At 72.8% G+C, this 55646-nt stretch carries 58 protein-coding genes (1 of these 58 running past the window's edge); 20 read left to right on the top strand and 38 right to left on the bottom strand.

The window, feature by feature from the left end; all coding sequences use genetic code 11:
* Positions 1-729, top strand: a 729-nt coding sequence (locus AB0O91_RS34250) for an amidohydrolase family protein (protein WP_363441622.1), incomplete at its 5' end; no start/stop codon positions are given.
* Between the two features lie 66 nt (positions 730-795).
* Here AB0O91_RS34250 and AB0O91_RS34255 read toward each other — a convergent pair.
* Positions 796-1794, bottom strand: coding sequence for a carbohydrate-binding protein (locus tag AB0O91_RS34255; protein ID WP_363441624.1), 999 nt, complete (start codon positions 1792-1794; stop codon positions 796-798).
* Positions 1795-1967: 173 nt separating this feature from the next.
* Positions 1968-3758 carry a diguanylate cyclase gene (locus AB0O91_RS34260; RefSeq protein ID WP_363441626.1) on the bottom strand — a complete coding sequence of 597 codons (1791 nt, stop codon included), beginning with the start codon at positions 3756-3758 and terminating at the stop codon, positions 1968-1970.
* Positions 3759-4125: 367 nt separating this feature from the next.
* Here AB0O91_RS34260 and AB0O91_RS34265 point away from each other — a divergent pair, with 367 nt between their 5' ends.
* On the top strand, positions 4126-4653 hold the full coding sequence (locus AB0O91_RS34265; protein WP_363441627.1) for a flavin reductase family protein: 528 nt from the start codon (positions 4126-4128) through the stop codon (positions 4651-4653).
* A gap of 45 nt (positions 4654-4698) precedes the next feature.
* Here the strand turns inward: AB0O91_RS34265 and arfB are convergent, their stop codons facing one another.
* Complete coding sequence (gene arfB / locus AB0O91_RS34270) at positions 4699-5130, bottom strand: alternative ribosome rescue aminoacyl-tRNA hydrolase ArfB (RefSeq protein WP_363441629.1); 432 nt, start codon at positions 5128-5130, stop codon at positions 4699-4701.
* 115 nt (positions 5131-5245) lie between these two features.
* Here arfB and AB0O91_RS34275 point away from each other — a divergent pair, with 115 nt between their 5' ends.
* Positions 5246-5734, top strand: coding sequence for a hypothetical protein (locus tag AB0O91_RS34275; RefSeq protein ID WP_363441631.1), 489 nt, complete (start codon positions 5246-5248; stop codon positions 5732-5734).
* A 144-nt stretch (positions 5735-5878) separates the two neighbouring features.
* Positions 5879-6454, top strand: coding sequence for a TerD family protein (locus tag AB0O91_RS34280; protein WP_363441633.1), 576 nt, complete (start codon positions 5879-5881; stop codon positions 6452-6454).
* An 82-nt stretch (positions 6455-6536) separates the two neighbouring features.
* Here AB0O91_RS34280 and AB0O91_RS34285 read toward each other — a convergent pair whose 3' ends face one another.
* The 7 genes from AB0O91_RS34285 to AB0O91_RS34315 form a co-directional block, all read right to left on the bottom strand.
* Positions 6537-7766 (bottom strand): hypothetical protein, encoded by a 1230-nt coding sequence (locus AB0O91_RS34285; RefSeq protein WP_363441635.1) that lies wholly within the window; start codon positions 7764-7766, stop codon positions 6537-6539.
* Positions 7767-7920: 154 nt separating this feature from the next.
* A complete protein-coding gene (locus tag AB0O91_RS34290; protein ID WP_363441637.1) occupies positions 7921-8409 on the bottom strand; it encodes a DUF3180 domain-containing protein in 489 nt (162 codons plus the stop codon).
* Between the two features lie 184 nt (positions 8410-8593).
* On the bottom strand, positions 8594-9193 hold the full coding sequence (gene folK / locus AB0O91_RS34295; protein ID WP_363441639.1) for a 2-amino-4-hydroxy-6-hydroxymethyldihydropteridine diphosphokinase: 600 nt from the start codon (positions 9191-9193) through the stop codon (positions 8594-8596).
* 43 nt (positions 9194-9236) lie between these two features.
* Complete coding sequence (gene folB / locus AB0O91_RS34300) at positions 9237-9596, bottom strand: dihydroneopterin aldolase (RefSeq protein ID WP_030288941.1); 360 nt, start codon at positions 9594-9596, stop codon at positions 9237-9239.
* Positions 9597-9843: 247 nt separating this feature from the next.
* Positions 9844-10323 (bottom strand): nuclear transport factor 2 family protein, encoded by a 480-nt coding sequence (locus AB0O91_RS34305; protein WP_188309659.1) that lies wholly within the window; start codon positions 10321-10323, stop codon positions 9844-9846.
* A 28-nt stretch (positions 10324-10351) separates the two neighbouring features.
* On the bottom strand, positions 10352-11224 hold the full coding sequence (gene folP, locus AB0O91_RS34310; RefSeq protein WP_363441641.1) for a dihydropteroate synthase: 873 nt from the start codon (positions 11222-11224) through the stop codon (positions 10352-10354).
* Between the two features lie 68 nt (positions 11225-11292).
* A complete protein-coding gene (locus AB0O91_RS34315; RefSeq protein WP_363441643.1) occupies positions 11293-13134 on the bottom strand; it encodes a phosphatidylglycerol lysyltransferase domain-containing protein in 1842 nt (613 codons plus the stop codon).
* Positions 13135-13512: 378 nt separating this feature from the next.
* On the opposite strand from AB0O91_RS34315, the gene AB0O91_RS34320 reads away from it, so the two are divergent.
* Both AB0O91_RS34320 and AB0O91_RS34325 read left to right on the top strand, forming a co-directional pair.
* Positions 13513-14667 (top strand): alpha/beta hydrolase-fold protein, encoded by a 1155-nt coding sequence (locus AB0O91_RS34320; RefSeq protein ID WP_363441645.1) that lies wholly within the window; start codon positions 13513-13515, stop codon positions 14665-14667.
* A 123-nt stretch (positions 14668-14790) separates the two neighbouring features.
* Positions 14791-15579: a ferritin-like domain-containing protein gene (locus AB0O91_RS34325; protein WP_363441647.1), complete on the top strand. Its 789-nt coding sequence runs from the start codon at positions 14791-14793 to the stop codon at positions 15577-15579.
* Between the two features lie 47 nt (positions 15580-15626).
* Here the strand turns inward: AB0O91_RS34325 and folE are convergent, their stop codons facing one another.
* The 6 genes from folE to dacB all read right to left on the bottom strand — a co-directional run bounded on the left by folE (position 15627) and on the right by dacB (position 23445).
* Complete coding sequence (gene folE, locus AB0O91_RS34330; protein ID WP_030309924.1) at positions 15627-16232, bottom strand: GTP cyclohydrolase I FolE; 606 nt, start codon at positions 16230-16232, stop codon at positions 15627-15629.
* A gap of 120 nt (positions 16233-16352) precedes the next feature.
* A complete protein-coding gene (gene ftsH / locus AB0O91_RS34335) occupies positions 16353-18404 on the bottom strand; it encodes an ATP-dependent zinc metalloprotease FtsH (protein WP_363441649.1) in 2052 nt (683 codons plus the stop codon).
* Between the two features lie 226 nt (positions 18405-18630).
* Complete coding sequence (gene hpt / locus AB0O91_RS34340; protein WP_363441651.1) at positions 18631-19185, bottom strand: hypoxanthine phosphoribosyltransferase; 555 nt, start codon at positions 19183-19185, stop codon at positions 18631-18633.
* Positions 19186-19255: 70 nt separating this feature from the next.
* Complete coding sequence (gene tilS, locus AB0O91_RS34345; protein WP_363441653.1) at positions 19256-20383, bottom strand: tRNA lysidine(34) synthetase TilS; 1128 nt, start codon at positions 20381-20383, stop codon at positions 19256-19258.
* 288 nt (positions 20384-20671) lie between these two features.
* Entirely contained in the window at positions 20672-21850 is a 1179-nt protein-coding gene (locus AB0O91_RS34350) for a zinc-dependent metalloprotease (protein ID WP_363441655.1), read from the bottom strand.
* A gap of 98 nt (positions 21851-21948) precedes the next feature.
* Complete coding sequence (gene dacB / locus AB0O91_RS34355; RefSeq protein WP_363441657.1) at positions 21949-23445, bottom strand: D-alanyl-D-alanine carboxypeptidase/D-alanyl-D-alanine-endopeptidase; 1497 nt, start codon at positions 23443-23445, stop codon at positions 21949-21951.
* A gap of 76 nt (positions 23446-23521) precedes the next feature.
* Here dacB and AB0O91_RS34360 point away from each other — a divergent pair, with 76 nt between their 5' ends.
* Complete coding sequence (locus AB0O91_RS34360; RefSeq protein ID WP_363441659.1) at positions 23522-24013, top strand: inorganic diphosphatase; 492 nt, start codon at positions 23522-23524, stop codon at positions 24011-24013.
* Between the two features lie 84 nt (positions 24014-24097).
* On the opposite strand, the gene AB0O91_RS34365 is transcribed toward AB0O91_RS34360, so the two are convergent.
* From AB0O91_RS34365 to AB0O91_RS34375, 3 genes are all read right to left on the bottom strand, one after another.
* Complete coding sequence (locus AB0O91_RS34365) at positions 24098-24307, bottom strand: dodecin (protein WP_363441661.1); 210 nt, start codon at positions 24305-24307, stop codon at positions 24098-24100.
* 76 nt (positions 24308-24383) lie between these two features.
* Positions 24384-25343 (bottom strand): asparaginase, encoded by a 960-nt coding sequence (locus tag AB0O91_RS34370; RefSeq protein WP_363441662.1) that lies wholly within the window; start codon positions 25341-25343, stop codon positions 24384-24386.
* A 72-nt stretch (positions 25344-25415) separates the two neighbouring features.
* Positions 25416-26024, bottom strand: coding sequence for an ABC transporter substrate-binding protein (locus AB0O91_RS34375; RefSeq protein WP_363441664.1), 609 nt, complete (start codon positions 26022-26024; stop codon positions 25416-25418).
* A gap of 520 nt (positions 26025-26544) precedes the next feature.
* Here AB0O91_RS34375 and dtd point away from each other — a divergent pair.
* Positions 26545-26985 (top strand): D-aminoacyl-tRNA deacylase, encoded by a 441-nt coding sequence (gene dtd, locus AB0O91_RS34380; protein WP_350509234.1) that lies wholly within the window; start codon positions 26545-26547, stop codon positions 26983-26985.
* 18 nt (positions 26986-27003) lie between these two features.
* Here dtd and AB0O91_RS34385 read toward each other — a convergent pair whose 3' ends face one another.
* The 3 genes from AB0O91_RS34385 to AB0O91_RS34395 all read right to left on the bottom strand — a co-directional run bounded on the left by AB0O91_RS34385 (position 27004) and on the right by AB0O91_RS34395 (position 29174).
* Entirely contained in the window at positions 27004-27975 is a 972-nt protein-coding gene (locus tag AB0O91_RS34385; RefSeq protein WP_363441666.1) for a folate-binding protein, read from the bottom strand.
* A 10-nt stretch (positions 27976-27985) separates the two neighbouring features.
* The gene (locus AB0O91_RS34390) at positions 27986-28450 is read right to left on the bottom strand and encodes a Fur family transcriptional regulator (RefSeq protein ID WP_363441668.1); all 465 of its coding nucleotides are present in this window, start codon (positions 28448-28450) and stop codon (positions 27986-27988) included.
* 139 nt (positions 28451-28589) lie between these two features.
* Complete coding sequence (locus tag AB0O91_RS34395; RefSeq protein ID WP_363441670.1) at positions 28590-29174, bottom strand: FABP family protein; 585 nt, start codon at positions 29172-29174, stop codon at positions 28590-28592.
* A 369-nt stretch (positions 29175-29543) separates the two neighbouring features.
* On the opposite strand from AB0O91_RS34395, the gene AB0O91_RS34400 reads away from it, so the two are divergent.
* A complete protein-coding gene (locus AB0O91_RS34400; RefSeq protein ID WP_363441672.1) occupies positions 29544-29906 on the top strand; it encodes a DsrE family protein in 363 nt (120 codons plus the stop codon).
* Here AB0O91_RS34400 and AB0O91_RS34405 read toward each other — a convergent pair.
* The 7 genes from AB0O91_RS34405 to AB0O91_RS34435 form a co-directional block, all read right to left on the bottom strand.
* A complete protein-coding gene (locus tag AB0O91_RS34405; RefSeq protein WP_363441673.1) occupies positions 29900-30211 on the bottom strand; it encodes a DUF3099 domain-containing protein in 312 nt (103 codons plus the stop codon). The genes AB0O91_RS34400 and AB0O91_RS34405 overlap by 7 nt on opposite strands.
* A gap of 64 nt (positions 30212-30275) precedes the next feature.
* On the bottom strand, positions 30276-30566 hold the full coding sequence (locus AB0O91_RS34410) for a DUF1416 domain-containing protein (RefSeq protein WP_030059605.1): 291 nt from the start codon (positions 30564-30566) through the stop codon (positions 30276-30278).
* Between the two features lie 36 nt (positions 30567-30602).
* Positions 30603-31439, bottom strand: coding sequence for a sulfurtransferase (locus AB0O91_RS34415; RefSeq protein WP_363441675.1), 837 nt, complete (start codon positions 31437-31439; stop codon positions 30603-30605).
* A 238-nt stretch (positions 31440-31677) separates the two neighbouring features.
* Positions 31678-31758 carry an Ms5788A family Cys-rich leader peptide gene (locus AB0O91_RS34420; RefSeq protein WP_353652343.1) on the bottom strand — a complete coding sequence of 27 codons (81 nt, stop codon included), beginning with the start codon at positions 31756-31758 and terminating at the stop codon, positions 31678-31680.
* A gap of 248 nt (positions 31759-32006) precedes the next feature.
* Entirely contained in the window at positions 32007-32729 is a 723-nt protein-coding gene (locus AB0O91_RS34425) for a DUF2993 domain-containing protein (RefSeq protein ID WP_363441677.1), read from the bottom strand.
* Positions 32730-32871: 142 nt separating this feature from the next.
* The gene (locus AB0O91_RS34430) at positions 32872-34281 is read right to left on the bottom strand and encodes a hypothetical protein (protein ID WP_363441679.1); all 1410 of its coding nucleotides are present in this window, start codon (positions 34279-34281) and stop codon (positions 32872-32874) included.
* 5 nt (positions 34282-34286) lie between these two features.
* Positions 34287-34580, bottom strand: coding sequence for a MoaD/ThiS family protein (locus AB0O91_RS34435; RefSeq protein ID WP_363441681.1), 294 nt, complete (start codon positions 34578-34580; stop codon positions 34287-34289).
* A gap of 644 nt (positions 34581-35224) precedes the next feature.
* Between AB0O91_RS34435 and AB0O91_RS34440 the strand changes: the two genes are divergently transcribed.
* From AB0O91_RS34440 to AB0O91_RS34460, 5 genes are all read left to right on the top strand, one after another.
* Positions 35225-35956, top strand: a complete 732-nt coding sequence (locus AB0O91_RS34440) for a response regulator transcription factor (protein ID WP_363441683.1) — start codon at positions 35225-35227, stop codon at positions 35954-35956.
* A gap of 137 nt (positions 35957-36093) precedes the next feature.
* Positions 36094-37152, top strand: a complete 1059-nt coding sequence (locus AB0O91_RS34445) for a LacI family DNA-binding transcriptional regulator (protein ID WP_363441685.1) — start codon at positions 36094-36096, stop codon at positions 37150-37152.
* A gap of 129 nt (positions 37153-37281) precedes the next feature.
* Entirely contained in the window at positions 37282-38475 is a 1194-nt protein-coding gene (locus tag AB0O91_RS34450) for a trypsin-like peptidase domain-containing protein (RefSeq protein WP_363441687.1), read from the top strand.
* A 107-nt stretch (positions 38476-38582) separates the two neighbouring features.
* Positions 38583-39353, top strand: a complete 771-nt coding sequence (locus tag AB0O91_RS34455; RefSeq protein ID WP_363441689.1) for a response regulator transcription factor — start codon at positions 38583-38585, stop codon at positions 39351-39353.
* Positions 39350-40834: a HAMP domain-containing sensor histidine kinase gene (locus AB0O91_RS34460; protein ID WP_363441691.1), complete on the top strand. Its 1485-nt coding sequence runs from the start codon at positions 39350-39352 to the stop codon at positions 40832-40834. Before AB0O91_RS34455 ends, AB0O91_RS34460 begins: the two co-directional genes overlap by 4 nt.
* A 69-nt stretch (positions 40835-40903) precedes the next feature.
* Here the strand turns inward: AB0O91_RS34460 and AB0O91_RS34465 are convergent, their stop codons facing one another.
* The 6 genes from AB0O91_RS34465 to AB0O91_RS34490 form a co-directional block, all read right to left on the bottom strand.
* On the bottom strand, positions 40904-42703 hold the full coding sequence (locus AB0O91_RS34465; RefSeq protein WP_363441693.1) for a bifunctional metallophosphatase/5'-nucleotidase: 1800 nt from the start codon (positions 42701-42703) through the stop codon (positions 40904-40906).
* 266 nt (positions 42704-42969) lie between these two features.
* Complete coding sequence (locus AB0O91_RS34470; protein WP_363441695.1) at positions 42970-44319, bottom strand: ATP-binding protein; 1350 nt, start codon at positions 44317-44319, stop codon at positions 42970-42972.
* A 63-nt stretch (positions 44320-44382) separates the two neighbouring features.
* Positions 44383-45957, bottom strand: a complete 1575-nt coding sequence (locus AB0O91_RS34475) for an SCO6880 family protein (RefSeq protein WP_363441697.1) — start codon at positions 45955-45957, stop codon at positions 44383-44385.
* A gap of 7 nt (positions 45958-45964) precedes the next feature.
* Positions 45965-47248: a hypothetical protein gene (locus tag AB0O91_RS34480; RefSeq protein ID WP_363441699.1), complete on the bottom strand. Its 1284-nt coding sequence runs from the start codon at positions 47246-47248 to the stop codon at positions 45965-45967.
* A complete protein-coding gene (locus tag AB0O91_RS34485) occupies positions 47238-48059 on the bottom strand; it encodes a hypothetical protein (protein ID WP_363441701.1) in 822 nt (273 codons plus the stop codon). The genes AB0O91_RS34480 and AB0O91_RS34485 overlap by 11 nt, the downstream gene beginning before the upstream one ends.
* Positions 48060-48228: 169 nt before the next feature.
* Positions 48229-48579 carry a hypothetical protein gene (locus tag AB0O91_RS34490; protein ID WP_363441703.1) on the bottom strand — a complete coding sequence of 117 codons (351 nt, stop codon included), beginning with the start codon at positions 48577-48579 and terminating at the stop codon, positions 48229-48231.
* A 248-nt stretch (positions 48580-48827) separates the two neighbouring features.
* On the opposite strand from AB0O91_RS34490, the gene AB0O91_RS34495 reads away from it, so the two are divergent.
* Both AB0O91_RS34495 and AB0O91_RS34500 read left to right on the top strand, forming a co-directional pair.
* Positions 48828-50039 (top strand): bifunctional lytic transglycosylase/C40 family peptidase, encoded by a 1212-nt coding sequence (locus AB0O91_RS34495; RefSeq protein WP_363441730.1) that lies wholly within the window; start codon positions 48828-48830, stop codon positions 50037-50039.
* 188 nt (positions 50040-50227) lie between these two features.
* A complete protein-coding gene (locus AB0O91_RS34500) occupies positions 50228-50947 on the top strand; it encodes a phosphatase PAP2 family protein (protein WP_363441705.1) in 720 nt (239 codons plus the stop codon).
* Positions 50948-50991: 44 nt separating this feature from the next.
* On the opposite strand, the gene AB0O91_RS34505 is transcribed toward AB0O91_RS34500, so the two are convergent.
* Positions 50992-51186, bottom strand: coding sequence for a hypothetical protein (locus AB0O91_RS34505; RefSeq protein ID WP_363441734.1), 195 nt, complete (start codon positions 51184-51186; stop codon positions 50992-50994).
* A 172-nt stretch (positions 51187-51358) separates the two neighbouring features.
* Between AB0O91_RS34505 and AB0O91_RS34510 the strand changes: the two genes are divergently transcribed.
* Together AB0O91_RS34510 and AB0O91_RS34515 are read left to right on the top strand one after the other, a co-directional pair.
* Positions 51359-52258, top strand: a complete 900-nt coding sequence (locus AB0O91_RS34510) for a hypothetical protein (protein ID WP_363441707.1) — start codon at positions 51359-51361, stop codon at positions 52256-52258.
* A 179-nt stretch (positions 52259-52437) separates the two neighbouring features.
* Entirely contained in the window at positions 52438-52626 is a 189-nt protein-coding gene (locus tag AB0O91_RS34515) for a hypothetical protein (RefSeq protein ID WP_363441709.1), read from the top strand.
* Between the two features lie 28 nt (positions 52627-52654).
* Here the strand turns inward: AB0O91_RS34515 and AB0O91_RS34520 are convergent, their stop codons facing one another.
* On the bottom strand, positions 52655-53035 hold the full coding sequence (locus tag AB0O91_RS34520; RefSeq protein WP_363441711.1) for a metal-sensitive transcriptional regulator: 381 nt from the start codon (positions 53033-53035) through the stop codon (positions 52655-52657).
* Between the two features lie 359 nt (positions 53036-53394).
* Here AB0O91_RS34520 and AB0O91_RS34525 point away from each other — a divergent pair, with 359 nt between their 5' ends.
* Both AB0O91_RS34525 and AB0O91_RS34530 read left to right on the top strand, forming a co-directional pair.
* Positions 53395-54015, top strand: coding sequence for a DUF47 family protein (locus AB0O91_RS34525; RefSeq protein ID WP_030059626.1), 621 nt, complete (start codon positions 53395-53397; stop codon positions 54013-54015).
* Positions 54016-54020: 5 nt separating this feature from the next.
* Entirely contained in the window at positions 54021-55016 is a 996-nt protein-coding gene (locus AB0O91_RS34530) for an inorganic phosphate transporter (protein ID WP_363441713.1), read from the top strand.
* Between the two features lie 367 nt (positions 55017-55383).
* Here the strand turns inward: AB0O91_RS34530 and pstB are convergent, their stop codons facing one another.
* Positions 55384-55646, bottom strand: the end of a protein-coding gene (gene pstB / locus AB0O91_RS34535) for a phosphate ABC transporter ATP-binding protein PstB (RefSeq protein WP_363441715.1). Its footprint extends 514 nt past the window's final position; only the last 263 of its 777 coding nucleotides appear in the window; its start codon lies off the right edge, out of view — the gene reads right to left on this strand; it ends in the stop codon at positions 55384-55386.

Genomic DNA, 55646 nt, shown 5'->3' on the forward strand with positions numbered 1-55646 from the left:
CTGGTGCGCAAGCTCGTCGACGCCGCCCGCGGCCACGCCAGGATGGTCACCCTCGCCCCCGAACTCCCCGGCGGCCTCGACTCGGTGCGCATGCTCGCCGACCTCGGCGTGATCGCCGCCGTCGGCCACACCGACTCCGACTACCCCACCACCCTCGAGGCCATCGAGGCCGGCGCCACCGTCGCCACCCACCTCTTCAACGCCATGCCCGGCATCGCCCACCGCGCCCCCGGCCCCATCGTGGCCCTGCTGGAGGACGAACGCGTCACCGTCGAGCTGATCAACGACGGCGTCCACCTCCACCCCTCCGTCCTCGACCTCGCCTACGGCACCGCCGGCGCGAACCGGGTCGCCCTGATCACCGACGCCATGGGCGCCGCCGGCATGGGCGACGGCCTCTACCCCCTCGGCCCCCTCCAGGTCCGGGTCGAGAACGGCGTCGCCCGACTGGTCGAGGGCGGCGCGATCGCCGGCTCCACCCTCACCCTGGACGTGGCCTTCAAGCGCTCGGTCACCGTCAACGGCCTGACCCTCGGCCAGACGGTCGAGTCGCTCTGCACCACCCCGGCGCGACTGCTCGGCCTCGCCGACTCGGTCGGCTCGCTGGAGACCGGCAAGCTCGCCGACCTCGTCGTGCTCGACTCCGCGGGCTACGACCTGGTCGCCGTGATGCGCCGCGGCCGCTGGGTGGTCGGCGGCGACCGGTTCCGCACCGTCAAGTCCGCCTGACCGAAAGCCGACGGCCGCCCCTCCCCCGGTGGGGACGGGCGGCCGCGGTGCGTCGGCGGGCCGGGCTCAGCTGCTCGGCTCGACGGTGATCTGGTCGATCAGGATCGGCCCGGAGGGCACGGTGAGGGTGACCGTGTTCGCCCCGGCCTGCAGCTGCGGGAGTATCCACGTGCTGTACCAGGACGAGGCCGGGTCCTTGCCGGGCATGTAGTTCTTGAAGGTCAGGCCGCTCGGCCAGTCCTTGCCGTTCACCGCCGCCGCGCCCTTCACATCGGCCCCGCCGTTGTTGTAGTGCACCGTCAGCTTGTACGTCCCGGCCGCCGCGACCTGGCCGTTCCAGGTCACCGAGCCGCCCTGCTGGAGCGTCAGGTAGCTGCCGTCGGCGGACTTGCCGCCCTTGACGCTGTTGCCGGACGGCGCGTTCTGGCCCTGGAGCTGACCGGCGTCCACGGTCGCCGGGCCGGCCGAGACGGTGGCGCTCGCCGAGGGCGAGACCGAACCGCTCGAACCGCTCGGGGTCGCGGCGCCGCTGGGCGCCGGCGGGGCGGCGGTCGTGGTGCCGCCCTTGCCGTCCTTGCCCCCGTCCGGGTCACCGGTGGAGAGCGCGATCCCGGCGCCGATCGCTATCGCCGCGACCACCGCGACCGCGCCGATCACCGCGCCCTTGCTCCGGCCGCTGCTGCGCGGCTCGTCCCCCGGCTGCGGCCGGGAGTGCTCGGCGTATCGGGGGGACTGCTGGGTGGGCGCGCCGTACTCGGCCTGCTGCTGCGGCGCCGGGCCGGGCTGGCCGTACGGGGCCTGCTGGCCGTAGGGCGGCTGCTGCTGGCCGTACGGTGCCTGCTGCGGTGCCCGCGGCGGGTAGCCGTACTGCGCCCGGCCGACCTCCATCGGGCGGCTGTACGGCGTCCGGGGAACTCCCTGCTGCGGCTCGGCCGGCTGCCCGGTGGAGCCGTCGGCGGGGCGGTAGAGGTAGCCGAACGGGTCGTCGTCCTGCGGGGCACCGCCCGCCTGGCCCTCGGGCAATCCGTTGTCGCCGGCGGTCGTCACGGTGGTCTGCTCCCCCATCCGGTGTGCGTCGCCGCGCGCGGGCGGCGCAGATCATGGACGCTGTCGTACCGGGCACCCTACCTGTCGTACCTGACAGCAGGAAAAGAACCCTTGACAACTCGTGGGTAACCTGTGCGTTCCCGGGTGCTCGGCACCCGACCGACTCCGGGCCGTCGGGCGACCGGCCGCCGTCAGCCCGCCCGCCGGTGCGAGCGCTCGCCGCGCGCCCCGCGCACCGCACCGCCCCGGGCGCGCTTCTCGTCGTACATCCGCTCGTCCGCGGTGTGCAGCACCTCCTCGATGCTCATCCCGCAGCCGGCCCAGCCGATCCCGAGGCTCACCCCGACCCGCATCGCCCGGCCGTCGATCCGCATCGGCGGGATGATCGCGTTGCGCAGCCGGTGGGCGAGGTCCTTGGCCTCCTCGCGGCCGATGCCGTCGGCGAGCACCACGAACTCGTCGCCGCCCAGCCGGGCCACCGTGTCGCCGTCCCGGACCGCGCCGCTCAGCCGCCGGGCCACCTCGACCAGCACCGAGTCGCCGGCGTTGTGCCCGAACCGGTCGTTGATCGACTTGAAGCCGTCCAGGTCGCAGAAGAGCACCGCGAGCCCCTTGTCCACCGGCACCGCCGGGCCGGAGCGGAACGGCACGGACCAGGCCTCGCCGCCCGGCCCGTACTCGGCCGGGACCACGGCGTGCACGTGCTCCCCGAAACCGGCGCCGAGACCGGGCAGCGGGGCGCCCTCCGCCGGCCCGTAGCCGTGCACCGGCCCGGCGTACGGATCCGCGCCCTCCAGGCCCTCGTACGCCGTGTGCGCGCTGTAGGAGTCGGCCGGGTAGCCGTACGCCGGCGGGTAGCCGACCTCCGCGGGGCCCGCCGCGGCGCCGACCGGCTGCGGCTCGGGGCAGAGCCGGCGGGCCAGCCGCGCCTTGAGCTCGGCGCCGTTGGGCAGGCCGGTGAGCGCGTCGTGGCTGGCCCGGTGGGCGAGCTGGAGTTCGTGGCGCTTGCGGTCCTCGATGTCCTCGACGTGGGTGAGCAGGAAGCTCGGCCCCTCGGCCGCGTCGGCGACGATCGAGTTGCGCAGGCAGACCCACTGGTAGCCGCCGTCCCGGCGGGACAGCCGGAGTTCCGCCCGGCCGCTCTCGGCGCTGGTGCGTTCCAACAGGGCGCGGTCCTCGGGGTGGACGAGGTCGACGAAACTCTGCTGGCGCAGCACCGCGCGGGGGCGGCCGAGCAGTCGACAGAGCGCGTCGTTGACCCTGGTCAGCTGGCCGCGCCCGGCGCCGTGCAGCTCGGTGATAGCCATCCCGCTGGGGGCGTACTCGAAGGCCTGCCGGAAGCTCTCCTCGCTGGCCCGCAGCGCCTGCTGCTCCTTCTCCAGCCGGGCCAGGGCGCGCTGCATCTCGGCCCGCAGCCGGGCGTTGCCGATCGCGATGGAGGCCTGCAGCGAGAACATCTCCAGGGCCTCGCGGGTCCACGCGCCGGGCCGTTTGCCGCTGCGCGGGCGGTCCACCGAGAGGACGCCGAGCAGGTCGCCGCCGGCGCTGTACATCGGGGCGAGCAGCCCGTCGGCGGGGTGCCAGTCGTTGGCGTAGACGGGCAGCGGCCCGTCGCCGATCCAGCGCGGGATGTCGCTGGCGACGGCCCAGCCCCGGTCGTAGGGCAGGAAGCGCAGGGTGCCCCAGTGGTCGCTGACGCCGAGCAGGCGGTCCCAGGACTCGCGCGAGCCGACCTGGCCGAGCAGCACCGAGGGCCCGCCCATCGGGCTCTCCTCCAGCTCCCAGACCGCCGCCACCACGAGGTCGCCGTCCGGCCGGACCAGGCTGACCGCGGCGGCGTCGAAGCCGAGCCCGTGCACCGCACCCTCGACGACGGCCTGCAGCGTGCCCGCCAGGCTGCGGGCAGCGTTGAGGTCCGCCACGACCCGGTGCAAGGTGCGGAGGGTCGCGAGACGGACGTACGGCTCCGACTCGGCTTCCATGCGGGGGCTCCCCGGCTGCTTCGGATAGTTCTTGATTGGTTATCGTCCGATTGCCAGAAGAACTGAATCACAGGGAGCACAGCGTTCGGCACGCTCGGTCAGCAATAGGCCACCACTTGTGACTTAAATCACACGACACTAATGCGTCTTTCATCAGCTCATCCGCCCCATAGCGGGACATAAAACGCTATCGGAACAATTCCGGTGGTCGACCGCATCGGCCGCGCACTGAAGTCCACTGCACCCGCCGGTCCACCCGCTTCACCCCTGGGAGTGACCGCGCCCCGCCGCCCGGGAGACGTGCGCCGGTGGTCCTACGACCACGGCCCGATGCCGTTTCCCGCGAGCGACGACTACCGTGCGGTACGTGTACCCGTCCCCGCAGCCCGAAGCTGCCCCCCAGGCCACGCCCGACGAGTTCCGGGCAGCACTCTCCCAGCTCGCCGCCGGCGTGAGCCTGGTGACCGTCCACGACGAGGAGGACGGCGAGGACGCCGGCATGACCGCCACGTCCTTCCTCTCGGTGTCGCTGGACCCTCCGCTGGTGCTGATCTCGGTACGCGAGGACTCCCGGATGGACGAGGTGCTCTCCCGCAACGACACCTGGGCGGTCTCGGTGCTCACCGAGGCGCAGAAGACGCTCGGCTCCCGCTTCGCCATGAAGGGCCGGCTCAGCGACCGGCTGCTGTTCTCGGAGACCCCGCACCGCCGCGGCGCCCACACCGGCGCCCCGCTGATCGAGGGCGCGCTGGCCACCGTCGAGTGCCGCACCGAGCAGCGGATACCCGCCGGCGACCACACCCTGCTGATCGGCCGGGTCCTGGAGGCCGTCGTCCCCACCCCCGGCGGCCGCCCGCTGCTCTACTTCCACGGCGGCTACCGCACCCTGGGCTGAACCGGAGCCCCCGCGCGGCCCCGGACCGGAACGGCTCGCCGCGGACTACTCGCCGCGCGGCGCCCGCCGCCCCTGCTTGAGCTCCGAGCGGTGCTTCTTGTTCTCCAGCCGGCGCTGCACCATCCCCCGGCTCGGCCGGGTCGCCCGGCGGGCCTTCGGCGGCGGCGCGCACGCCTCGGTCAGCACCGCGGCCAGCCGGGCCGCGGCCGCCTCCCGGTTGCGCCACTGCGAGCGGAACTCCGAGGCCTGGATCACCAGCACCCGGCCGTCCACCAGCCGGTGCGCCAGCCGCTCCAGGGCGCGGGTGCGCCACACCTCGGGCAGCGCCTTCGAACCGGCCAGGTCGAAGCGCAGCTCGACCTTGGAGTCGGAGGTGTTGACGTGCTGGCCACCGGGGCCGGAGGAACGCGAGAAGCGCCAGACGAGCTCGGCGTCGGGGACGACCACCGACCCCCGTACGCGGATGGGCTCGGGCATGCGCCCATCATCGCGCGCCCGGCCCGCCCGGTCACCCGGTTATCGGTCATCACCCGCCCGCCTCCGGCGCGGGAGCCGGTTACCCGCACCGGCCCGGACCCCCGACAATGGCGTAGTGATCGAGCTCGGCTACTCCCTCTCCAACCGCTTCCCCGACCCCCCGCAGACCGACTACCGCACCGCCCCCGTGCGCTCGCTGCGGTACGACCTGTTCTGCGGCGACGTCTACCTGGACGCCGAGGACGCCGAACTGGCCACCCGCTGGGGCTGGGTGCCGGTGCTGGACTTCGCCTGGGCGCTGTGCGACATCGTCGAGCAGCTCGACCGGGACCCGGACGGCTCCCGGGCCGCCCGGGTGCAGACCGCCGACCTCGACTTCACCCAGAACACCGAGCTGCTGCGCTTCGCCCGCCGCTTCAACTGGGTCGAGGTCACCGCGACCTGGCTGCGGGACGAGCCGCCCGCCGTGATCCGGCACAGCGAGCTGCGGCGCGAGGCCCGGGACTTCCTCCAGGACACCCTCGCCGACCTCTTCGACATGCACCCCGACCTGGCCGACAACCCGAACATCTGGACGCTCCAGGGCCGGTTCCCCCGGGTCTGAGGCCGGATCCGACCGACCCTGCCAGTGCATTGCCCGCCCTTTGCCCCGTTTTGACGTCCACGAAGAATTCACGGCAACCCCGGAACCAAGCCGCCGGAGTATTGCGTTGTCCCGGGAAAAGCGAACGAAGGGACTGCAATCGCCATGCCAGTGAGCCTCTCCAAGGGTGGCAACGTCTCGCTGACCAAGGAGGCCCCCGGCCTGTCCGCGGTGAGCATCGGCCTGGGCTGGGACGTCCGCACCACGACCGGCACCGAATTCGACCTCGACGCCAGCGCGATCGTCCTGAACGCGGACGGCAAGGTGCTCTCCAACGCGCACTTCGTCTTCTTCAACAACACCAGCACGCCGGACGGCACCGTCGCGCACACCGGTGACAACCGGACCGGCGAGGGCGCCGGCGACGACGAGTCGATCAACGTCGACCTGTCCGGCCTGCCGGCCGAGGCCGTCAAGATCACCTTCCCGGTGACCATCTACGACGGCACCGCCCGCGGCCAGAACTTCGGCCAGGTCCGCAACGCCTACATCCGCGTGGTGAACGCGGCTGGCGGCGCCGAGATCGCCCGCTACGACCTCTCCGAGGACGCCGCCACCGAGACCGCCATGATCTTCGGCGAGCTCTACCGCAACAGCGGCGAGTGGAAGTTCCGCGCGGTCGGCCAGGGCTACGCCTCCGGCCTGGCCGGCATCGCCCAGGACTTCGGCGTCCAGCTCTGACCGACGCCGGAACGGAACCGCCGCGGCGCGGGAAGTCGACCCGTCCGACTTCCCGCGCCGCGGCGTTTCACCACGGGGCCGCTCAGCGCGTGGCGCGCAGCTCCGGCAGCTCGATCAGCTCGGTCTCGTCCTCGGGCGTCAGGTCCACCACGGTGGTCCCGTCCGGCTCGGCGCCCGCCGTGTCCACGGCGTCCCCGGCGTCCCCGGCGGACAGCGGCTCCACCGGACGGACGTCCGCCCCGGCCGCCCGGGCCCGCTGCGCCTCGGCCTTCGCCTCCGCGGCGACCGCCTCGTCCCCCACCACGTCCGCCAGGTCCGCCCGCTCCGCCAGCTCGGCGACGCTGCCCACCGCCGGGGCCGGAGCCGCCGCCCGGACCGCCGCACCCTGACCGCGGCCGAAGAAGCTGAAGCCGTGCCCACGGGTCGGCCCGGACTGCCCCGGGCGCTGCCGCTGCCGCTCCGCCGGAACCGGCGCGGCGGCCTGCCCGCCGGGCGTCAGGGGGGCACCGCCGAGCTGACCGACCGTCGTGGTCAGCGCCGGCCGCAGCGGCGTGGGTCGCACCGGCGTACCGCCCGCCGGGACCCCGCTCGCGGCCGGGCCGGCCGGCGCCTGGGCCGGCGTGGGCACCGTGGGCGCCACCGGCTTGGGCACCGACACCGGCGCGGGCGCCGGCGCGGCAGCGGTCACGGTGGCGGCGGTGGCGGTGGCAGCCGGGGTGGTCCGCGCCCGCAGCGCGACCGCCGCACCCGCCGAACGCTCCCGCTGCGCCTCCTGCTCGGCCGCCCGGCGCTCCAGCAGCCGCAGCACGGACGCGGCGCGGACGAACGCGGCCGGACTGGCCGGGTACTTGGGACGGCTCGCGGCGAGCGCCCGCTGGGCCGCCTCGGCCTCCTTGAGCGCCTGCTCCGCCACCGCCACGGCCCGCTCGCGCAGCAGCCGGGCTATCTCGGTCTCCGCCTTCGCCAGCCGCGACTTCTCCGCCGTCAGCCGCCGCCCGAACCGGGTGGCCCGCTCCTCGGCCACCTCGGCCGCGTACTCGGCCTCGGCGAGCTGCTCCTCGAACCGCTCCTCGGCGCGCATCCGCTGGGCCGCGGACACCTCGGCGGCCGCCCGGGCCGTCTTGTCCCGCTGCCGCAGCAGCACCGCGAAGCCGAGCGTCGCGATCAGCGCGGCGACACCCACCGAGCGCACCAGGACGGTGTCCTGACTGAAAAGCAGCGCGGCCAACGCGGCGACCAGCAGTACGCCGGCGGCGGTGGGGGGAAAGACCCGGCCGAGGACGGAGGAATGACGGTGGCGTCCGCGAGACATGCCAAGAAACTAGCGTGCGAATTGGGGCCGTGTCAGCCCAGGGTCCCCTTCAACCCTTGACAGTGCGCAGTTTTTACCGCACGTGCCCGGCTTTTCACTCAAGATCACGAAAAAAGCCCTGCTCAGCGCGGTGCGACCGGATCCGGCCGATCGGTCAGCGCGGCGAGGCCGCCGGACCGCCCGGATCGTCGTGGTTCTCCGGCAGCTTGCACACGTGCTGCAGCCAGAGCGCCGCGGCGATCACCGCGGCCCCCGCCAGCACCGCGAGCCCGGCGGTCACCGCCTGGTCCTTGCGGGCCGACACGTCCAGCTCGCCGAGCAGGTAGATCCCGGTGCCGGCGTAGATCCCGGTGACCACCGCCGAGACCAGCGCGCTGGCCTGCCCGAGCACCACCGCCCGGGCCGCCAGCAGCGGGTCGACCCGCTTGGCGCCGGGCTGCCGCTCGCGCACCGCCTTCAGCCGGGAGCGCAGCGAGATCGCGGTCGCCAACAGGATGACCGCCACCGCCGCCAGCACCACCGGCGCCGCGGCCGGCACGGCCGGCAGCGTGTCCAGGGACGCCCACAGCTTGGAGCCGGCCCAGGACAGTGCCGTCGTCGCGGCGGTGATGCCGACCAGCAGGCGGAGGCGAAGCAGCTTCACTCGGAGGAGGTCCTTCCCGGGGTGGCAGGGCCGCCCGCCCGGTGGCCCGGTGACGGCGGCGTCAGGCCACCGTACCGGGACCGGACGGGCGGACATCCACTCGTACGGCCGGGCCCCGCGGTCGAGTTCCCGGCCGGCCCGGCGGACCGGACCCGCCCGGACCGCCCGCCGGCCCGTGCTGCCGCTACTCCGGCAGCGTCAGCCGGATGTCGTCGCGGCGCTTCACGCCCTGCGCGTCCGGCCCGCCGAGCGCCTCCAGCAGCGCGGCGACCTGACCGTGCCCGGGCACCTCGGCCCCGGGCTGGGCGTCCAGCCAGGGGGCCAGCACGAAGGCCCGCTCGTGCGACCGCGGGTGCGGCAGCAGCAGCTGCGGGTCCTCGCTGACCACGCCCTCGTAGGCCAGGATGTCGACGTCCAGGGTGCGCGGGCCCCAGCGGACCTCGCGGACCCGGCCGAAGGCGTCCTCGATCGCGTTGCCGCGCTCCAGCAGGTCCCGCGGGGGCAGCGAGGTGCGCAGCACCACGACCGCGTTGTAGTAGTTGGGCTGTTCCTCCGGACCGCCGACGGCCTCGGTCTCGTAGACCGCCGAGACGGCCTTGATCCTCAGCCCGGGGGTGTCGGCGAGCGCGTCGACGGCGCCCTGGAGGGTGTCCAACCGGTTGCCCAGGTTGCTGCCGAGCGCGATCACCGCGCACCGCTGGCTGTGCAGCGTGGTGTCGGCGGAGTCCACCCGGTCCTCCAGGTCGAACGCGTTCGGCTCGGCGATCGGGTCAGTGCTGCTCATCGAAGAATTCCCTCTGCATCGGAAACCAGGCGCGCGGTGGGGGTCATGCGCGGCCCCGGTGGATGGTCACGGTCACGTCGTCGAACGGCACGGTGATCGGGGCGTCCGGCTTGTGCACGGTGACCTCGACCTCCTCGACCGCGTCGTGCTTCAGGCACTGGTCGGCGATCCGCTGCGCCAGGGTCTCGATCAGGTCGACCGGCTCCCCGGCGATGATCGCGGTGACCTCCTCGGCCACGATGCCGTAGTGCGCCGTGCGGGTGAGGTCGTCTCCGGACGCGGCGGGGCGGGTGTCCAGGTACAGCACGAGATCGACCACGAAGGTCTGGCCCTCGACGCGCTCGCGCTCGAAGACGCCGTGGTGGCCCCGGGCTCGCAGCCCCCGCAGGGTGACGCGGTCCAGCAAACGAATCACTGCTCCCAGTCGGACGGGCCCCACCCGGGGAAAGGCATGGACGGGCAGGGCGAAGGCGGGCAGCACGCCCGCCACTCCGTTTCGAATCTACCCGCGAGCGCGGACAACGCCTGACCGTCCTACCCGGCACGAACCGTCGCCACGCGCACCGGAATGGCGATTGACGTGAACGTTCGGTGACCACTCGGGAATTCCCCGGCGACCGTCCGGCGCCGATTTCCCGCAATCCCCGGAATCAGTCCTCGTCGTCCTCGTCGCCGCTGGTCAGAACGGGTGAACCGTGGTGCGACCAGAGCTTCCACCCGGCCGGGGTGCGACGGAACAGATTGCTCGACACGACCTTTCCGCCGACCAGCGGGCCGAGTTCCCCCTCCTCCTCGGCCTCACCGCCGGAGAGGATGTTCTCGGTGCACGTGACAAGGGCCACATCGCCGTGGACCTCGGCCTCGACATCGGTCAGGAAGAACTGGATGTACTCCGTGTTCATCATGATCAGCATGTACGACCGGGTCACCTGGGCCCGCCCGCGCAGCACCGGCCAGCCGGGGTGCACACAGACCACGCCGCCCTTGTCGTCGGCGTGCTCCGGGCCCAGCCAGGCCTCCTCGACCGCCTCGACGTCCCCCCGCTCCAGGGCCTCGTAGAACGCCCGGTTCGCCGCGAGCACCGCCTCCAGGTCCACCTCCCGGGCCTTGCCGGCCGTCCCGCCGCTCAACCTGCCGTCACCTGTCACAGACCCTCCCTCACCCCAGCCGCGCCGCGCGCTGCCAGGCCGCGACCACCCGCACGGCGTCCGCCGTACCGGACACGTCGTGCACCCGTACCGCCCAGGCGCCGGCCTGGGCCGACAGCACCGAGACCGCGGCGGTCGCGTCGTCCCGCTCGCGGGCCGGGCGCAGCTCCCCGGTTTCCGGGTCGGCGAGCAGCGTACCCAGGAACCGCTTGCGCGAAGCCGCGACGAGGACGGGACGGCCGAGCGCGGTGATCGCGTCCAGCCGCCCGAGCAGCGCCCAGTTGTGCTCCGCGGTCTTGGCGAAGCCGAGCCCCGGGTCGAGGACCAGCTGGTCCTGCTTGACCCCGGCCGCCAGCAGCGCCTCCACCCGCCCGGTCAGCTCGGCGACCACGTCCCGTACGACGTCCCGGTAGACGGCCCGCTGTTCCATGTCGGCGGACTGCCCGCGCCAGTGCATGACCACGAACGGCGCGCCCGTCTCGGCGACCACCCGGGCCATCGCCGGGTCGGCGAGGCCGCCGGAGACGTCGTTGACGATCGCGGCACCGGCCTCGACGGCCCGCTCGGCGACCGAGGCCCGCATGGTGTCCACCGACACCACCACCCCGGCGGCGGCCAGCTCCCGCACCACCGGCAGTACCCGGCGCAGTTCCTCGTCCTCGGGCACCCGCCGGCTCCCGGGCCGGGTGGACTCGCCGCCGACGTCCACCAGGTCCGCGCCGCGGGCCCGCAGCGCCAGCCCGTGCGCGATCGCCCTGGCGGGGTCGAGCCACATCCCACCGTCCGAGAAGGAGTCGGGTGTGACGTTGACCACGCCCATCACGGCGCAGCGGTCGAGCCGCGGCAGACCGGCCGGGAGGGAGGAGGACGGCGAGTTGCTCATGCCCCCATTATCGAACGGGACCCCCGCCGAGGATTCTCGGCGGGGGCCCCGGACGGCGGCGGGCCGGCTCAGGCGGCCTCGGTGACCTCACGGGTCGATGGCACGGGCATCAGGCCCTCGCGCTGGCGCTTGCGCCAGAAGCGCGGCATGCCGAGCGTGATGAAGGCCTCCGCCTGCATCGCGGCGAAGCCGATCCGCGGCAGGTCCCGGGTGCTCGGGAAGACCAGGAAGCGCGGCTCCCACTCGGGCTGGAACTTGGCGTTGAACTTGTACAGCGACTCGATCTGGAACCACCGCGACAGGAAGACCAGCAGTCCGCGCCAGGCGCGCAGCACCGGGCCGGCGCCGATCCGCTCGCCGCGGGCCAGCGCCGAGCGGAACATCGCGAAGTTGAGCGAGACCCGGCGGACGCCCAGGGCGCCCACCTCCTGCAGCGCGGCGACGATCAACAGCTCGTTCAGGCCGGGGTCGGCGGCCCGGTCGCGGCGCATCAGCTCCAGCGAGATGCCGTCCGGCCCCCAGGGCACGAAGTGCAGCACGGCCTTCAGGTCGTCGCCGCCCTCGCCCTCCTCCGGGGCCTTGTGGGCGGTGACCACCACGCAGTCGTCGTCCAGCGGGTCGCCGAAGCGGCCCAGGGCCATCGAGAAGCCGCGCTCGGTGTCGGTGCCGCGCCAGCGGGCGGCGGCGTCGGCGACCCGGTACTTCTCCTCGGCGCTGAGCTCGGAGACCCGGCGCACCTTGCAGGAGTAGCCGTTGCGCTCGATCCGCTTGACCATCTGGCGGACGTTGCGCATCGCCCGGCCGGCCAGCGAGAAGGTGGCCGTGTCGACGATCGCCTCGTCGCCCAGCTCCAGCGCGTCCAGGCCCGCCTCACGGGTCCAGACCTCGCCGCCGACCTCGCTGCAGCCCATCACGGCCGGCACCCAGGCGTGCTCGCGGGCCTCGGCCATGAACACCTTGATCGCGCCCGGCCAGGCCTCGACGTCGCCGACCGGGTCGCCGGAGGCGAGCATCACGCCGGAGACCACCCGGTAGGAGATCGCCGCCTTGCCGGTGGGCGAGAACAGCACGCTCTTGTCGCGGCGCAGCGCGAAGTAGCCGAGCGAGTCGCGCTCGCCGTGCCGCTTGAGCAGCTCGCGGACCTTCGCCTCGTCCTCGACGGTGAGCTCCGGCTTGGGCTTGCCGGGGCGCAGCGCCAGGTAGGCGGTGGTGAAGGCGGTCAGCAGGCCGAGGCCGCCGAGCAGGTAGGCGACCAGGTCGGACATCCGCTCGTTGGTGTAGCGGATCGGTCCCTCGAAGCCGAACAGCCCGTACCCGACGTGCTGCAGCCGCTCGTACAGTCCGGGGTGGCCGAACTCGTACCGGGTGCGGGTGCTCACGATCAGCAGGCCGAGCAGCACGCTGAGGGCGCCCATCACGACCAGGTTGACCACCGCGCCCCAGCGGGTGCGCGGGTCGGCCTTGGCGTAGAACTCGCGCTGGTGCACCAGCATCACGACCAGGACGACCAGCGAGACGACCGCCGGGCCGATCTGGTGCCAGCGCATGATGTGCAGCGCGGCGCTGAGCGGCAGCAGTACGCAGACCGCCCGCCAGGCCCGCCGCTTGCGCCGGCGCAGCGCGTGCGCCAGCGGCACCAGCAGGATGCCGACCATCAGCGTGCCGACCGCGGCCAGGCTGGTGGTCCCGCCCGGCAGCTGCCCGGCGAAGGTGTGCATCTTGGTGTGCCGGAGCTTGGGGAACACCGCGCTGGCTATGTCGACCAGCCCGATCAGCAGGCAGGCGTAGCCGACCGCGCCGGGGAGCCAGGCCCTCGGGACGGCGGCCGCCTGGTTGCGCAGCGTCTGCAGCCCGCGCCGACGACGCGGCGGCTGCTCGGGGCTCGGCTCAACGGACACGGGAACGCTCATGGAAGCTCAGCGTAGGGGCTGCGGTGCGGTGTCCGTTCACTCCGGGGGAGCACGTGTGATGGACCTTCATGCCTATTCCTTCATCAGGCAATGCGCATACCAAGGACCCGGAAACGGACGGTATCCGGGGCCGCGGGCGCGCTGCGGGTTGAGCCGGGGGCGGGAGCCGTGGGTCCACCGCCGCGTGGCGGGACGGAACCCTCCGGCACGCGTTACGTACGGTGGACGCCGCATTCTAGGGCGCCGGTTGCCCCGGACCTCCCCCCGCCCTCCCCGCCCCGCCCGGACCTCCGGACAGCCTAGCTGCGGTGGCCCGGTCTGACGGTCCGCCAGACGATGAAGCCTGCACCGACAGCGTCCCACCGGAAGGCCGACCGCATGGAACTGACCAGCGACGTGCTGGTGAACTCGCTGCTCGCTCTCGGAGCGGCGGCTCTCCTCACCACCCTCTGGATCTGGCCCCGGCTGGCCCGGCAGCGCCCGCTCCCGGTGCTGGGCCGGATCGGCCTGATGACCGTCGTTCAAGTCTCGGTCCTCGCGGTGCTGGCGCTGTCGGTGAACAACTCCTTCGGGTTCTACACCTCCTGGGACGACCTGCTCGACCCCGGCGGCGCCAAGCTCGCGCTGACCAGCAACGAGAACCACAAGGGCGGCACGCCGGTCTCCGACCAGCTGGTCCAGCCGACCAACGAGGGCGGTCTGGAGAGCGTCACCGACCTGCCCAAGGGCGCGCCGGAGGAGGTCGGGAAGGTCGAGTCGGTCCGGGTCAACGGCAAGGAGACCGGCTTCTCCGACCAGATGTTCGTCTACCTGCCGCCGGAGTACTTCGACCCGAAGTTCGCCCTGGTCCGCTTCCCCGTCGTGCTGACCCTGGCCGGCTTCCCGGGCACCACCCTGAACCTGATGAAGGAACTGCCGGTGGTGCAGAAGGCGGCCGAGCTCCAGCGCTCCGGCAAGATGCCGCCGACCGTCATGGTGCTGGCCCGTCCGTCGGTGGTCCCCTCCCGGGACACCGAGTGCGTGGACGTCCCCGGCGGGCCGCGCACCGAGACCTGGTTCACCAAGGACGTGCCGGAGGCCCTGCACAGCGCCTACCGGCTCGGCCGCTCGGCCGGCTCCTGGGGCGTGTTCGGCTACTCCACCGGCGGCAGCTGCGCGATGCGCCTGTCGATGCGCAACCCGAACGTCTACGGCAGCGCCACGGGCCTGCACGGCGACTTCTCGGTGCGCCAGGACCAGTACACCGGCGGCGACCTCTTCAACGGCGACAAGACCCTCACCCAGCAGCACGACCTCGGCTGGCGGCTGCAGAACCTCCCGGCCCCGTCGCTGAACATGCTGGTGGTCTCCACCCGCACGGAGACGGACTACCGGCAGACCGTCCAGTTCGTCGACCAGGCCACCCAGGTCGCGGCGGCCAACCCGCAGTTCAAGGTGGAGTCGCTGTACCTGGACGACGGCGGGCACAACTTCGACAGCTGGACCAGGGAGCTGCCCGCCTCGCTGGAGTGGATGGGCGCCCACCTCGGCTAGGGCGCGGCCCGGACGGGTGATTACCCGCCGGTCGGCCCGCCCGGCCGGCGGTTCGGGGGGACGTATCGCGGCCGCCCGTCCGACCCCCGGCGGGCGCCGCCCCGGATCCGCGCAGGAGGCGCCGTGCTGAGCACCCGATCGCTCTTCAACGAGATCTACCGGAACGACCAGGCCTACCAGCTGTTCTGCAGCATCGCGGCCGGCGGCGAGGACCAGGGCGGCTGGGAGAACGAGCGGATCACCGCCCTCACCCGGGACCCGGTGCTCGCCCCGAAGGTCGCCCGGCACGGCGCGGACGAGCGCAAGCACGGCCGGATCTTCACCCAGCTGCTGAACAAGCGCGGCCTGCCCAAGGTGCCCGTCCCGGACGAGGCCGACTACTGCATGCTGCTGGAGCGCCAGGGCGTCGGCCTCTCCCACGAGCGGCTGACCGGCGACGCCCCGCTGACCGAGCGCGAGATCATCACCTACCTCGCGCACAGCCGGGTCACCGAGCAGCGCGCCGCCGAGCAGATGCGCCGGCTGGTGAAGGTCTACGGGGACAACCCCGAGCTCGGCCGGGCGATGCGGATGATCTCCGCCGACGAGGACGCCCACCTCGCGTACTGCCACGAGGAACTGCTGCGGCTGACCGCCGAGGGCCACGGCCCGTACATCCGGCACGCCCTGGAGACCACCGCCCGCGGCGAGATCCGCACCCACCGGGACGTCGGGCTGGCCGTCACCACCCGGATGGCGCGGATCCTGCGCTGGTCCCGCTGGCAGCTGGCCGTGGTCACCCTCGGGGTGCACGCGCTCTACCTGTACGACCGGGCCTTCGGCTGGCGGCGGATGGTCACGCTGCGGATGCCGGAGCGCCGCAACGCGCTGGGCACCCCGGCTCCGCCGCACGCGGAGCCCGAGGTGCCCTGAGCCGTGGCCGTCCGGCCGTGCGGCCGTCCTGCCCTTCTGCGCCGTCCCTAGCGCCCGATGATGAGGCTCATCGCCTCGGCCCGGGTGGCCGGGTCGCGCAGCTGGCCGCGCACGCAGGAGGTGATGGTCTTGGCGCCGGGCTTGCGGATGCCGCGCATCGACATGCACATGTGCTCGCACTCGACCACGACGATCGCCCCGCGCGGCTCCAGGATCCGCATCAGCGCGTCGGCCACCTGGCTGGTCAACCGTTCCTGCACCTGGGGGCGGCGGGCGTAGACGTCGACCAGCCGGGCGAGCTTGGACAGCCCGGTGATCTTGCCGCTGGTGGACGGGATGTACCCGACGTGCGCGACACCGCGGAACGGCACCAGGTGGTGCTCGCAGACCGAGGTCAGCTCGATGTCCTTGACCAGCACCATCTCGTCGTGGCCGAGGTCGAAGGTGGTGGTCAGGACGTCCTCGGGCTCCTGCCACAGGCCCGCGAATATCTCCTTGTAGGCCCGCGCGACCCGGGCCGGCGTCTCCAGCAGGCCCTCGCGGTCCGGGTCCTCCCCCACCGCGAGCAGCAGCTCGCGGATGGCGTTCTCGGCCCGCTTCTGGTCGAAGGTCCCGACGGCGGGCGGACCGTCGAGCGTCACCGGGTCGATCATGCGGGCCTCGCTTATGTGTGGAGAAGACTCTGGCTGAACAGCACGGATGCCGCGCCTCCAGGGTACAAACCCTGGTGACGCGGCATCCATTCCCTGGCGGGATTCCCTCCGGGGGCCGGATCAGCCCTCGGTCGGCGGCTCGGCGGCCGGCAGCGGCGGGAGCTTCACGATGTCCACCGGAGCGGTGTCGGAGGCGGCGGCGCCGTTGGTGAGCGCCAGCTCCTTCGGCGACTGCACCGGCGGCCGGGTGGACGGCGTGCGGCGGGCGGAGCCCGTCCAGGCCGGCCGGGCCGGGCGCTTGACGATCGGGGCGAAGATCTCGGCGATCTGCTCCTTGTTCAGGGTCTCCTTCTCCAGGAGTTCCAGAACCAGGTTGTCGAGCACGTCACGGTTCTCGACCAGGATCTCCCAGGCCTCGTTGTGCGCGCTCTCGATGAGCTTCTTGACCTCTTCGTCGACCAGCCCGGCGACCTCTTCCGAGTAGTCGCGCTGGTGGCCCATCTCGCGGCCCAGGAACGGCTCCGCGTTGTCGGACCCGAACTTGATCGCACCCAGGCGCTCGGTCATGCCGTACTGGGTGACCATGGCCCGCGCCGTGGCGGTGGCCTTCTCGATGTCGTTCGAGGCACCGGTGGTCGGGTCGTGGAAGACCAGCTCCTCCGCCGCGCGCCCGCCCAGCATGTAGGCCAGCTGGTCGAGCATCTCGTTGCGGGTGGTGGAGTACTTGTCCTCCTCCGGCAGCACCATGGTGTAGCCGAGGGCCCGACCGCGGGACAGGATGGTGATCTTGTGCACCGGGTCGCTGTACTGGCAGGCCGCCGCGACCAGGGCGTGACCGCCCTCGTGGTACGCGGTGATCTTCTTCTCCTTGTCGGACATGATCCGCGTGCGCTTCTGCGGACCGGCCACGACGCGGTCGATCGCCTCGTCCAGGATGCCGTTGTCGATCAGCTTCTTGTCCGAGCGGGCGGTCAGCAGCGCGGCCTCGTTGAGCACGTTCGACAGGTCCGCGCCGGTGAAGCCGGGGGTGCGCTTGGCGACGGCCGACATGTCGACGTCGGGCGCGATCGGCTTGCCCTTCTGGTGCACCTTGAGGATGTCCAGCCGGCCCTGGAGGTCGGGGCGCTCCACCGCGATCTGGCGGTCGAAGCGGCCCGGGCGCAGCAGCGCCGGGTCCAGGATGTCGGGGCGGTTGGTCGCGGCGATCAGGATCACGCCGCCCTTGACGTCGAAGCCGTCCATCTCGACCAGCAGCTGGTTGAGGGTCTGCTCGCGCTCGTCGTGGCCGCCGCCGAGGCCCGCACCGCGGTGCCGGCCGACGGCGTCGATCTCGTCGACGAAGACGATCGCCGGGGCGTTCGCCTTGGCCTGCTCGAACAGGTCGCGGACCCGGCTGGCACCGACACCGACGAACATCTCGACGAAGTCGGAGCCGGAGATGGAGTAGAACGGCACCCCGGCCTCGCCCGCGACGGCGCGCGCCAGCAGGGTCTTGCCGGTTCCGGGCGGGCCGTAGAGCAGCACGCCCTTGGGGATCTTGGCGCCGACGGCCTGGAACTTGGCCGGCTCCTGCAGGAACTCCTTGATCTCGTGGAGCTCCTCGACCGCCTCGTCCGCGCCGGCGACGTCGGCGAAGGTGGTCTTCGGGGTGTCCTTGGTCAGCAGCTTGGCCTTGGACTTGCCGAACTGCATGACGCGGGAGCCGCCGCCCTGCATCTGGTTCATCAGGAACAGGAAGACCAGCACGATGATCACGATCGGCAGCATCGACAGCAGCAGGCTGACGAAGGTGCTCTGCTTCTCGGGGCTCACCGTGTAGCCCTCGGTGAGGGAGCTGCTCTTGTCGTTCATCTGGGCCTGGAGCTTGTCCGCGATCGCGACGCCCTGGTCACCGATGTACGAGGCCTGGAACTTGCTGCCGGACGGGGCCTTGCCCGAACCGGCGGGGGACAGCGTGGCGCCGTCCTTCAACTGGATCTTGATCGTGTTCGAGTCACCGGTGGTGATCTGCGCCGACTTGACGTTGTGCGCATCGATCGCGGCAACGACCTGACCGGTGTCCACCGTCTTGTAGCCGTTCGAGTCCGAAACGACCTGCATCAAAACGATGACGGCGAGGACGGCCAGCACGATCCACATGATCGGCGCACGGAAGTATCGCTTGACGTCCATCCATGCGGGGCGTTGCCGCCCCGTCCCTCCTGCCACTCAGCGGCGCCGGGAGGCTGGGGGCCGCGGCGCATCCGGAATCGGTGCTCATGTGAAGAGCGGTTTATTGGACCGTACCGCAGTGGGGCCCACCCGTGGCGGGAGCACAGCGACACGGCTTTGGTTCTTTGTCCCCCGGTCCAACGGGCGGGAACAACCTACTGTTCCCGCCCCTAGCCCGAACGGACCCTCAGCCGCCGTAGACGTGCGGGGCGAGGGTGCCGATGAAGGGGAGGTTACGCAGCTTCTCCGCGTAGTCCAGGCCGTAGCCCACCACGAACTCGTTCGGGATGTCGAAACCGACGTACTTCACGTCGATCTCGACCTTCGCCGCGTCCGGCTTGCGGAGCAGGGTGCAGACCTCCAGCGAGGCCGGGCCGCGCGAGCCCAGGTTGCCCAGCAGCCAGGACAGCGTCAGGCCGGAGTCGATGATGTCCTCGACGATCAGGACGTCACGGCCGGCGATGTCGGTGTCCAGGTCCTTCAGGATGCGCACCACACCGGAGGACTTGGTCCCCATGCCGTAGGAGGAGACGGCCATCCAGTCCATGGTGACCTGCGAGTGCAGGGTCCGGGCCAGGTCGGCCATGACCATCACGGCCCCCTTGAGGACGCCGACGATCAGCAGGTCCTTGCCTGCGTAGTCCCGGTCGATGCGCTCGGCCAGCTCCTGGAGCTTGGCGTCGATCTCGTCCTTGCTGATGAGCACCTTCGCGAGGTCAGCGCCCATGTCGTTCTGGTCCACCGGGGATACGTCCTCAAACGTTCGGGGTCTGTGTGGCCGACGGCCGGCTCCCCCGGGACATGCCTCGCCCTCAGTCGCCCTGCCGCCGAAAGACCAGCGTGCCACACCTGCGGGTGGCCTCGACGCCCCCGGGTAGGTGCAGCGGCCCCTGGCCCCGCCAACCGGTGACCAGCAGGTCCACCGTCTCCAGGTGCCGGGCGAACAGGTCCCCGGCCGGGCAGCCCGCGCGCAGCGCGGCCCGGCGCAGCACCCGGCGCCGGACGGCGGGCGGGAGTTCGGCCAGTTTCACGGCGTCCAGGGTGCCTTCGCCCGTACGGAGGTCGCGCTCCGCCAGGGAGGCCCACTGGTCGAGGGCGTCGGCGTCGTCACGGAACAGCCGGGCGGTGCGGGCCAGCGCCTCCACCACGCCGCCGCCGAGGTGCTTCTCCAGCACCGGCAGCACCTCGTGGCGGACCCGGGAGCGGGTGTAGGCGGGATCACAGTTGTGCGGGTCGTCCCAGACCGGGATCGCCTGCGCGGAGCAGGCCTGCCGGGTGGCCGCCCGGTCCAGCTCCAGCAGCGGACGGCGGTAGCGGCCCTTCTGGGCCGGCATCCCGGCCAGCGACCGGGAGCCGGAGCCGCGGGCCAGGCCCAGCAGCACCGTCTCGGCCTGGTCGTCCCGGGTGTGGCCGAGCAGTACCGCGATCGCGCCGTGGCGTTCGGCGGCCTCGTCCAGGGCGGCGTAGCGGGCGTCCCGGGCGGCGGCCTCCGGGCCGCCGGCGCGGCCGACCAGGACCGGGACGGCCTCGACCGGGTCCAGGCCCAGCGAGCGCAGCCGCTCGGCCACCTGGGCGGCGCGGTCGGCGGAGCCGTCCTGGAGGCCGTGGTCGACGGTGACGGCGCCGACCCGCAGGCCGATCTTGGGGGCCTCGAAGGCGGCGGCGATGGCCAGCGCCATGGAGTCCGCGCCGCCGCTGACGGCGACCAGGACCAGCGGCGAGCCGGGGGCGGCCGGGGTGCGCGGCAGCCCGGAGGGGTGGCGGGCGGCGTTGCCGATCAGGGTGGTGCCGACGGCGGCACCGACCAGCGGCGCCCCGGCCGGGCGCTCGCGGGGCTCGCGCACGGGCGCGGTGAAGGTGGTACCGACCTCGGCGGCGAGGTCGGTGAGGGTACGGCGAACGGCCAGGCGTATCGCGGCGACGGCGGGGTGAGGGCCCACGGCGGACGACTCCTCGAGGGAGGGGGACAGGACTGCGGCGGGCGGCCGGGGCCGCACAGCTGCATAGCGCCGCGTTACCGGGCGCTCACAGATGGTGGCAGAAAGCGGCGACCCGCTACGCCACCCGCGCCACCGGTACGACCACCGTCCCACGTTCGGGTGAATGGAGAAACGTATCTTCACCCGCCCCCTGCCCGATTGGACCACTCGTACGAGCGGATTTGACCGCCACCGACCGACGGCGGTCCCACCGCGCGCCGGGAATGCCCGATCGGGGTCCCCGGAGCCTCAGCGGGCGACCCGGGCGACCCAGGCGGCCGGGTCGTGGATCTCGTCCTTGGTCGGCAGGGTGTTCGGGGACGTCCACACCCGGTTGAACCCCGCCATGCCGACCTGCTCCACCACCGCCCGGACGAACACCGCGCCGTCCTGGTACTGCCGGAGCTTGGCGTCCATCCCGAGCAGTCGGCGCAGCATCAGGTCGAGCCGGTTCGCGCCCCGGTCGCGGCGCTGCTGGAACTTCTCCCGGATCTCCGCCACCGTCGGCACCACGGCCGGGCCGACACCGTCCATCACCACGTCCGCGTGGCCCTCCAGCAGCGACATCACCGCCGTCAGCCGACCCAGGATCTCCCGCTGCGCGGGCGACTGGACGACCTCCAGCAGGTTCCCGGCGCCCTCCCGCGCCTCCCGGGGGCCCGCCCCCGGCAGGCCGGCGCCCAGCGAGCCCGCCGCGTCCCGCAGCCGGTCCAGCAGCGCGCCCGGGTCGACGTCCGTCTCCGCCAGGAAGGACTGCACCTCGGACTGGATGTGGTCGCGCAGCCACGGCACCGCGGTGAACTGCGTCCGGTGGGTCTCCTCGTGCAGGCAGACCCAGAGCCGGAAGTCGGACGGGTCGACGTCCAGCTCCCGCTCGACGTGCACGATGTTCGGCGCCACCAGCAGCAGCCGGCCGGGCCCCGGGCCCTCCGGGCCCAGCCTCGGCTTGTCGAACAGCGCGGCCGGGCTGTCCGGCGCCTCCAGCGAGGGCTCGGCCGGGGCGAAGGTCTCGTACTGGCCCAGCACCTTGGTCGCCAGGAACGCCAGCAGCGCCCCGACCTCGATCCCGGTGGCCTTCTCCCCCACCGCCCCGAAGACACCGGCCGCCGCGCTGTTCGCCCGCCGGGCCTGGAGCTTCTCCACCAGCGGCTGGACCACCGCGCGGAAGCCCGCCACGTTCGCCCGGACCCAGCCCGGACGGTCCACCACCAGCACCGGCGTCGCGGTGGCCGCGGCCAGGCTGCTGGACCGCATCCCGGTGAACGCCCGCACGTGCTCCTCGGCCTCCAGCGCGTGCCGGCGCAGCTCGGCGACCACCGCCGCCGCCTCGGCCCGGCTCACCTCCGGCCCCGGGCGCACCAACCTGGTCGCGGTGGCGACCGCGAGATTCCAGTCGACCATGTCAGCCCCGCCGCTCGCGCTCGTCATGCCTTCACCGTACGTGCTCCCCACCACCAACGGCAGTCACCCGACGGGAACGCCCGCCCGGTCCTGCGGGCGGCCCGGCCCGGGCGGTGGCGCGGGGGTCAGCGGCAGCCGCAGGAGAGGAGGCGGGCGGCGATGCGGTCCATCGCGGCGCGGGCGGTCTCGGCGGGGGCGGCGGTACGGGTCATGACGGCGAAGGCGAGCAGCCGGCCGTCGGCGTCGACGACGGTTCCGGCCAGGGTGTTGACGCCGCTGAGGGTGCCGGTCTTGGCGCGGACCAGGCCGGCCGCGTCGGCGGCGCCGGAGCCGGCGCCGTAGCGCTTGTCGAGGGTGCCGGTGAAGCCCGCGACCGGGAGGCCGGTGAGGACCGGGCGCAGGGCCGGGTGCTGCTCGGAGGCGGCCAGCGAGAGGAGCCGGACCAGGGTCAGCGGCGGGATGGTGTTGCCGTTGTGCAGGCCGCTGCCGTCGTTGAGGGCCACACCGGCCATCGGGACGCCGAGCCTGGTCAGCTCCTGGGTCACGGCGGTCGCGGCGCCCTCGAAGCCGGCCGGCTGGTGCCCGGCGAGGGCGACCTGACGGGCCATCGCCTCGGCGAGCTGGTTGTCGGAGGTGGTCAGCAGCCGTTCGACCAGCCGGGCGACGGTCGGGGAGTCGACCCGGCCGAGGACCGGGGCGTCGGCGGCGGCCGGGGCGTCCGCGGGCCTGGCCTTGCCCTCGACGGTGACGCCCTGGGCGGCGAGCAGCCCGGCGAAGGCGTCGGCGGCCGCGCGGGCCGGGTCGGCGACCCGGTTCGGGGCCTCGTCGCGGCTCTTCGGGTCCACCTTGCCCTCGTCCACCATCAGCGGGACGACCAGCGCGATGTTCTGGTTGTCGGGGTTCGTCGGGTGCTGCGGGCTGCCGCTGTACAGCGAGAGGTCGTAGTCCAGCCTGACCGTGCCGGTGCCGGCCGCCTTGAGGGCGGCCGCGGTCTGCCGGGCGAGCTCCGCGAGCGAGGCGGGCGCGGTGTCGGCATCCGCGGGCCGGCCGCCGATCTGCACCTGGTCGGCGGGGAGCGCGGTCAGCGTCGGGTCCCCGCCGCCGACCAGGGTGACGGTGCCCGGGTCCGCGCCGCGGACCACCCGGGTGGTGAGCCGGCTGTCGGCGGGGAGCACCGACAGGGCCGCGACCGAGGTGGCCAGCTTGGTGGTGGAGGCCGGGGTGGCCGGGGTGTTCTCCCCCGAGCCGTAGAGGAGTTGACCGCCGACGGCGTCCGCGACGGCGACCGTCACGGTGCCCAGGCTCCTGTCGGCGAGGGCCTGGGCGAGCGCCTGCTGGAGGCCCTGCGCGGTGGGGACGGCGGTGTCCGGGCCGTTCTCGGCGCCGGCCAGCACCGCGCCCGTCGCGGGCACCGGCCGGGCGGCCGGGGAGCCGCCGCCACCGGGCACGGCGGAGGGCGACTCGGCCCTGCCCTGCCCCGTGCTGCGCCCGCCCGGTGTGGGGGACGGCTGCGCGTACGCACCGCCCGCTCCCAGCACCGTTCCGACGACCAGCAGCGCCGCCCCGAACAGTCCGGCCGCCGTCCCCCTGCGACGGCGCGCCGCCCCCACCCCAGCTCCCACCGACCGGCCCCTTTCCCGAGCACTCACTCCCGTAGGAGACACTTGGATTCTGTCAGTCCCTACCTTGGAGGCACCGTTGGAGTTCGACGTCCTTATCGAAATCCCGAAGGGCTCTCGTAACAAGTACGAGGTCGACCACGAGACCGGCCGTCTGCGGCTCGACCGGATGCTCTTCACCTCGACCCGCTACCCGGCCGACTACGGCTACGTCGAGGGCACGCTCGGCGAGGACGGCGACCCGCTGGACGCCCTGGTCATCCTGGACGAGCCGACCTTCCCGGGCTGCCTCATCAAGTGCCGTGCCATCGGCATGTTCCACATGACCGACGAGGCCGGCGGCGACGACAAGCTGCTGTGCGTCCCGGCGACCGACCCGCGCTGGGAGCACCTGCGCGACATCCACCACGTGTCGGAGTTCGACCGCCTGGAGATCCAGCACTTCTTCGAGGTCTACAAGGACCTGGAGCCGGGCAAGTCGGTCGAGGGCGCCAACTGGGTCGGCCGCGCCGAGGCCGAGGCCGAGGTCACCGCTTCGGTCAAGCGCCTCGCGGAGCAGGGCGGTCACTGAGCCGTCGTTCCGACCCGGGTCGGGACAGTTTCGGGGCCGGGCCGCGGATTCGTCCGCGGCCCGGCCCCTGTCATGTCCGGGGACTCAGTCCTCCAGCCGGAAGCCGACCTTGATGCACACCTGGTAGTGCTTGACCCGGCCGTCCTCCAGGTGGCCCCGGACCTGCCCGACCTCGAACCAGTCGAGGTTGCGCAGCGTCCGGGAGGCCCGTTCCACCCCGTTGCGGATCGCGGCGTCGACGCTCTCGGTCGAGGACCCGACGATCTCGGTCACCCGGTACACGTGGTCGGTCATGGCGGACTCCCTCAGCTGTGCGACGGCCCCCGGTCCACCGTGCACCGCCCGGGAGCCGCCCGCACCCCGACGGACGCTAGAACGCCGCCCGCACCTGCCCGACCGGGACGCCGCCACCGAGCAGCGGGGCCGCGCCGATCCGCTCGACGGTGTCGTCGGCACCGGTCACCCCGAGCCGGCGCAGCGCCGCCGCCAGCACCGGGCCGCGGGCCCGCTCCGAGCCGTCGTCGATCTTGAAGGCGAGCGCCCGGCCGTCCGGCAGCGCGACCACCTGGACGGCCTCGGCGCCCATCTTGGACAGCGCGCCCGGGACGGCCCGCATCAGCCAGGTGTCGGCCCGGCGGGTGCCGGCCACGTACTCGGGGTGGGCGCGCATCGCATCGGCCACCCGGCGCGGCGCGGTGCCCTCGGCTGCCAGCAGCAGGCCGCGGTAGCCGCGGGCCAGACCGGTCAGCGTGACGGCCAGCAGCGGGGCGCCGCAGCCGTCCACCCCGCTGTGCGCGGGGGTCTCGCCGGTGCCCTCCGCCAGGGCCTGGTGGGCCAGGGCCTGGATCGGGTGCGCCGGGTCCAGGTAGCCGTCGGTGTCCCAGCCGTTGGCGACGCAGGCGGCCAGCCAGCCGGCGTGCTTGCCGGAGCAGTCCATCAGGATCGGGGCGCGCCGCCCGCCGGCCGCGAGCAGCAGTTCCGCCTCGGTCTCGTCCAGCGGCAGGTCGGCCGGGGTGCGCAGGGCCGACTCGTCGAGGCCGGCGGAACCGAGGATGGCCCTTACGCCGTCGAGGTGGAACGATTCCGCAGAGTGGCTGGAGGCCGCCAGTGCCAGCAGTTCGCCCTCGATCGCCAGCCCGGCCCGCAGGGTGGCCACCGCCTGGAACGGCTTGGCCGTCGAGCGGGGGAAGACCGGCGCGTCGGGGTCGCCGAGCGCGAACTCGACCGAGCCGTCGGCGGCGAGCAGGACCAGCGAGCCGTGGTGACGGCCCTCGGTGAAGCCCGAGCGTATGACCTCGGCGAGCACGGGCGGGGTGGCGGACTGGGGCATCGGGGAGCCTTCCGGGGGCGAGGGTGGGCCGGGAGGAAGCCGGACCCCACCCACCCCCGACGACTCACCCGGTCAGAGCGGCCTCTCCGTGAGCAGGTCGTCGACCCGTGCTTCCCCATCACGGTACCTGCGGGTGATCTCGGCGTTGCAACCGTCGGCCGTCCGCAGCAGCAGCTGCCGGCGTCCCGACACCTCGCGCTCGTGGGCGCGCAGCCGCTCCAGGGCGGCCAGCAGTTCCTCGGCCGGGTGGGCGGCCAGGTCGGCGAGCTGGACGTCGCCCATCAGCGCGTCCGCCTCCAGCTGCGACTCCTGGGTGCGCGGCGGGCCGAGGGTGACGTGCCGGGCCGAGCGCCGCACCGTGGAGGGGGCGTCGGTCAGGATGGCCGGCAGCCGGTCCAGCAGGTCGCCGCCGGGCTCCTCGCCGGGCGGCCGGACCGCCCGCGCCGGGCCGCCGCCGGGGCGCCGGTCGAGTTCGGCGCGCAGGATGTCCATCCGCCCGTGCAGCAGCCGCCGCAGGTACGACAGGTCGGCCTCCTGCTCCAGGGTCTCCCGGCGCAGGATCCGCAGCTGGTCCAGGCCCAGCCGTTCCAGGTCGGGCTCGCCGTCCGGGCCGACCGGGGCCCCGGGGGCCTGTGCCACCCGCCCGGAGGGGCTCCACGTCGCGCTGCTCGCGTCCATCATCCAACCCACCTGCCGTCGTCCGATCCCGCCCGCTCGCGGCACTCCGTCCCTGCCGCCGGCCCGGCCCGTCCCCCGACGGGTCCGCGCGTCCCGTCCGTTGGCACGCCCGGGGGCCCCGAAGGGTTCCGCTCCCCGGCCGGGACCACCCGCCGGGGCGACCCCGACAGAACGCCTGACCTACCGGCTCGACCGCCCGGCCGAACCCCGACCCGGTGCGGCGGACCTCCAGGCGCGCCGGGCCTTCGTACGGTTCCCCAGCGTGCCACCCCACCAGGCGCGTGCGCACCGCCCGTGCACCCGAACGGCCCCCTGGCGAACGGGGGTGGCTGATATGACCGGGCCTTTCCGCTGGAAGAGCGGCGCCCGACCCTGCGCAGGCGCGCGCCACACGGCGCACGCCATGGTTCTGCGCGCCCCTCGCGCACGCCACCGTCCCCTCCCCCGGGCCCGGCGGGCGGCCGTGTCGACGGATTCCCCGGAGCCGCCCCGGGGCCGTCCGGTGCTCCGGCACAATGGCGGCATGCGAGCAGTGGTGCAGCGAGTGACCGAGGCCCGGGTGACCGTGGCCGGAGAGACCGTCGGCGCGATCGAGGGGCCCGGGCTGTGCGTCCTGGTCGGCGTGACCCACGAGGACACCCCGGCCAAGGCCGCCCAACTGGCCCGCAAGCTCTGGACGCTGCGGATCCTGCCGGTCAACGGCGAGGGCGTGGAGCAGAGTTGCTCCGACATCGGCGGTCCGCTGCTGGTGATCAGCCAGTTCACCCTCTACGGCGACGCCCGCAAGGGCCGGCGCCCCACCTGGACCGCCGCCGCCCCCGGCCCGGTCGCCGAGCCGCTGGTGGACGAGGTGGTGGCCCAACTGCGGGCACTCGGCGCCAAGGTGGAGACCGGCCGGTTCGGCGCCGACATGCAGGTGGCGCTGGTGAACGACGGCCCGTTCACCGTCCTGGTCGAGGTCTGAGCCCGCGGACCGCGGCCGTCACTGCGGGACGATCACGTCCTGGGTGCCCGGCACCGTCCCGGCCAGCAGCACCGCGTCCACCGGGACGTTCCGCTTGACGATCGCCAGCGCGATCGGCCCCAGCTCGTGGTGCCGGGCCGAGGAGGTCACGAAGCCCAGCGACCGCCCGTCCGGGTCGGTGGCCAGCCGCACCTCGGTGCCGTGCGGGGGCAGCGTCTCCTCGGTGCCGTCCAGGTGCAGGAAGACCAGCCGACGCGGCGGGCGGCCCAGGTTGTGCACCCGGGCGACGGTCTCCTGGCCGCGGTAGCAGCCCTTCTGCAGGTGGACGGCGGTGCGCAGCCAGTCCACCTCGTGCGGGATGGTCCGGTGGTCGGTCTCGAAGCCGAGCCGGGGCCGGTGGCCCTCGATCCGCAGCGCCTCGTACGCCCACACCCCGGCCGCCGGGCCGAACCCGGCGGTGCGCTCCGCCAGCTCCGCGCGCGGTACGAACAGGTCGCGCCCGTACGGGAGTTCACGGACGGCGGCGACGCCCTCGACCGAGCCGGTGGAGCCGGCCGGCAGGTGCACCACGGCGTACTCGGCGGTCGCGTCGGCGACCTCCACCCGGTAGAAGAACTTCATGCTCTCCAGGTAGCCCACCAGCGCCTGCTGGGTGCCGGGCTCGACGTGCGCCCAGGTGGTGGTGCCGTCGTCGACCAGGTAGAGCGCGTGCTCGACGTGCCCGTTCGGGGAGAGCACCAGCGCCTCGGTGGCGTGCTGCGGCGCCAGCCCGCTGACGTGCTGGGTGAGCAGCAGGTGCAGCCAGGCGAGGCGGTCCGCACCGGTGACGGTGAGGACCCCGCGGTGCGAGAGGTCGACGAAGCCGGTGCCCCGCGACAGGTTCCGTTGCTCGCGGAAGATGTCGCCGTAGTGGGCGGCGACGCCCTCGTCGGCCCCCTCGGCGGGGACGGCTCCGGGCAGGGCAAGCAGCGGGCTCTTCACACCGGTCATACCGGCCAGCTTACGACCGGCCGTCCGGTTGCCCGGCGGCGCAGTCGGCGCAGCGGCCGAAGATAGCGAAATGCTTGAGGTCGGTGTCGAAGCCGTGCTGCTCGCGCAGCCGGTCGATCAGCGGCTGGGCGATCTCGGTGCCGGTCTCGGTGACCTTCTCGCAGTCCCGGCAGACCAGGTGCAGGTGGTGGTGGCGGCCGGCCAGGTGGTACGTCGGGGCGCCGTGGCCGAGGTGGGCGTGCGAGACCAGGCCCAGTTCCTCCAGCAGCTCCAGGGTCCGGTAGACGGTGGAGATGTTGATGCCGCTGGCGGTCTTGCGGACGTGGCAGAGGATGTCGTCGGGGGTGGCGTGGTCGAGCACGTCCACGGCCTCCAGCACGAGCTGCCGCTGGGGCGTGAGCCGGTAGCCGCGTTCGCGCAGGTCGGCCTTCCAGTCGCCGGAGAGCTGCCAGTCGGTGGTTCCGGTGTCCGCCACGGTTCTGTCCCTGCCAAGGTCGGGGGGTCCTGAGGCAAGTGTAGGGACCGGCCGGGGGCCGGTCCCTACCTCGTGCACGGATTGTGCGGGCTCCGTCCGGTTCCGGCCGGGTTGCCGGCCGGTGCCCGGCGGGCGGTGCCTACTGGAAGAAGGCGATGCCGTCGTCCGGCAGGTCGTTGATGTCCTTGATCAGCTGGGCCGGGCTGAGCACCTTCTTCAGCTGGGCGGACATGTACGGCCGCAGCGGCACGTTCGGGGCGGCCTTCTCGCCGACCCAGAGCAGCTCGTTGTTGACGAAGCCGTACAGCCGCTTCCCGCCGGAGTACTCCGGGGAGCCCTCGATCCGGGCCACCGCGTCGGTCGAGACGTCGACCTGCGGCTTGCCGTCGGCGAGCTCGCCGTACCAGATCTCGACCGTGCCGTCGTCGCGGACGGAGGAGATCTCGATCCCGCGGGCGCCGCTGGTGCCGTCGTGGTTGCTGGTGATGCGCCAGAAGGCGTGCTCGTTCTCCAGCGGACGGACCTTCTCGCCCTCGTTGTCCAGCACCCAGGTTCGGGAGCGGAACTCCAGGAAGGGCCGGCCGTCGTGCCGGATCACGATCTCCTGGCCGAAGTTGCACTTCTCCGTGCCCGGGAAGTCATAGACGCCCGCGCCCTCCCAGGTGCCGAGGAGGAAGGCGAGCGGGACGACGTCCTTGTGGAGGTCAGAGGGGATCTCGATCATGTTCCTGGTCGCTGTCGTGGTCGGTGCGGTCTGCCTCAACCGTACGGGAGGATCAGCGCTGGCCCTGGTACAGCTTCATCACCGAGAAGATGGCGAACCAGGTGATCAGCACGGCCATCAGGGCCAGCAGACCGTCGAAGAAGATTTCCAGACCGGACACGGGGGGCTCCCAGGCGGCGACAGTGTGGTGGATTTTGCTCGCGCCCACTCTATCCGGCGGGGTCCGGGCGGTCGCGGTGAGCCCCACCACGTCGGATTTCGCGCCGGAGCCGGGGGCGCCGTCCAAGGTTTGCCCAAGGGGCCCAACGTTTACCCAAGGGATTCTGCGATGACGGCGGACGGGGGCGGCGGGACCTCTAAGGTGGCGCCATGTCGAAGAAGCTCGTCATCAAGGTCACCGCCGGCGCGGACGCGCCGGAGCGCTGTTCGCAGGCCTTCACGGTGGCGGCCGTGGCCGTCGCCAGCGGGATCGAGGTCTCGCTCTGGCTGACCGGGGAGTCCTCCTGGTTCGCCCTGCCGGGCAAGGCCGCGGAGTTCGAACTGCCGCACGCCGCGCCGCTGCCGGACCTGCTGGAGTCGATCCTGGAGTCGGGCTCGGTGACGCTGTGCACCCAGTGCGCGGCCCGGCGCGGGATCGAGCAGAAGGACACCGTCGAGGGCGTCCGGATCGCGGGCGCGCAGGTCTTCGTCAGCGAGATCATGGCGGACGGCGTCCAGGCGCTCGTCTACTGACCGCGGGGGCCGCCGGCCCCGCCCTTGCCGGGCCCGTCGTCCCCGCCGTGGTCGGGGTGGTCCCGGTCGTGGCCGGGGTCGTCCCACTTCGGGTCGTCCCAGCGCGGGTCGTTCCACCAGTCGTCGTCCGGGTCCCGCTTGTTGGCGAACACCGCGGCGGTCGGCGGGATGACCATCGCGACCACGCACAGGCCCACCGCGGCTCCCACCGAGAAGAACCGCACCACGCCCCAGGCCAGTACGAACAGGCCCAGGCACACGCCCATCATGGCGTAGTAGTAGCGCCGCCGACGCCTCGTCTGCACGTCTTCCACGGTACGACCGGGGGCCCCTGCCCGGCAGGGGCCCCGGTGTGATCGTCCGGCCCGGTCAGACCGCGATCGCGACCTCGACGGCGGTGCCCTGGGAGGCCACCACCTGGCGGTCCACGGTCTGGCCCGGGACGAGCGCGCGCAGGGTCCACTTGCCCGGGCGGGCGAAGAACCGGAACTGGCCGGTCGCCGAGGTGGGCACCTCGGCCGTGAACTCGCCGCCCTCGTCCAACAGCCGGACGTAGCCGTTGACCGGCTCTCCGTCGCGGGTCACCGAACCCTGGATGATCGTCTCGTTCGCCACGTCAACTCCTGCCAGGTCCGGGCCGCCGGCCTTCGCACCGCACATGTCTGTCTCCTTCTGACTTACGGGTCGAGCCGGGGCTCAGTTGTTGCCGAGCTCGATCGGCACGCCGACCAGGCTGCCGTACTCGGTCCAGGAACCGTCGTAGTTCTTCACGTTCTGCTGGTCGAGCAGCTCGTGCAGGACGAACCAGGTGAGCGCGGAGCGCTCGCCGATCCGGCAGTAGGCGATGGTGTCCTTCGCCAGGTCGATGCCCTCGGCCTCGTACAGCGCCTTGAGCTCCTCGTCGCTCTTGAAGGTGCCGTCGTCGTTGGCGTTCTTGGCCCACGGGATGTTGCGGGCGCTCGGCACGTGGCCCGGACGCTGCGACTGCTCCTGCGGGAGGTGGGCCGGGGCGAGCAGCTTGCCGGAGAACTCGTCGGGCGAGCGGACGTCGACCAGGTTGAGGTTGCCGATGGCGGCGAGCACGTCGTCGCGGAAGGCGCGGATCGAGGCGTCGGCGGCCTGCGCCGTGTACGCGGTGGCCGGGCGGGCCGGGACCTCGGCGACCAGGTCGCGGGAGTCCAGCTCCCACTTCTTGCGGCCGCCGTCCAGCAGGCGGACGTCGCCGTGGCCGTACAGCTTGAAGTACCAGTAGGCGTAGGAGGCGAACCAGTTGTTGTTGCCGCCGTACAGCACGACGGTGTCGTCGTTGGCGATGCCCTTGGCGCTGAGCAGCGCCTCGAAGCCGGCCTGGTCGATGAAGTCGCGGCGGACCGGGTCCTGGAGGTCCTTCTTCCAGTCGATCCGGACCGCGTTGCGGATGTGGTTCTTGTCGTACGCGGAGGTGTCCTCGTCGACCTCGACGATGACGACCTTCGGGTCGTCCAGGCGGGCCTGGACCCAGTCGGCGTCGACCAGGACGTCGCTGCGGCTCATGGTGGTTCTCCATCCGGGGGCGGTGTGCGGAAGGTGCTGCAGGTGCTGCTCAACAGGTGCTGCCGGGGTGCCCGAACGGGTGCGGTCCGAATTCCTGTCCGAATAGTGGGACGGAGGAGCGAAGCCGGGACGCCGGGCGGGGAACTTCGGAGTACGAGGGCGACCAGCGGCCCAGGGGGCCGGACGGGATCACCGGAAGGTCGGCGGCGGGCGTCAATCGCCCTGCCAGGACGCCGACTCAGCGCATTCGACACAGACAGGCGGACACGCGGCACAGGTCGACCGCCCGCCGCTTCGTGAGATCCGTCTGTCGCTTCATGCTGACGATGCTAGGGACACCGGAGGCCCGCTGTCATCAGCGTATCGAATGGCGGGATCGAAACGACCGCATCCTGGGATTTGCCGTGGCAGCGGCCCGCCGGACGGCGGGCGGGCCGCCGGCGACGGCGCACAACGGGCGGAAACGGCACCGCTCCGCGGTCCGCGCTGGACAGCGCGTCTCGCGGAGCGGAACGGGCACCTCCCGTGGATCCCCACCGGCACGGGGGCCGACGGGGGCCGAGTGGGTCAGCCCAGCAGCTTGACGTCCTTGCCCTCGAAGGACAGCTGGAGACCGTCCGGCAGCGGTGTCACGCCGTCCTTGGCGGCCAGGTTCAGCCCGGCCGGCATCGAGTCCAGCGTGAAGCTGGCCGGCTCGATCTTCCGGTTGGTGAGCCCCGCGAACATCTCGGCCAGCGAGCTCAGCTTGAGGCCGTCCACGGTGATGGTGTTGCCCTGGTTGTGCACGGTCGCCTCGCCGACCGAGACCGGCCCCAGCGCGGCCTTCACCTTGCCCGGGCCGCCGTACGACAGGCTCAGCCGGGCGTTGGCGCCGCCCGGCAGCGGGGCGCCGCCCATCAGCTGGGAGGCGGGGGGCAGCAGCTGGGCGAGGTCCTGGTAGGTGATCACTCCGCTGCCGGCGCCGCTGTCCACGGTGGCGCTGTTCAGGTTGTCGCTCACCCCGACCCCGGAGAGGGTCGCCCGGAAGGAGTGCAGCGCCACCTGCCGGCCGTCGTTCTGCACGGTCATGCCGTCCGAGGAGACCCGGACGTCGTCCAGCTTCTTCGAGAGCACCTGGGTGAGGAACGGGAAGCCCTCGATCGTGACGTCCGGCCGCTTGCTCATCCGGCCGCTCTTCACCAACTGGTCGGCCGCCTCGTCCTCGGCCACGCCGACCGCGATCCGGTCCGCGCCGACCAGCAGCCCGGAGAGCACCACCAGGGCGATCGTCGCCTTCAGCCATCCGCGCATCGTGTCCCCCGTCGTCGTCCGCTCTGGTCCGGTCGCCGTCCCGTCGGGGAACCGCCCCGGGCACGGCTCGGGCCGCACGACCGTACGACGTCCCGCCCCGGAAGGTGGTTCCGGGGCGGGACGCGGGTGTGACGTACCCGGCTCAGCCGGCCAGCAGACCGGTGCCCAGCCAGATCAGCGGCGCGGCCACCGCCAGCGGCAGCGCCACGCCCGCCGTCAGGTGCACGAAGCGGGACGGGAAGTCGTACGCCGCGACCCGGCGGCCGACCAGCGCGCCCAGCCCGGCCAGCGCACCCAGCGCCACCGGCGCGCCCACCAGGAAGCCCAGCAGCACCGCCGCGACCAGGCCCAGCACCGGGCCCAACTGCTTCGGGCCGGGCAGCGGAGCCGCCGCCAGCAGGGTGGCCAGCGCGACCGCGCCCACCCCGGCCGGCACCCAGTCGGCCAGCAGCAGCGTGGTGCACAGCGCCGTCACCACGGTGGCCGAACCCAGCACGGTCAGCGCGTAGAACCGCTCCTTCGGGTCCGAGGGGCGGAACGTCTGCAGCACCAGCACCAGCAGGAAGAACCCGCCCAGGGTGCCCACCACGGCCGCCGCACCGCTGTCCGCGTCCGCCAGCAGCACGGCCGCGTCCGCGATGAGGCCGGCCAGCGCGGCGAGCAGGATGCCCTGCCGGGCCGGCCACATGCCGTTGAGCCGGAACCAGCCGGCCGCCGTCAGCAGCTGCAGCAGCGCGACCACCAGGGCCAGCGCCACCTGGCCCAGCGCGGCACCGCCGGCCAGCAGCGCGGCCGCGGCGGCGGTGATCAGGGCGGGCTGGAGGCCCGGGTCGATGATCGGCGAGCCGGTCCGGGCGGCCGGGGCGGCGGCCTGCGGGGCCACCGGGACCGGCTGACCGGGCAGGCCGAACTGACCCGGCGGCGACTGCGGCGGGACGGCGGGGACGTCCGGGCGCTTGAGCGTCATGGTCGGCGGGTCGAAGCCGAACCCGCCCTGGGGCACTCCGGCGCCCGGCGGCATCCCGACCCCGGGCGGCCCGACCGGCGCGGCCTGGTGCGGGGCGGCCTGGTGCGGGGCGGGCTGCTGTGCCGCCGGGGCCCGGTGCCGTGCCCGGGACGGCTGCTGCGGCTGCTGCGAGTGCTGCGGGTGGGCTTGCGGGTGCGGGGCCTGCGGCGCGGGCTGCCGCACCGGCGGCAGCTGCACCGGGGGCTGCCCCGGGTGCCGCGGCGGGGCGACCGGCATCGCGCCGGAGGCCGTCACCGGCGGCAGCAGGGTGGTGGCCGCGTCGTCCATCGGCGGGACCGGCGGCAGCAGGGTGGTCGCCGCGTCGTCCATCGGCGGAACGGGCGGGAGCAGCGTGGTCGCGTCCGCGTCGTCCATCGGCGGGACCGGCGGCAGCAGCGTGGTCGCCGCCTCGTCGTCCACCGGATAGCCGTACGGGTGCTGCGGCGGCTGCTGCGGCTGCCGGTGCTGCGGGGGGTAGGGCGGCTGGGGCTGCTGCGGCCAGGTGCCGTAGCCGCCGCCGTGGTTCGGGTCGTTCATGTCCGTCACGCCGCTCAGCCTCCCGCGAACGGCGGGAGGACCTCGACCGTCCCGCCCTCGGTCAGGGCCACCGCCGCGTGGTCGCGGCCGCCCACCTGGGCGCCGTCGACCAGGTACGAGCAGTGCCCGAGCAACTGGACGAGCTTCGGCCGGTCGGCGTGCCGCTCCCGGGCCGCCGCCAGCGCCTCCGCGAGGGTCACCGCCTCGTACGGCTCCTCGGCCAGCCCGGCCTCGGACTTCGCCGCCGCCCAGTAGCGGATCGTCCCGCGCGCCCGGGCGCCGCTCGCGGGCTCGGTGGTCGCGCCCATCGGGCCACCCCTTCCGTTCGTCTCGCCCGGCCCCGGGACCCCGGTCCGGCTCGCCACCGGGCCCCGCCGGACCACCCGAACGGTGGATCCCGGCGGCGCCGCCGATGTGCGTCCCATGATGGCGTGTCCGCCGGTCCGGGCGGCAATCGCCCTGGCCGGACCGGTCCGGAACGGCGCTCGAAGCTGTGTCCAGGCTCACCCGGCGTGCGCCCGGATTGGGCGAACCGCCGGATTCGCGCACTCCCGGCCCGCGGGCGGGTCGGCTATTCTCGACCACCAAGAGGGATCCGGGCAGAGTCGCCCCCGGGTCCTTTTGTGCTTTCAGGACGCCAGTACGGACGTTCGTGCGATTCGTCGGCCCACCCCCGGCGCACCGCGCGAACCGCCCCGCCTCTCGCGGCACAAGGACGTGCCGAACCGGCGGGGTCGCCACCCGGCGCCGGGCCGCCACCCGGGACCGGACCAGACCGGAGGGTTCGCGGGATGAACAGGGCAGGAACGGCACGCCGGGGGTTGCGGGACCCCCGACGCGCCGAGCGCTCCCCCGACACCGCCCGGGCGTCCTTCCCCCTCCCCTCGGCGTCCTCCGACTGCGGCGGCAGCCGGGACGCGACCGCGACGACCCGGAAAGGGGACCACCGGGTATGAGTTCTCTCCTCCTCCTCACCAACGCACTGCAGCCGTCCGCCGAAGTGCTGCCGGCCCTCGGCCTGCTGCTGCACAACGTCCGGGTGGCCCCCGCCGAGGGATCGGCGCTGGTGGACACCCCCAGCGCGGACGTCATCCTGGTCGACGGGCGGCGCGACCTGCCGCAGATCCGCAGCCTGTGCCAGCTGCTGCGCTCCACCGGCATCGGCTGCCCGCTGGTCCTCGTGGTCACCGAGGGCGGGCTGGCCGCGGTGACCGCCGAGTGGGGCATCGACGACGTCCTGCTGGACACCGCCGGCCCGGCCGAGGTCGAGGCCCGGCTGCGGCTCGCGCTCGGCCGGCTCCAGGTGGCCACCGACGACAGCCCGATGGAGATCCGCACCGGCGACCTCTCGGTCGACGAGGCCACCTACTCCGCCAAGCTCAAGGGCCGGGCGCTCGACCTCACCTTCAAGGAGTTCGAGCTGATCAAGTACCTCGCCCAGCACCCCGGCCGGGTCTTCACCCGCGCCCAGCTGCTGCAGGAGGTCTGGGGCTACGACTACTTCGGCGGCACCCGGACGGTGGACGTGCACGTCCGACGGCTGCGCGCCAAGCTCGGCGTCGAGCACGAGCAGCTGATCGGCACCGTGCGCAACGTCGGCTACCGCTTCGTCGTCCCGGAGAAGTCCGAGAAGAACGAGCGTCCGGACCTCGCCCAGCGCCCCGCGGCGCCGCTGGAGGCCTGACGCCGCACCGGGCGGAGCCGGGCGGGCCGTCCCCCGCCCGGCTCGTCCGGATTGCTCCCGGTGCGCGCCCGGAACCGGCCCCGGAGCGGCCCCAGGTCCCACTGCCGCCCCGGGGGCCACACGCGTAGACTCCCCCCGTGGCCAAGGTGACGCGCGACGATGTAGCCCGACTGGCTGGGACCTCGACCGCGGTCGTCAGCTACGTGATCAACAACGGTCCGCGCCCGGTCGCGCCCGCGACCCGGGAGAAGGTCCTCGCCGCGATCGAGCAGCTCGGCTACCGGCCGAACAGCGTCGCCCAGGCGATGGCCTCCCGCCGGACCAACCTGATCGGCATGGTCGTCCCGGACGCCCGCCAGCCCTTCTTCGCCGAGATGGCCCACGCCGTCGAACGCGCCGCCTCCGAGCGCGGCAAGCTCGTGCTGATCGGCAACTCCGACTACGTCGACGACCGCGAGGTCCACTACGTCCGTGCCTTCCTCGGCATGCGGGTCTCCGGCCTGATCCTGGTCAGCCAGGGCCCCTCGCAGCGCGCCGCCGAGGAGTTCGCCGCGATGGAGGGGGCGAAGGTGGTGCTGCTGCACCGCCGCCCGGAGGCGATCGACGACGTCGCGGTGGTCACCGACGACGTGGGCGGCGCCGAGGCCGTCGTCCGCCACCTGCTGGAGGTGCACGGGCACCCGTACGTGGCCTGCTTCGGCGGCCCGGTCGAGTCCCCCGCCCCCGGCGACCCGGTCATCGACCACGTCGAGGGCTGGCAGCGCGCCATGGACGCCCACGGCGTCCCCACCGCGCCGCACCTGGTCGACGCGCCCTTCCACCGCTACGGCGCCTACGAGGTCGCCCTCGACCTGCTGCGCTCCCCGGACCGCCCGCGGGCCGTCTTCTGCTCCACCGACGACCAGGCCATCGGCGTGCTGCGGGCCGCCCGCGAGGTCGGCCTGCGGGTCCCCGAGGACCTCGCCGTGGCCGGCTTCGACGACGTGCCCGAGGCCGCCCTCGCCGACCCGCCGCTGACCACCGTCGCCTCCGACCGCGACGCGATGGCCCGGGCCGCCGTGGACCTGGTGCTCGACGACTCCCTGATGGTGCCCGGCTCGGACACCGAACGGGTCCGCAAGTTCCCGTCCCGCCTGGTCATCCGCCGTTCCTGCGGCTGCGACGGCGCCGCCCCCGGCCGGGCCGCCGCGCAGTAGCCGGAGCGGAACCGCCGATTCCGCTCCAGTGGTCGCCTGACCAGGCTTTATGAGAAGTCAACGGGGTTCTCGGACCCTTCTGAGCCGCTTCTCATCCGGCCCTCATCCACCGGGCGGAACTTGGTCGGCATGAGCGAACAGCAGCACAACCCCAGCGAGCAGTACGGCCAGTACGAGCCCCGCGTCATCGAGGGCACCGTGCTGGGCTCCGGCACCGGCGGCACCGACCCGCAGCCCGGGTACGGCCACCCCCGGGGCGGCACCGACCCGTACGCCGGGTACGGCCACCGCGAGGACCACTCCGGCAACGCCTTCGGCGCCACGCCGCCCCCGCCGCCGATGCCGCCGGAGCCGCCCACCCTGCTCGGGCAGCCCTCGGACCCCCAGGGCCCCGGCAACCACGGCGGCCACGCCCGGCGCGGGCTGCTGCGCGGCCGGCTCGCCATGGTGACCGCCGTCGCCGCGATCGCCGCCGTCATCGGCGGCGTCACCGGCGGGGTCATCGCCGCCGACCGCCAGTCCGGCGACACCCGGGTCGGCACCATCGCCAGCCCGGTCTCGGCCCGCACCGACGGCACCGCCGACGTGCCCGCCATCGCCGCCGCCGTCTCGCCCAGCGTCGTGCAGATCACCGTCAAGGACCGCACCGGCACCGCCACCGGCACCGGCGTCGTCCTGAACACCGACGGCCAGATCCTCACCAACTACCACGTGATCTCCACCGCCTCCGACGGCGGCCAGATCACCGTCACCTTCAAGGACGGCTCCACCGCCTCCGGCGCGGTCACCGGCACCGACAAGAACCTCGACGTCGCCGTGGTCACCGCCAGTGGCGCCAAGAACCTCACCCCGGCCGTCCTCGGCGACTCCTCCACCATGGCCGTCGGCGACCCGGTCGTCGCCATCGGCAACCCCGACGGCCTCACCGGCACCGTCACCTCCGGCATCATCAGCGCCGAGAACCGCGACGTCACCGTCCAGCTCGACGAGGGCTCCACCAGCGGCAACGGCGGCTTCGGCCTCCCGTTCCTGCCCGGCCTGCCCGGCCTGCGCGGCGGCGCCCAGCAGCAACAGCAGAGCAGCGGCGACACCACCACCTACAAGGCCTTCCAGACCGACGCGGCGCTCAACCCCGGCAACTCCGGCGGCCCGCTGATCAACGCGAACGGCCAGGTCATCGCCATCAACTCGGCGATGTACGCGCCCAGCGGCTCCAGCTCCTCCGGCAGCAGCAGCGCCGGCAGCGTCGGCCTCGGCTTCGCCATCCCGATGAACGACATCAAGCAGGTCCTGCCGAAGCTCGAATCCGGCCAGAGCCTGTGAGCCACAATCCGTAGGAACCGGCGAACGTCCGCACGGCGGACAATGGCCACCAGCACGACCCAGCAGACCCAGCAGGCCCTCCACCCGACGAGAAAGGGCACCAGCCCATGACCCCGTCCGCCGACGACCGCACCCCCGCCGAGGCCGGCCACCCCTCCGCCCGGCTCCTCGTGGTCGACGACGAACCCGCCCTCCGGGACGCCCTGGAGAGCAGCCTCGCCTTCGAGGGCTACGAGGTCGCCACCGCCACCGACGGCTACGAGGCCCTGGAATCCGTCGAACGCGACAAGCCCGACCTCGTCCTGCTGGACATCATGATGCCCCGGATGGACGGCCTCACCGCCGTCCGCCGGATGCGCTCCCGCGGCGACACCGTCCCCGTCCTGATGCTCACCGCCCGCGACGCCGTCGGCGACCGCGTCACCGGCCTCGACGTCGGCGCCGACGACTACCTCGCCAAGCCCTTCGAACTCGACGAACTCCTCGCCCGCGTCCGCGCCCTGCTGCGCCGCAACGCGCTCGCCACCGAGGCCGCCGCCCGCGCCGTCGTCGAGGACGACAGCGAGGTGCTCGCCTTCGCCGACCTACGGATGAACACCGCCACCCGCGAGGTCACCCGCGGCGGCAAGGCCGTGGAACTGACCCGCACCGAGTTCATGCTGCTGGAGATGTTCCTCTCCCACCCCCGCCAGGTCCTGACCCGCGAACAGATCCTCAAGGCGGTCTGGGGCTTCGACTTCGAACCGTCCTCCAACTCCCTGGACGTGTACGTGATGTACCTGCGCCGCAAGACCGAGCAGGGCGGCATGTCCCGTCTCATCCAGACCGTACGAGGCGTCGGCTACGCCCTGCGCCCGGCAGCCGGCACCAGCGCGTGAGCACGGTTCCGCCCCCGCCCCTGGCTCCGCCGCGGGGTCCCGGCCGCCGCGCGCGCCTGGTCCGCTGGTACCGCTCCCGCTCGCTCCGCGGCCGCCTCACCTTCCTGAGCGCGGCGGCGGTGGCGGTGGCCATCGCGATGTCGGCGCTGGCCTGCTGGTTCATCGTCGAGAAGCAGTTGTACGGCCAGGTCCGGACGGAGCTGCTCGACTCCCCGCAGCCCCAGAAGGTTCCCGGGCTCATGTACTGCGCCTCCTCGCCGCAGGAGGCGCCGACGGCGCAGGGAGGTTCGTCGACCGAGAACAACACCCCGCTCAGGGACGTCCAGTTCGTCATCGCGAACACCGGTCAGGTCTGTTTCCCCGTGCGCCTCGGCCGGGCCGTGGTGCTCCAGCCGAGCGACGCCCAGGCCTACCACCTCAAGACCGGCCAGTCGATCATCCGCGACGGCCACTACACCAACGGCGATCCGGCTGTCGTCCGCATCTCCTTCCTCCCGAGCCACACCTACGGCCCGGTCCTGGCCATGGTCGCGACCCCCACCCGGCCCATCGAGGAATCCCTCCAGGGCCTCGCCGTCCTGCTCGGCGCGGTCTCCCTCGGCGGCATCCTGCTCGCCGCCGTCGCCGGCCGCCTGGTGGCCCACTCCTCCCTCAAACCCGTCGACCAACTCTCCGACGCCGTCGAGCACATCGCCCGCACCGAGGAGGTCGGCACCACCATCCCGGTGCACGGCGACGACGAGATCGCCCGGCTGTCCACCTCGTTCAACTCGATGAGCACCGCCCTCGCCAACTCCCGCGAGCGGCAGACCCGGCTGATCGCCGACGCGGGCCACGAGCTGCGCACACCCCTCACCTCGCTGCGCACCAACGTCGACCTGCTGATCCGCAGCGACGACACCGGCCGCCCGCTCCCGCCCGCCACCAAGACCAAGCTGCTGGGCAACATGAAGGCCCAGATGCAGGAACTCACCGTGCTGATCGGCGACCTGCTCCAGCTCTCCCGCCCCGACACCCCCAAGGCCGGCCCCAACCTCACCGTGGTCGCCCTGCACGAGATCGCCGGCCGGGCGGTCGAGCGCGCGAAGCTCCGCGGCCCCGGGCTGGTCTTCGAGGTGGCCACCGAGCCCTGGTACGCGCACGGCGACGCGGCCGGCCTGGAACGGGCGGTGATCAACCTGCTGGACAACGCGGTCAAGTACAGCCCGCCCGGCGGCACCATCGAGGTCCGCCTCCACCAGGGCGTGCTGACCGTCCGCGACCACGGCCCCGGCATCCCGCCGGACGAGTTGCAGTACGTCTTCGACCGGTTCTGGCGCTCCCCTTCCTCCCGTCAACTCCCGGGCTCCGGCCTGGGGTTGTCGATCGTTGCGCAGAGCGTCCGGGAGGCGGGCGGCGAGGTCACGCTCGGCCCGGCCGCGGACGGCGGACCGGGCGCGCTGGCGACCGTGAGACTTCCCGGCGGCCCCGCCCCCGAGTAGCCGCCGGGAACAACGAGACGGGCGGGGCGCCCCGACAGCGCCCCGCCCGTCCTCAGGTACGGCTCACGGTCAGTCGATGTCGCTGCCCGGGCCGAGGATCTTGATCCGATCCTGGGCCGGCGCCTTCAGCGGCGCGCCCGCCGAGCTGTGGGCCGTCAGGTAGGCCGTGAAGACGTCCAGGTCGGAGGCGCCGACGAGCTTGTCGGTGCCGGCCGCGAAGGCCGGGAAGCCGTCGCCGCCGCCGGCCAGGAACTCGTTGGCCGCGACCCGGTACGAGGCGGCCGGGTCGACCGGGGCGCCGTTCAGCCGGATCGAGTCCAGGACCACCCGGTCCGCGCCGGTCCTGCGCATGTCCAGGGTGTAGTGGAGGTTGTTCGACACCTGGAGGATCTTCGGCGCCGCGTCGTTGAGGCCGCTCACCTGCTGCTGCAGCAGCTGGACCAGCTGGGCCCCGGTCAGCGTCTTGACCTGCATCATGTTGGTGAACGGCTGGACGGTGAACGCCTCGCCGTAGGTCACCACCCCGTCGCCCTCACCGCCCGAGGCCTTGTAGACCAGGTCGGAGCGCAGCCCCCCGGGGTTCATGAAGGCGACCTGCGCCCCGCCCTTGCCGGCCGGGGCGAGCCCCTCCAGCTGCGCGTCCGCGATCACGTCGCCGAGCGGCTTCTCCAGGTCGCCGCTGCCGCGCCCGTTGATGTCCGAGGCGATGTAGCCGATCGGCCGGTTGGCCTTCGGGGCGGCCAGCTTGGAGTAGTGGTCGATCAGCGCCGTCATGTCCGGGGCCTTCTCGACCGTGCGGCGCACCACGTGGTTCTCGGCCTTGACCGACGGGCGGACGATCTCGCCGGTGGTCTTGTCCAGCTTCATGTCGATCTGGGTGAACAGCCGGCCGAAGGAGGCGGCGCTGGTCACCGAGCGCGGCACGCCGTTCGGGTCGGGGATGGCGCAGGAGTACGCGTTGTGGGTGTGGCCGGTGACGATGGCGCCGACCGCCGGGTCGATCTTCTTCGCGATGTCGACGATCGGGCCGGAGACGCCCTGGCCGGCCGGGCCGCAGTCGTAGTTGTAGACGCCGCTGGCCGGGTAGCCGCCCTCGTGGATCAGCGCGACGATCGAGTTGACGCCCTTGGCCTTCAGCTCCGCGGCGTACTTGTTGATCGTGGTGACCTCGTTGGCGAACTTCAGGCCCTTGACGCCCTCCGCCGTCACGATGTTCGGCGTGCCCTCCAGGGTGACGCCGATGAACCCGATCTTCACGCCCTGCGACTTGGTCACCCAGTACGGCGCCAGCAGCGGCTTGCCGGTCTTCTCGTCGGTGACGTTGGCCGACAGGTAGTTGAAGTTCGCGCCCTTGAAGGTGCGGCCGGGCTCGTAGCAGCCGTCGGTCGGGTGGCAGCCGCCGTCCTGCTTGCGCAGCAGCTCCGCCGCGCCCTGGTCGAACTCGTGGTTGCCGACCGAGGTGACGTCCAGGCCGAGCTTGTCCATCGCCTCGATGGTCGGCTCGTCGTGGAACAGGGCCGAGGTGAGCGGGCTGGCGCCGACGATGTCGCCGGCCGCGACGGTGATCGAGTCGTCGGCCGGGATCCGCGCCTTGCGCAGCTCGGTGGCCAGGTACTCGATGCCGCCGGCCGGGGTCGAGACGGTCTGGCCGGTGGCCGGGTCGACCTCCTTGATCGTGCCGGAGGAGCCGGCCGGGGGCTCCAGGTTGCCGTGGAAGTCGTTGATCGCCAGCAGCTGGAGGTTGACGGTCTTGTGACGCTTGGCGTTGGCATCGGCGGCCTGCGCGGCCGTCGGCACGACCACCGTGCCGAACAGACCTGCGGCGGCGACGACGGCGAACGCCGCCCGTCGGGATCTGACGGTGAGCATGAGAGGTTCCCCTGCACTGTGGAGGAGCACGCGGCGGCGGAGGGCACCGGTGCGTGGGCGATGTGTTGCGCGAGTGCAGCCTAGGGTCAACGCGCGTAGCTGTCAGGAGGTCCGACGTAACGAGAGGATTACCTGCTGACGAACCATCGCCGTCCCACCGGCCCCGGTAGCCTGCGGACGAACTCCCGGGCGTCGCTCCGGCCCCGGGCCCCGCCGGGGTTCCCGCCCTGCTCGGACCCCCGGCCGCGCGCGCACCCCCGCCCTGCTCAGACCCCCGGCTCGGCCGCCAACTGCCGCTCGGCCCGCACCCGTTCGGCCACCGCGTCCTCGGTCATCGCGCGGTCGGTGTACACCAGCGGCCGCTCGGTGTCGGTGATGATGTGCTTGACCACCTGGACGTTGCCGTTGACGTCCCACACCGCGATGCCCGGCGACAGCGTCGGGATGATCTCCACCGCCCAGCGCGGCAGGCCCAGCACCCGGCCGGTGGCCCGCGCCTCCTCGGCCTTCTGCATGTAGATCGTCCTGGTGGAGGCCATCTTGAGGATCGCCGAGGCCTCCTTGGCCGCCGCGCCGTCCACCACGTCCGACAGGTGGTGCACCACCGCCACGAAGGACAGCCCGAGCCGGCGCCCGAACTTCAGCAGCCGCTGGAACAGCTGGGCCACGAAGGGGCTGTTGATGATGTGCCAGGCCTCCTCGACCAGGAAGATGCGCTTCTTCCGGTCCGGCCGGATCCAGGTGTGCTCCAGCCACACCCCGACGATCGCCATCAGGATCGGCATCGCGATCGAGTTGCGGTCGATGTGCGAGAGGTCGAAGACGATCAGCGGCGCGTCCAGGTCGATGCCGTCGCTGGTCGGGCCGTCGAACATGCCGCGCAGGTCGCCGTCGACCAGCCGGTCCAGCACCAACGCCACGTCCAGGCCCCAGGACTGCACCTCGTCCACCGCCACCCCCAGCGACTCCACCGAGGAGAGGTCGGGGTTGCGCAGGGTGTCGATGATGTCGTCCAGCACCGGCTGACGCCCCTGCACCGAGGCCACCACATGGGCGTGCGCGGCCTTCAGCGCGAAGCCCGCCCGCTCCTCCAGACCGCGCCCCATCGCCACCTCGACGATGGTGCGCAGCAGCGACAGCTGACCGGTCTGGGTGATCGCCGGGTCCAGCGGGTTGAGCTTCACCCCGCCGTCCCGGGCCGCCATCGGGTCCAGCCGGATCGACTTTATGCCGAGCGCGTTCGCGATCAGGTTCCACTCGCCGACGCCGTCCTCGCCCTGCGCGTCGAGCACCACGACCTGCCGGTCACGGAACCTCAACTGCCGCAGCACGTAGGTCTTCTCCAGCGCGGACTTGCCGTTGCCGGACTCGCCCAGCACCAGCCAGTGCGGGGCCGGCAGCTGCTGCCCGTACAGCTGGAAGGGGTCGTACACGTAGCCCTTGCCGCTGTACACCTCGCGCCCGATGATCACGCCCGAGTCGCCCAACCCCGGTGCGGCGGTGGGCAGGTAGACCGCCTGGGCCTGGCCGGTGGAGGTGCGCACCGGCAGCCGGGTGGTCTCCACCTTGCCGAACATCAGGCTGGTGAACGCGTCGGTGAGGTTGCCGAGCGCCATGGGCGGCCTCCTGGTGCCAGCGGGGAAGGCGGACGGTGGACGGGGTGCGGGAGGTGGGCCCGGTCAGCGCCGGATGCCGGTGGCGAACGGGAGGGTGTTGACGAAGGCCCGGTGGTGCTCGCGGTCGCACCACTCCAGCTTGAGGTAGCTCTTGCCCGCCGAGGCCCGGATGGTCCGCTTGTCGCGGGCCAGCGCATCGGGGTTGCGCGAGGAGACCGTGATGTAGCCGACCAGGTTCACCCCGGCCGCGCCGGAGGCCAGGTCGTCACCGCGCTGGTCCACCCGGCCGGTGTGGGCCAGGTCGCGCGGGTCGACCGTGCGGTTCATCTTGGCCGCACGGCTGGCCTCGGCCTCGTCGTTGGTCTTCTCGGTCAGCATCCGCTCGATCGCGACGTCGGTGGGCTCCAGGTCCATCGTCACCGCGACCGTCCGGATCACGTCCGGGGTGTGCACCAGCAGCGGGGCCAGGAAGTTGACGCCCACCGGGGTGAGCGGCCACTCCTTGATCCACGCGGTGGCGTGGCACCACGGCTCCCGGGTCACCGACTCCCGGGTCTTCGCCGTCAGGTACTGCGGGTGGGTCGCGTCCAGCTCGGCCGGCCAGGCGTTGCGCCGGGACATCGCCTGGATGTGGTCGATCGGGTGGTCCGGGTCGTACATCGAGTGCAGCAGCGAGGAGAGCCGGGCCTGGCCCAGCGGCTGGCGCACCCGGATGTCCGCCTCCGCCAGCCGGGCGCAGATGTCGGTCAGCTCGCGGGCCATCACGGCCGCCAGCCCGTCGTCGTCCCGGGCCCGCCCGCCGGTCGCGGTGCGGCCCATCGCGTGCGCCTCGGCGGCCAGGTCACGGGTGTAGTGCATGCAGGCCACCAGGTACGCCCGGTGCTGCTCCGAGGAGGTCGACACCATCGACTGCAGTTGGTCGTACGAGTCCTGCAGCCAGCGCGGCGCGTCGTGGTCACCGCGCCGCTCGACGTCCTTGGCGTGCGCGTCCGGGTCGGCCGGCAGGGTGCGGGCCAGGATCTGCAGCCGGGTCACGAAACCGTCCCCGTTGGCGACGTGCTTCAGCAGCGTGCCGAAGCGGTCGACCAGCGCCTCCTGGTCCTCCGAGTCGCGCAGCCCGACGCCCGGCCCCTCGATCTCGATCGCGGCCGTCACCGTCCGGCGCTCCAGGTGCATCAGCACCCCGACCTCGTCCGGCCCGAACGGCGCGGTCAGCCAGCGCAGCCGCCCCACCCCGGGCGGCGGGCCGATCTCCACCTCACGGCCGTCCATCCGGGTGCCCGCGTCCATCGCGTCCGAACGCCACAGGCCGCGCCCGCTCCGGGCCGTCCGACGGTAGGTGCGGTTGATCTCCACCCACTTGTAGAACGTCCGCTTGCGGTACGGCACGTAGACCGCCGCGATGGCCAGCAGCGGCAGGCCGATCAGACCGGCGATCCGCAGGGGAAGGACCGGCATCAGCAGGCCCCAGAGCATCCCGAGGAACGCCCCGAAGATGATCAGCAGGATCTCCCCGGACTCCCGGTTGCGGCCGATCGGCGCGTTCGGGCGGGCCTTGCCGATCAGGTAGGTGCGGCGCTGGTGCACGTACGGCTGGGCGTACTGGGCCCCGTACTGGCCGAGCGGTTCGCTGCTCACTTACCCGTCACCCTCCCTTCGCTGGATTGCTGTCGCGGATCGGAACCGGGGCCTGCGGCGGCCCGGCCTGCGGCGGCGGGACCGGGGTCCGGCCGGCGTGCGCGGCGATGCCGGGCGCCACCGAGCCGCCGCCCGCACCCCCGCCACCCCCGCCGGCCGCCTGCGGCCCGCGGTCGCCGTGGGTCGTGATGCCCTGCTTCATCAGGTTCGCGGTGCCGTTGATCAGCGCCGAGCCGGCCGACACCGCACTCGCCCGGGCCCGGCGCATGTTCAGCATCTCGTCGCCGAAGGTCGGCACGAAGCGGTAGACCGCGGCGCTCGCGAAGATCGACAGGAACAGGATCGCCAGCCCGGACAGCACCCGGGCGAAGTCGTCGTTGGCCCCGGCCCCGGTCGCCACCGCGCCCGCCAGCCCCATGATGATCACGATGATCGGCTTCGCCAGGTCCACCGCCAGCATCATCCCGGCCCACCGGCGCACGTGCTTCCACAACTGCCGGTCCACCAGGCCCGCGTACACCGCCGTCCCCAGCAGCGCGCCCACGTAGAGCATCGCCGCCCGGATCACCAGCTCGATCCAGAGCACCGCGGCGGCCAGCACCGCGACCAGCGACACGATCACCAGGATCAGCGGCCCGCCGCCGACGTCGCCCTTCTCCAGGGTGTCCGCGAATCCGCTCAGGTACGTCCCGGTATCCGACTTCGTCCCGACCGCGATCGCCTTCGTCAGGCCGTCCGTCACGCTCACGATGGTGAACAGGATCAGCGGCGTGAACGCCGAGGCCACCACCGTCAGCCAGAGGAAGCCGATCGCCTCCGAGATCGCCGTCGTCAACGGCGCCCCGCGCACCGCGCGCTTGGTCACCGCCAGCAGCCACAGCACCAGCGTGATCACCGTCGACACCGCGAACACCACGGCGTACTGCTGCAGGAACGACTGGTTGGTGAAGTCCACCGACGTCGTCCCGTCGATCGCCCCCGACAGCTTCCGCACCACCCACGCCGCCGCCTGGGCACACCCCTTGGCGAGCGAACCCAACGGGTCGGTGACGGTGCCGACGGCGCCGCTGCCGGGGATGACGACGGCTCCGTTGGGAGCGCATCCAGCGTCACTGCCCGGGATCGGGAGGTCGACCTTCTGACACGTGGGGGTGGCGGTCGGCGACGGCGACGGATCGGCGAAGACCCGCTGGGCCGCCACCATCGCGACCACCTGCAAGGTGGCCAGGACACCGGCCAGCGCACCCGCACGGCGTGCGGTCGTCCTGCGAGTGGTCTGGTCAACGGGCATAGCGGAACCCCCCGAACTGCTGCACGGCGCCGGTGATCTCGTCGGCGGTGGCGGCCTGCTGGTCTCCGGGCATCGGCGCGGGGCCCTGCCTGCTGGTGAAGTCGGTGAGCTTCCAGTCGCTCCCCGTCCAGTGCAGCGAGAGCGTGAGGGTGAACCAGTTGGCGGTCACCGGCTGGACGGAGCGTTCGCCGGCGAGGCCGGTGAGGCCGGTGCACCACACCTCGACCTTGGCGTCCGGGTCCCCGTAGCCGGTCGACTTGGTGCCGACCGGGACGGTGCGACTGACGAAGGTGAGGCCCTTGGGCGCCCGGCCCTGGGCGTCGAGGCCGTAGTGGGCGGCGGTGTCGCCGCCGAAGCCCTGGTCGAGCCGGCTCTGCAGCGCCCCCACCGCGCCCGGGTCGGCGATGGTGGCGACGATGGTGTGCCGGCTGTCGGTGCGGAACATGTCCGCGGAGCCGATCGCGACGGCGTAGTTGGCGGCGGCGGACTGGGCGCCCTGCTCACTGTGCGGGAAGCCGGAGGCGATGCCGTTGACGGTGGTGCCGACGGGCTGGTCGCCGCTGGGGGCCGGGCCGGCGCCGGAGCCGCCGGTCGGGGCGGCGCGGTCGGCGGAGCCGCCGGTCCCGCCGGAGCCGGGACCGGGCTTGCCGCGGTTGGCGATCGAGATGGCGACGACGAGCAGGGTGACGACCACCAGGACGGTCAGCAGGGCGCGCAGAGGCCGGGACTGACGGAGGGTCGGCGGCGTGGAGGGCTGTTCGTCGACCGGCAGCCGCGTTCGGGTGTGCGGCTGGTCGTCGGACAACGGCACGGCGGCCCTCCTGGTGCGGGGAGCCGGGGCGGCTCCGGGGGCCCTCCGGCCGGGGGCGGGCGCGGACGGAGGGTGGGAACGGGGGGTGGAGTCCTGGCGGGTCGGCCCGCTGGGGAGGTCCGGGCGGGGGACCTGCCCTCAGTGGGACCGGGTCACTGCTGTCCGATCGTCAGATCGCCATGCCGTAGACAATGGTGAACAGAGTGCCGAGTGATCCAATGATGAACACGCCGGTCAGCCCGGCGATGATCAGCCCCTTGCCCTGTTCGGCGCCGAAGCTGTCCCGCATCGCGGTCGCGCCGATCCGCTGTTTGGCCGCACCCCAGACGGCGAGGCCGAGGCAGATGAGGATGGCGACGGCCATGATGACCTCGACCATCACCCGGGCCTCCGACCCGAGGCTCGAGAACGGGCCCCAGTCCGGGGCGATCCCGCCGATGATGGTGTCGATATTCGGCTTCTTGGGGGGGTCCTCGGCCAGGTGGCCGACCGCATAGGTGTGCACGCTGCTCAGGTTCATTTCCATCTCACCGCCCGATCAGGCAAATTCAAGGGCCCGGACCCCGCCCGCGCGAAGGGTCGGTGCCTATTCTTGGCCAGATCTGATGTCGACTTGGCTACTTCTCGCGGATTGGTCGTGAGGCATCGGACACGTACGCGAGGATGTCCACCGTACGAAGGATAGCGCTCACTCTTTGTATCTCTGATGATTGCGGTGAGCAACGCCTTCCGGGACACTTCGACTGACGATTCGTCGGGATGGTGCTGATGGTACTCCGGAAGGCCGGTACGGCCGCCGCTGCGGCGGGAGTTGTTGCGTTCGGGTTCCTCGGTCTGGTGACGATCGGGACGTATGCGGCGAGTGGGACGTCGCAGCAGTCGGCGAATCGTTCCGCCCTCTCCCCCGGCACCGTGCCGGCGGCCTACCAGGACGCGATCCAGAAGTGGGGCTCGCTCTGCCCGGAGATCTCCCCACCGATGCTCGCCGCGCAGCTGTACCAGGAAAGCGGTTTCGATCCCAAGGCCCAATCGGGCGTCGGGGCCCAGGGAATGGCGCAGTTCATGCCGGACACCTGGCCGGTGTACGCCACCGACGGTGACGGGGACGGCAAGAAGGACGTCTGGAACCCGTACGACGCGATCGCCACGGCGGCGGTCTACGACTGCGCGCTGGCCAAGGACGTCTCCGGGGTGCCGGGCGACCCGCAGGCCAACATGCTGGCGGCCTACAACGCGGGCCCGTACGCGGTGACGAAGAACCGGGGCATCCCGCCGTACAAGGAGACCCAGGGCTACGTCCGGAACATCCAGGCGATGGCCCGCAGTTTCGCCGCGCCGACCGCGCCGGTGGAGGTGTCCGCGCAGTCGGCCGCCGCGATCTACTTCGCGCAGACCAAGCTCGGGACGCCGTACCTGTGGGGCGGTGAGGGCCTCGCCTCGCAGAACGGGCAGTTCGACTGCTCCGGGCTCACCCGGGCCGCGTTCGAGACGGTGGGCATCGAGCTGCCCCGGGTGGCCAACGACCAGTGGTACGCCGGCCCGCACCCGTCGCGGGATCAGCTGCGCCCGGGCGACCTGGTGTTCTTCGCGACGGACCTGTCCGATCCGCGCAGCATCCACCACGTCGGGATCTACGTGGGCGGCGGTTACATGATCAACGCACCGCACACCGGCGCGGTGATCCGCTACGACAAGATCGACACCCGGGAGTACATCGGCGCGACCCGGGTCACCTCCGACGGCGCCCAGGCGCTGCCGACCCGGGGCGGCGGCGGCAACGGCGCGGTCAACGCCCCGAGCCGCCCGGGCGCCACCGCACCCACCACCCCGGCCGCTCCGGCGGCCCCGACGACTCCGGCCGCCCCGGCCCGGCCCGCGGTCGCCGCCCCGCCCGCCCCGACCGCGGCGGCGGGCCGCCCCAACGGAACCGCGGGGACCACCGGGACGACGGGGGCCGCCGGAGCTGCGGGAACCGGCTGAGCGGCCCGGGTCGTCCGTCGTTCTGTGTGCGGCCTGTGGACGCTGAGTCAAGTTTCCATAACCGCGCGTTTCCGTGGAACGCTTGGTCCCGACGATGACGTTGGGTCCGGTGGTCCCTCGTCAGCTTTCCGCGCCGGGCGGGCCCCGGCCGGAACGAACAGGTGCAGCGGACCAGAAGGAGGTACGGCGTGTCGACGCCGCTTGCCGACACGACCAACCCCGACCTCGGCCTGCTCTACGCCGTCAACGGCCTGGCCAAACGCTCCCCCCAGGGGCTGGACCACCTGGTCTCGTGGATCGGCGAGTACGGCATCCTGATCGGCCTCGCGGTGCTCGGGCTGGTGGGCTGGTGGCAGGCCAGACGCCGGCCGGACGCCCCGGTGGCGATCGCCGGGCTGCTCTGGGTGCCGCTCTCGGTGGCCATCGCCGAACTGGCCAACCTGCCGATCGCGGCGATCGTGAACCGGCCGCGGCCCTTCGTCGACCACCCGGGGCTGCTGGTGCTGGTGGACGGCAAGGCGGGCACCCACTCGTTCGTCAGCGACCACTCGACCATGACGATGGCCGTGGCGGTGGCGCTCTTCCTGGTGAACCGGAAGCTGGGCTGGATCGCCGGCGGCCTGGCCCTGCTGCAGGGCTTCTGCCGGATGTTCATGGGCGTCCACTACCCGACCGACGTGATCGGCGGCTTCGCGCTCGCCGTCGCCGTGGTGCTGCTGCTGGCGCCGATCGCCATGGCGGTCCTGGTCCCGTTCTGCCACGCGCTGACCCGGACGGCGGTCGCCCCGCTGGTCCGGGCACCGGAGCGCGGCGGCAGCGCCCGCGGCACCGCCCCGCGCGGACGGCGGCGCGGCCGCGGCGCGGTGCGCTCCGAGGAGCAGCCGCCGGAGTCCGACCTGGCGGCCTGAGCCCCGCCGCGCCGGGCGCAGCGGCCCGAACCACGGGAGCGGGCCTAGTCCGCCGGGTCGCCGCCGATGTCGGCGAGGTGGTCGGCCGCCTCGCGGCGGGCCAGGTCGCGGGAGCGGCGGGCGGCGGAGTACCAGCCGCAGCTACAGGTCGCGAAGGCGAAGGAACCGCGTTCGCCGACGGCGACACGGTGCTCGGGCATCGGGGTGGTGCCGGGGGTGACCGGCAGCTCACTGTGCACGTGGTTCACCGTAACGCGCCGGGCGGCCGGGGCGCGAACCCCGCCGTCGGCCCTGTGCGACGACCGGAGGCCGTAACTCTTCGCAGTCCAACTCGTTTGCCCGGAAAGAGCTCTGCCCGTCGCGGTGTCCGCCCGGGCAGTCGGTCCCGAGGGGGTTGTCGCGAGGATGAAGATGACCGACCAGCAGAGAACCGGACGGCCGCCGCGCCGGCCGGGGCCGCACCTGCGCTCGGCCGCCGGGGCGGCCCTGCTGACCGCCGCCCTGGCCGCGGGGGCCGCCGGGTGCTCGGGCTCCTCCGGCGGCGGCTCCTCCGACCAGCAGTCGAGCGCCCCCGACCAGCTGGCCGCGGACCCGCTGACGGCGGTGCGCAGCGCGGCGGACATCACCGGCCGCACCGGTTCCGCGCACGCGGGCACCGAGCTGGTCACGGAGTCCGCCGACAAGAAGGCCTCCTTCACCGGGAGCGGCGGCTACGACTACGTGAAGCGGATCGGCCGGCTGGAGGTCCAGGTCCCGCCGGGGGCGGCCACCACCGGGAAGATCGTCGAGGTGGTCCTGCCGGGCACCGTCTACCTGCAGAACAGCGGTGCCAAGGTGCCCGAGGGCAAGTGGGTCAAGCTGGACGTGCGCCAGTTGCCGGACGGCAACCTGGTCAGCGGCGGCGCCACCGACCCGGCGTCGGCGGCGGGCGCGCTGCGCGGGGCGCAGAAGGCCGACCTGGTCGGCACCGAGACGGTGGACGGCACCCCGCTGCACCACTACCGGGGCACCCTGGACCTGGCCAAGGCGGCCGACGCCACCGGCGGCCGGGGCGGCGACGGCCTGCGGATGGGCGGGCAGACCTTCACCGTCAAGGAGGTCCCGTACGACGCCTGGCTGGACGACCAGGGCCGGCTGCACAAGGTGGTGGAGGTGTTCACCTTCGCCGGGGTGGCCGGGTCGAAGGAGGCGAAGGACCAGGTGAAGGTCACGTCGACCACCTCGTTGTCGGACTTCGGCAAGCCGGTCGAGGCGGCCGAGCCGGCGGCTTCGGACATCTACCAGATGAAGCCCTCGGAGAGCCCGAAGTAGCAGACGCCGGGGCGATACGGGGCGCCGTCGGCGCGGGTGGCCGTCCGGGGAGCGACGGCCACCCGTTTCGGGGGCGCCGAGATGGCCCGTCCGTGCCATGTGGACGGGCCCCGGAGTGCCTAGGCTGGACGTCGGGTGGCTGCCGCCCGGGCTGGCGAGGCACTGAAGGGGTGGTGCAGGTGGTGTCGTCCACGGGCGGCCGCAGCGGCGGCCACGACGACGCGGCCCTCGACGAGATCGAGCTGGCCGGCGAGCTGATGATCGCCGCGACGGCCAGCAGCGGTGACCGGCTGCCGACCGAGCGGATCGACGAGGTGCTGCTGGACCGGGTGGACCCGACCCGGGCCGAGCGGGAGGGCGACGGCTGACCGGTGCCCCGGTCCGTCGCCGGTCGGGTCAGCTGCGCAGCAGCCGGCCGATCGCGGCCGAGGCCTCCGCCACCTTGGCGTCCAGCTCGACGCCGCCCTGTTCGGCGGCCGCGGCGACGCAGTGCCGCAGGTGCTCCTCCAGCAGGGAGAGCGCGAAGGACTGCAGCGCCTTGGTGCTGGCCGAGACCTGGGTGAGCACGTCGATGCAGTAGACGTCCTCGTCGACCATGCGCTGGAGACCGCGGATCTGGCCCTCGATCCGGCGCAGCCGCTTGAGGTGGGCGTCCTTCTGGGCGCTGTAGCCGTGCGGGCCGTGGCCGCCCGGGTGGCCCGCGGTGGCGGGGGTGCCGGCCTGCGGCTCGGTGCCCGGCGCGTCGTCCGGCTCGGTGCGCGCTTGCGTCGTGGTCATCGGCCCGCCTTCGTCTGAGTGCCTGGTGGCTGCGTCGGCCACCAGTGTCCAACACCGGGGCCCGGTGTGGTGTTCCGACGGCCCACCCGGCATGTGCCGAAGGGCCTGGTGGGGATCGCCGCGGGGTTCACCCGTCTGAGCGGCGCCCCGGTCGGGCGCGGCGCAGGACGAGGGCGATCGGGGCGAGGTTCCGTCAGACTGGGTCCTTGCGTCCACACCTGGCCGTGCGGTCCGGGCCGGTCGGTGCGGCACCGAACGGAAGAGGAGGTTCCGCCTCCCCGGGCACCACCCCGTTTGCGCGATCGTGCTCGGTTGCACCTAGCATCGTTCAGTCCCTACCCCGCACATCGGAGAATTCCGTGCGTTTTAGCCTGACCCCGAAGGAGACGAGTTTCTACGACATGTTCGCCGCCGCCGCGGAGAACCTCGTCGTCGGATCGAAGCTCCTGCTGGAACTGCTGGGATCAGACGTGTCGGCCCGCGCGGAGATCGTCGAGCGCATGCGCGCCGCCGAGCACGCCGGGGACGACACCACCCATGCCGTCTTCCACCAGTTGAACTCCTCCTTCATCACGCCCTTCGACCGCGAGGACATCTACAGCCTCGCCTCGTCGCTGGACGACATCATGGACTTCATGGAGGAGGCCGTCGACCTGGTCGTCCTCTACGACATCCAGACCCTGCCGAAGGGCATCGAGCAGCAGATCGAGGTGCTGGCGCGCGCCGCGGAACTCACCGCCGAGGCGATGCCCAACCTGCGCAGCATGTCGAACCTCACCGAGTACTGGATCGAGGTCAACCGGCTCGAGAACCAGGCCGACCAGATCCACCGCAAGCTGCTCGCCCACCTCTTCTCCGGTCAGTACGACGCCATCGAGGTGCTCAAGCTGAAGCAGGTCGTGGACGTCCTTGAGGAGGCGGCGGACGCGTTCGAGCACGTCGCCAACACGGTGGAGACCATCGCCGTCAAGGAGTCCTGACCCTCGTGGACACGGCTGCACTCATCGCCGTCATCGGCGTTGCGTTCTTCTTCACGTACACCAACGGCTTCCACGACTCGGCGAACGCGATCGCCACGTCGGTCTCCACCCGGGCACTGACCCCGAAGGCCGCGCTCGCGATGGCCGCCGTGATGAACCTGGCCGGTGCCTTCCTGGGCAGCGGCGTGGCGCACACCGTCTCCAAGGGGATCATCGAGACCCCCACCGGCAACCAGGGGATGGCGATCCTCTTCGCCGCCCTGGTCGGCGCGATCGCCTGGAACCTGATCACCTGGTACTTCGGACTGCCGTCCTCCTCCTCGCACGCGCTGTTCGGCGGCATGGTGGGCGCGGCGCTGGCCGGCGGCATCGACGTGATCTGGAGCGGGGTCCTCGACAAGATCGTCATCCCGATGATCGTCTCGCCGATCGTCGGCCTGATCGGCGGCTTCGCCGTGATGCTGGCGATCCTCTGGCTGTTCCGCCGGGCCAACCCGCACCGCGCCAAGCGCAACTTCCGGGTCGCCCAGACCGCCTCGGCCGCCGCGATGGCGCTGGCGCACGGTCTGCAGGACGCCCAGAAGACCATGGGCATCGTGGTCATGGCGCTCACCATCTCGGGCCACCAGACCGGCGGCGGCATCCCGGTCTGGGTGAAGATCTCCTGCGCGACGATGCTCTCGCTGGGCACCTACGCGGGCGGCTGGCGGATCATGCGGACCCTCGGCCGCAAGATCATCGAGCTGGACCCGCCGCAGGGCTTCGCCGCCGAGGCCACCTCTGCGGCGATCATGTACATCACCTCGTTCGTCTTCAAGGCGCCGATCTCCACCACCCACGTGATCACCGCGGCGATCATGGGCGCGGGGGCCACCAAGCGGATCCGCGCGGTGCGCTGGGGCGTCGCCAAGAACATCGTGCTCGGCTGGTTCATCACGATGCCGGCGGCCGCCATCGTCGCAGCGCTGATGTACTGGTTCGTCCACCTCTTCTGGGGCTGAGCCCCGGGCACCTGGCCCTCCCGCCCCGAGCCGAAGGGCCGCGCCGGTGCCGAAAGGGAGGAAGCGAGGGAGCGACGCAGGAGCGAGGGAGCGCCGACCGTCGGCACCGGGCCGGAGCGGCCCGGAGGCGAGCGGGCGAACAACAGACCCCGCCCCGAGCCGAAGGGCCGCGCCGGTACCGAAAGGGAGAAGCGACAAGCGAGGAACGAGCGCCGGAGCGCCGACCGTCGGCACCGGACAAGAGCGGCCCGGAGGCGAGCGGGCGAACAACAGAACAGGGCCCGCCCCCACATCTCGGGGGCGGGCCCTTCTTCATGCCCCGCGGCGGCACCGCCATGCAGCACCGCGGGACAGCTGGGGTCCGGCTCTAGCCGAAGCGGCCGGAGATGTAGTCCTCGGTCGCCTGCACCGACGGGTTGGAGAAGATCCGCTGGGTGTCGTCCAGCTCGATCAGCTTGCCCGGCTGGCCGACGCCCGCCAGGTTGAAGAAGGCGGTGCGGTCGCTGACGCGGGCCGCCTGCTGCATGTTGTGGGTCACGATGACGATGGTGAACTGCGACTTCAGCTCGCCGATCAGGTCCTCGATGGCGAGGGTGGAGATCGGGTCGAGCGCGGAGCAGGGCTCGTCCA

Source organism: Kitasatospora sp. NPDC089797, from assembly GCF_040684795.1.
Lineage (GTDB): Bacteria > Actinomycetota > Actinomycetes > Streptomycetales > Streptomycetaceae > Kitasatospora.

Coding starts and splice junctions, on each gene's coding strand:
- AB0O91_RS34255 (WP_363441624.1), bottom strand. CDS start 1,794: ATGGGGGAGCAGACCACCGTGACGACCGCCGGCGACAACGGATTGCCC.
- AB0O91_RS34260 (WP_363441626.1), bottom strand. CDS start 3,758: ATGGAAGCCGAGTCGGAGCCGTACGTCCGTCTCGCGACCCTCCGCACC.
- arfB (WP_363441629.1), bottom strand. CDS start 5,130: ATGCCCGAGCCCATCCGCGTACGGGGGTCGGTGGTCGTCCCCGACGCC.
- AB0O91_RS34280 (WP_363441633.1), top strand. CDS start 5,879: ATGCCAGTGAGCCTCTCCAAGGGTGGCAACGTCTCGCTGACCAAGGAG.
- AB0O91_RS34285 (WP_363441635.1), bottom strand. CDS start 7,766: ATGTCTCGCGGACGCCACCGTCATTCCTCCGTCCTCGGCCGGGTCTTT.
- folK (WP_363441639.1), bottom strand. CDS start 9,193: ATGAGCAGCACTGACCCGATCGCCGAGCCGAACGCGTTCGACCTGGAG.
- folP (WP_363441641.1), bottom strand. CDS start 11,224: ATGAGCAACTCGCCGTCCTCCTCCCTCCCGGCCGGTCTGCCGCGGCTC.
- AB0O91_RS34315 (WP_363441643.1), bottom strand. CDS start 13,134: ATGAGCGTTCCCGTGTCCGTTGAGCCGAGCCCCGAGCAGCCGCCGCGT.
- AB0O91_RS34320 (WP_363441645.1), top strand. CDS start 13,513: ATGGAACTGACCAGCGACGTGCTGGTGAACTCGCTGCTCGCTCTCGGA.
- folE (WP_030309924.1), bottom strand. CDS start 16,232: ATGATCGACCCGGTGACGCTCGACGGTCCGCCCGCCGTCGGGACCTTC.
- ftsH (WP_363441649.1), bottom strand. CDS start 18,404: ATGGACGTCAAGCGATACTTCCGTGCGCCGATCATGTGGATCGTGCTG.
- AB0O91_RS34350 (WP_363441655.1), bottom strand. CDS start 21,850: ATGACGAGCGCGAGCGGCGGGGCTGACATGGTCGACTGGAATCTCGCG.
- AB0O91_RS34365 (WP_363441661.1), bottom strand. CDS start 24,307: ATGACCGACCACGTGTACCGGGTGACCGAGATCGTCGGGTCCTCGACC.
- AB0O91_RS34370 (WP_363441662.1), bottom strand. CDS start 25,343: ATGCCCCAGTCCGCCACCCCGCCCGTGCTCGCCGAGGTCATACGCTCG.
- AB0O91_RS34375 (WP_363441664.1), bottom strand. CDS start 26,024: ATGATGGACGCGAGCAGCGCGACGTGGAGCCCCTCCGGGCGGGTGGCA.
- dtd (WP_350509234.1), top strand. CDS start 26,545: ATGCGAGCAGTGGTGCAGCGAGTGACCGAGGCCCGGGTGACCGTGGCC.
- AB0O91_RS34385 (WP_363441666.1), bottom strand. CDS start 27,975: ATGACCGGTGTGAAGAGCCCGCTGCTTGCCCTGCCCGGAGCCGTCCCC.
- AB0O91_RS34395 (WP_363441670.1), bottom strand. CDS start 29,174: ATGATCGAGATCCCCTCTGACCTCCACAAGGACGTCGTCCCGCTCGCC.
- AB0O91_RS34400 (WP_363441672.1), top strand. CDS start 29,544: ATGTCGAAGAAGCTCGTCATCAAGGTCACCGCCGGCGCGGACGCGCCG.
- AB0O91_RS34410 (WP_030059605.1), bottom strand. CDS start 30,566: ATGTGCGGTGCGAAGGCCGGCGGCCCGGACCTGGCAGGAGTTGACGTG.
- AB0O91_RS34415 (WP_363441675.1), bottom strand. CDS start 31,439: ATGAGCCGCAGCGACGTCCTGGTCGACGCCGACTGGGTCCAGGCCCGC.
- AB0O91_RS34420 (WP_353652343.1), bottom strand. CDS start 31,758: ATGAAGCGACAGACGGATCTCACGAAGCGGCGGGCGGTCGACCTGTGC.
- AB0O91_RS34425 (WP_363441677.1), bottom strand. CDS start 32,729: ATGCGCGGATGGCTGAAGGCGACGATCGCCCTGGTGGTGCTCTCCGGG.
- AB0O91_RS34435 (WP_363441681.1), bottom strand. CDS start 34,580: ATGGGCGCGACCACCGAGCCCGCGAGCGGCGCCCGGGCGCGCGGGACG.
- AB0O91_RS34440 (WP_363441683.1), top strand. CDS start 35,225: ATGAGTTCTCTCCTCCTCCTCACCAACGCACTGCAGCCGTCCGCCGAA.
- AB0O91_RS34450 (WP_363441687.1), top strand. CDS start 37,282: ATGAGCGAACAGCAGCACAACCCCAGCGAGCAGTACGGCCAGTACGAG.
- AB0O91_RS34455 (WP_363441689.1), top strand. CDS start 38,583: ATGACCCCGTCCGCCGACGACCGCACCCCCGCCGAGGCCGGCCACCCC.
- AB0O91_RS34465 (WP_363441693.1), bottom strand. CDS start 42,703: ATGCTCACCGTCAGATCCCGACGGGCGGCGTTCGCCGTCGTCGCCGCC.
- AB0O91_RS34470 (WP_363441695.1), bottom strand. CDS start 44,319: ATGGCGCTCGGCAACCTCACCGACGCGTTCACCAGCCTGATGTTCGGC.
- AB0O91_RS34480 (WP_363441699.1), bottom strand. CDS start 47,248: ATGCCCGTTGACCAGACCACTCGCAGGACGACCGCACGCCGTGCGGGT.
- AB0O91_RS34490 (WP_363441703.1), bottom strand. CDS start 48,579: ATGAACCTGAGCAGCGTGCACACCTATGCGGTCGGCCACCTGGCCGAG.
- AB0O91_RS34495 (WP_363441730.1), top strand. CDS start 48,828: ATGGTACTCCGGAAGGCCGGTACGGCCGCCGCTGCGGCGGGAGTTGTT.
- AB0O91_RS34510 (WP_363441707.1), top strand. CDS start 51,359: ATGACCGACCAGCAGAGAACCGGACGGCCGCCGCGCCGGCCGGGGCCG.
- AB0O91_RS34520 (WP_363441711.1), bottom strand. CDS start 53,035: ATGACCACGACGCAAGCGCGCACCGAGCCGGACGACGCGCCGGGCACC.